The organism is Yinghuangia sp. YIM S10712, assembly GCF_051388935.1.
Taxonomy (GTDB): domain Bacteria; phylum Actinomycetota; class Actinomycetes; order Streptomycetales; family Streptomycetaceae; genus Yinghuangia.
The window spans coordinates 177,761-230,863 of sequence record NZ_JBPKBI010000011.1 but is presented as its reverse complement, the minus strand read 5'-3'; the positions used below and the strand labels follow the sequence as shown (position 1 = coordinate 230,863).

The 53,103-nt window shown below is 68.2% G+C and carries 37 protein-coding genes; 19 read left to right on the top strand and 18 right to left on the bottom strand.

Going from position 1 to position 53,103, the window contains the following annotated elements; all coding sequences use genetic code 11:
- Positions 1 to 93: 93 nt before the first annotated feature.
- Positions 94 to 1,503, bottom strand: coding sequence for a hypothetical protein (locus ACRX5W_RS22285; RefSeq protein ID WP_436790008.1), 1,410 nt, complete (start codon positions 1,501 to 1,503; stop codon positions 94 to 96).
- 972 nt (positions 1,504 to 2,475) lie between these two features.
- Here ACRX5W_RS22285 and ACRX5W_RS22280 point away from each other — a divergent pair.
- Both ACRX5W_RS22280 and ACRX5W_RS22275 read left to right on the top strand, forming a co-directional pair.
- Positions 2,476 to 7,107 carry an AAA domain-containing protein gene (locus ACRX5W_RS22280; RefSeq protein WP_436790007.1) on the top strand — a complete coding sequence of 1,544 codons (4,632 nt, stop codon included), beginning with the start codon at positions 2,476 to 2,478 and terminating at the stop codon, positions 7,105 to 7,107.
- Between the two features lies 1 nt (position 7,108).
- Positions 7,109 to 7,957, top strand: a complete 849-nt coding sequence (locus ACRX5W_RS22275; RefSeq protein WP_436790006.1) for a hypothetical protein — start codon at positions 7,109 to 7,111, stop codon at positions 7,955 to 7,957.
- A 296-nt stretch (positions 7,958 to 8,253) separates the two neighbouring features.
- Here the strand turns inward: ACRX5W_RS22275 and ACRX5W_RS22270 are convergent, their stop codons facing one another.
- Together ACRX5W_RS22270 and ACRX5W_RS22265 are read right to left on the bottom strand one after the other, a co-directional pair.
- The gene (locus ACRX5W_RS22270; RefSeq protein ID WP_436790005.1) at positions 8,254 to 10,395 is read right to left on the bottom strand and encodes a hypothetical protein; all 2,142 of its coding nucleotides are present in this window, start codon (positions 10,393 to 10,395) and stop codon (positions 8,254 to 8,256) included.
- 85 nt (positions 10,396 to 10,480) lie between these two features.
- A protein-coding gene (locus tag ACRX5W_RS22265; RefSeq protein ID WP_436790020.1) for an IS5 family transposase occupies positions 10,481 to 11,280 on the bottom strand; the annotation gives its coding sequence in 2 pieces (ribosomal slippage) (positions 10,481 to 10,941 and positions 10,941 to 11,280; 801 coding nt in all).
- Positions 11,281 to 11,745: 465 nt separating this feature from the next.
- On the opposite strand from ACRX5W_RS22265, the gene ACRX5W_RS22260 reads away from it, so the two are divergent.
- The 4 genes from ACRX5W_RS22260 to ACRX5W_RS22245 all read left to right on the top strand — a co-directional run bounded on the left by ACRX5W_RS22260 (position 11,746) and on the right by ACRX5W_RS22245 (position 18,182).
- A complete protein-coding gene (locus ACRX5W_RS22260; RefSeq protein ID WP_436790004.1) occupies positions 11,746 to 12,396 on the top strand; it encodes a site-specific integrase in 651 nt (216 codons plus the stop codon).
- 159 nt (positions 12,397 to 12,555) lie between these two features.
- On the top strand, positions 12,556 to 14,682 hold the full coding sequence (locus ACRX5W_RS22255; protein WP_436790003.1) for an ATP-dependent nuclease: 2,127 nt from the start codon (positions 12,556 to 12,558) through the stop codon (positions 14,680 to 14,682).
- Positions 14,679 to 16,451: a UvrD-helicase domain-containing protein gene (locus ACRX5W_RS22250; RefSeq protein WP_436790002.1), complete on the top strand. Its 1,773-nt coding sequence runs from the start codon at positions 14,679 to 14,681 to the stop codon at positions 16,449 to 16,451. Before ACRX5W_RS22255 ends, ACRX5W_RS22250 begins: the two co-directional genes overlap by 4 nt.
- Positions 16,452 to 16,697: 246 nt before the next feature.
- Positions 16,698 to 18,182 (top strand): tyrosine-type recombinase/integrase, encoded by a 1,485-nt coding sequence (locus ACRX5W_RS22245; protein WP_436790001.1) that lies wholly within the window; start codon positions 16,698 to 16,700, stop codon positions 18,180 to 18,182.
- 568 nt (positions 18,183 to 18,750) lie between these two features.
- Here ACRX5W_RS22245 and ACRX5W_RS22240 read toward each other — a convergent pair.
- Entirely contained in the window at positions 18,751 to 19,401 is a 651-nt protein-coding gene (locus ACRX5W_RS22240) for a TetR/AcrR family transcriptional regulator (RefSeq protein ID WP_436790000.1), read from the bottom strand.
- A gap of 222 nt (positions 19,402 to 19,623) precedes the next feature.
- On the opposite strand from ACRX5W_RS22240, the gene ACRX5W_RS22235 reads away from it, so the two are divergent.
- Together ACRX5W_RS22235 and ACRX5W_RS22230 are read left to right on the top strand one after the other, a co-directional pair.
- The gene (locus ACRX5W_RS22235) at positions 19,624 to 20,826 is read left to right on the top strand and encodes a phytanoyl-CoA dioxygenase family protein (RefSeq protein ID WP_436789999.1); all 1,203 of its coding nucleotides are present in this window, start codon (positions 19,624 to 19,626) and stop codon (positions 20,824 to 20,826) included.
- Between the two features lie 232 nt (positions 20,827 to 21,058).
- A complete protein-coding gene (locus tag ACRX5W_RS22230; protein ID WP_436789998.1) occupies positions 21,059 to 22,747 on the top strand; it encodes an ABC transporter ATP-binding protein in 1,689 nt (562 codons plus the stop codon).
- A gap of 352 nt (positions 22,748 to 23,099) precedes the next feature.
- On the opposite strand, the gene ACRX5W_RS22225 is transcribed toward ACRX5W_RS22230, so the two are convergent.
- The 4 genes from ACRX5W_RS22225 to ACRX5W_RS22210 form a co-directional block, all read right to left on the bottom strand.
- On the bottom strand, positions 23,100 to 23,867 hold the full coding sequence (locus ACRX5W_RS22225; RefSeq protein WP_436789997.1) for an SDR family NAD(P)-dependent oxidoreductase: 768 nt from the start codon (positions 23,865 to 23,867) through the stop codon (positions 23,100 to 23,102).
- Positions 23,868 to 24,005: 138 nt separating this feature from the next.
- Positions 24,006 to 24,353 carry a cyclophilin-like fold protein gene (locus tag ACRX5W_RS22220; RefSeq protein WP_436789996.1) on the bottom strand — a complete coding sequence of 116 codons (348 nt, stop codon included), beginning with the start codon at positions 24,351 to 24,353 and terminating at the stop codon, positions 24,006 to 24,008.
- Positions 24,354 to 24,558: 205 nt separating this feature from the next.
- Positions 24,559 to 25,224, bottom strand: a complete 666-nt coding sequence (locus tag ACRX5W_RS22215; RefSeq protein WP_436789995.1) for an SDR family NAD(P)-dependent oxidoreductase — start codon at positions 25,222 to 25,224, stop codon at positions 24,559 to 24,561.
- A gap of 63 nt (positions 25,225 to 25,287) precedes the next feature.
- Complete coding sequence (locus ACRX5W_RS22210; protein ID WP_436789994.1) at positions 25,288 to 26,304, bottom strand: zinc-dependent alcohol dehydrogenase family protein; 1,017 nt, start codon at positions 26,302 to 26,304, stop codon at positions 25,288 to 25,290.
- A 194-nt stretch (positions 26,305 to 26,498) separates the two neighbouring features.
- Between ACRX5W_RS22210 and ACRX5W_RS22205 the strand changes: the two genes are divergently transcribed.
- Positions 26,499 to 27,368, top strand: a complete 870-nt coding sequence (locus tag ACRX5W_RS22205) for a helix-turn-helix domain-containing protein (RefSeq protein WP_436789993.1) — start codon at positions 26,499 to 26,501, stop codon at positions 27,366 to 27,368.
- A 142-nt stretch (positions 27,369 to 27,510) separates the two neighbouring features.
- On the opposite strand, the gene ACRX5W_RS22200 is transcribed toward ACRX5W_RS22205, so the two are convergent.
- The 4 genes from ACRX5W_RS22200 to ACRX5W_RS22185 all read right to left on the bottom strand — a co-directional run bounded on the left by ACRX5W_RS22200 (position 27,511) and on the right by ACRX5W_RS22185 (position 31,398).
- On the bottom strand, positions 27,511 to 28,533 hold the full coding sequence (locus ACRX5W_RS22200; RefSeq protein WP_436789992.1) for an NAD(P)H-dependent amine dehydrogenase family protein: 1,023 nt from the start codon (positions 28,531 to 28,533) through the stop codon (positions 27,511 to 27,513).
- 411 nt (positions 28,534 to 28,944) lie between these two features.
- Positions 28,945 to 29,139, bottom strand: coding sequence for a ferredoxin (locus tag ACRX5W_RS22195; protein ID WP_436789991.1), 195 nt, complete (start codon positions 29,137 to 29,139; stop codon positions 28,945 to 28,947).
- A 159-nt stretch (positions 29,140 to 29,298) separates the two neighbouring features.
- Positions 29,299 to 30,042, bottom strand: coding sequence for an SDR family NAD(P)-dependent oxidoreductase (locus ACRX5W_RS22190; protein ID WP_436789990.1), 744 nt, complete (start codon positions 30,040 to 30,042; stop codon positions 29,299 to 29,301).
- Between the two features lie 81 nt (positions 30,043 to 30,123).
- Entirely contained in the window at positions 30,124 to 31,398 is a 1,275-nt protein-coding gene (locus tag ACRX5W_RS22185; RefSeq protein WP_436789989.1) for a cytochrome P450, read from the bottom strand.
- Between the two features lie 398 nt (positions 31,399 to 31,796).
- On the opposite strand from ACRX5W_RS22185, the gene ACRX5W_RS22180 reads away from it, so the two are divergent.
- On the top strand, positions 31,797 to 32,495 hold the full coding sequence (locus tag ACRX5W_RS22180; RefSeq protein ID WP_436789988.1) for a TetR/AcrR family transcriptional regulator: 699 nt from the start codon (positions 31,797 to 31,799) through the stop codon (positions 32,493 to 32,495).
- Positions 32,496 to 32,708: 213 nt separating this feature from the next.
- Here ACRX5W_RS22180 and ACRX5W_RS22175 read toward each other — a convergent pair whose 3' ends face one another.
- Complete coding sequence (locus ACRX5W_RS22175; protein ID WP_436789987.1) at positions 32,709 to 33,344, bottom strand: TetR/AcrR family transcriptional regulator; 636 nt, start codon at positions 33,342 to 33,344, stop codon at positions 32,709 to 32,711.
- Between the two features lie 296 nt (positions 33,345 to 33,640).
- On the opposite strand from ACRX5W_RS22175, the gene ACRX5W_RS22170 reads away from it, so the two are divergent.
- The 5 genes from ACRX5W_RS22170 to ACRX5W_RS22150 all read left to right on the top strand — a co-directional run bounded on the left by ACRX5W_RS22170 (position 33,641) and on the right by ACRX5W_RS22150 (position 40,137).
- The gene (locus ACRX5W_RS22170; RefSeq protein WP_436789986.1) at positions 33,641 to 34,408 is read left to right on the top strand and encodes an SDR family NAD(P)-dependent oxidoreductase; all 768 of its coding nucleotides are present in this window, start codon (positions 33,641 to 33,643) and stop codon (positions 34,406 to 34,408) included.
- Between the two features lies 1 nt (position 34,409).
- The gene (locus ACRX5W_RS22165) at positions 34,410 to 34,991 is read left to right on the top strand and encodes a carboxymuconolactone decarboxylase family protein (protein WP_436789985.1); all 582 of its coding nucleotides are present in this window, start codon (positions 34,410 to 34,412) and stop codon (positions 34,989 to 34,991) included.
- A 45-nt stretch (positions 34,992 to 35,036) separates the two neighbouring features.
- Entirely contained in the window at positions 35,037 to 35,870 is an 834-nt protein-coding gene (locus ACRX5W_RS22160; RefSeq protein ID WP_436789984.1) for a TauD/TfdA dioxygenase family protein, read from the top strand.
- 70 nt (positions 35,871 to 35,940) lie between these two features.
- On the top strand, positions 35,941 to 36,855 hold the full coding sequence (locus ACRX5W_RS22155; protein ID WP_436789983.1) for a TIGR03564 family F420-dependent LLM class oxidoreductase: 915 nt from the start codon (positions 35,941 to 35,943) through the stop codon (positions 36,853 to 36,855).
- 447 nt (positions 36,856 to 37,302) lie between these two features.
- The gene (locus tag ACRX5W_RS22150) at positions 37,303 to 40,137 is read left to right on the top strand and encodes a family 78 glycoside hydrolase catalytic domain (protein ID WP_436789982.1); all 2,835 of its coding nucleotides are present in this window, start codon (positions 37,303 to 37,305) and stop codon (positions 40,135 to 40,137) included.
- A 58-nt stretch (positions 40,138 to 40,195) separates the two neighbouring features.
- Here the strand turns inward: ACRX5W_RS22150 and ACRX5W_RS22145 are convergent, their stop codons facing one another.
- The 3 genes from ACRX5W_RS22145 to ACRX5W_RS22135 are packed head-to-tail and all read right to left on the bottom strand — an operon-like array spanning position 40,196 to position 45,457.
- Positions 40,196 to 40,873 (bottom strand): SDR family NAD(P)-dependent oxidoreductase, encoded by a 678-nt coding sequence (locus tag ACRX5W_RS22145; RefSeq protein ID WP_436789981.1) that lies wholly within the window; start codon positions 40,871 to 40,873, stop codon positions 40,196 to 40,198.
- On the bottom strand, positions 40,870 to 43,758 hold the full coding sequence (locus tag ACRX5W_RS22140) for an FAD-binding and (Fe-S)-binding domain-containing protein (protein WP_436789980.1): 2,889 nt from the start codon (positions 43,756 to 43,758) through the stop codon (positions 40,870 to 40,872). Before ACRX5W_RS22140 ends, ACRX5W_RS22145 begins: the two co-directional genes overlap by 4 nt.
- Positions 43,745 to 45,457 carry an IlvD/Edd family dehydratase gene (locus tag ACRX5W_RS22135; RefSeq protein WP_436789979.1) on the bottom strand — a complete coding sequence of 571 codons (1,713 nt, stop codon included), beginning with the start codon at positions 45,455 to 45,457 and terminating at the stop codon, positions 43,745 to 43,747. Before ACRX5W_RS22135 ends, ACRX5W_RS22140 begins: the two co-directional genes overlap by 14 nt.
- A gap of 51 nt (positions 45,458 to 45,508) precedes the next feature.
- On the opposite strand from ACRX5W_RS22135, the gene ACRX5W_RS22130 reads away from it, so the two are divergent.
- The 4 genes from ACRX5W_RS22130 to ACRX5W_RS22115 are packed head-to-tail and all read left to right on the top strand — an operon-like array spanning position 45,509 to position 49,150.
- Positions 45,509 to 46,333: an IclR family transcriptional regulator gene (locus ACRX5W_RS22130; protein ID WP_436789978.1), complete on the top strand. Its 825-nt coding sequence runs from the start codon at positions 45,509 to 45,511 to the stop codon at positions 46,331 to 46,333.
- 5 nt (positions 46,334 to 46,338) lie between these two features.
- Complete coding sequence (locus ACRX5W_RS22125; protein WP_436790019.1) at positions 46,339 to 47,229, top strand: SMP-30/gluconolactonase/LRE family protein; 891 nt, start codon at positions 46,339 to 46,341, stop codon at positions 47,227 to 47,229.
- Between the two features lie 32 nt (positions 47,230 to 47,261).
- Complete coding sequence (locus ACRX5W_RS22120; protein WP_436789977.1) at positions 47,262 to 48,122, top strand: fumarylacetoacetate hydrolase family protein; 861 nt, start codon at positions 47,262 to 47,264, stop codon at positions 48,120 to 48,122.
- 11 nt (positions 48,123 to 48,133) lie between these two features.
- Positions 48,134 to 49,150: a zinc-dependent alcohol dehydrogenase gene (locus ACRX5W_RS22115; RefSeq protein ID WP_436790018.1), complete on the top strand. Its 1,017-nt coding sequence runs from the start codon at positions 48,134 to 48,136 to the stop codon at positions 49,148 to 49,150.
- Positions 49,151 to 49,271: 121 nt separating this feature from the next.
- On the opposite strand, the gene ACRX5W_RS22110 is transcribed toward ACRX5W_RS22115, so the two are convergent.
- Together ACRX5W_RS22110 and ACRX5W_RS22105 are read right to left on the bottom strand one after the other, a co-directional pair.
- Entirely contained in the window at positions 49,272 to 50,570 is a 1,299-nt protein-coding gene (locus ACRX5W_RS22110; RefSeq protein WP_436789976.1) for a hypothetical protein, read from the bottom strand.
- Positions 50,571 to 50,658: 88 nt separating this feature from the next.
- A complete protein-coding gene (locus tag ACRX5W_RS22105) occupies positions 50,659 to 53,040 on the bottom strand; it encodes a glycoside hydrolase family 3 N-terminal domain-containing protein (RefSeq protein ID WP_436789975.1) in 2,382 nt (793 codons plus the stop codon).
- Positions 53,041 to 53,103 lie beyond the last annotated feature (63 nt).

Sequence of the window (53,103 nt, the reverse complement as noted above, 5' to 3'; positions counted from 1 at the left end):
ACGGCTTCCTCGCAGGAACCGGACTGACCTGACGAAACATCAACAACCCAATTCGCAAAGATCAGTAAGTCCTCGGACCCGCGCCGCAGTTGCTTACGTGGAAGGTCCTTGGCTTCCACGATGAGGGGGGCGCCGACGCCTCTGACGTCGCACGGGCGGCAGGGGGCTCGGTACCGCAGGCGTTGCTGCCGGATCCGCCCACGGCACTGGCTGGGTATCCCCATGCCACCCTCCAAGCTGCAATTGCCTCTGATATGAGCCGCGATAGCCGATGCGATGGAGAATCAACAGGGTTGCATAGTGAAGGGATAGTCGCCATGCCTCGGCCGCCAGCCCTTCATGCGCGTAGAGATCGTCGGCGAGGATCCTGGGGTGAACCAGCCGGTTCCGGATACGGGTGACGGCTGTCGGGCCGTCTATGCGCTGGCCTGCCGCGTACTGGGCCAGAACAGGGAGGCCGACCGGGTCGATCGTGGTCGGCTCACCGGCAGACTCCAACAGATAGCGCAGCCTGTCCTCGGCGTAGCCCCTCTCGTACTGCTCCCTCGTCATCAGGTTGCCCAGGACCAGCTTCGTCCAGGCCAGGTTCTCCAGCACCGGCGCCGCGGCGAGAATCCGCTGCTCGACAAAACCTGTGGCCACCGCTTCGGTGGCCATCTGCATCTGGAAACGCGTGGTGCCCTTGAGGGAGGGATCAGTGAAGGCCCGCAGGGCGCAGGAGACAAGTTCGGCGCAGTCGTCAGAATCGTAGTTGTAGAGCCATCCTGATCCGATTTTCTGGGCCCGATCGACGAGAGGCGAGAACCACTGTTCCCAGACGATGTCCCCGTTCGCGTCGTAGCCGACGGGGAGCGCAGGGACGACCTTGCAGCCGAACCCGAACGACAGACTGACTCGAAGGCACTCCAGCACTTTGCGGCCGTCGGCGAGAGAGAACTCGTCACCACTCGTGCGCTTGAGCTCCATGACATGAGTCAGAACGGAGCTGCGCTGTTCGGTGGCGGTTCGCAAGACGTCAGAGAGGTCGGGGCGCTGGTCGATGGTCACCGTCCAGCCGTCGACATCGATGGACCACCGCCCTCTCCAGAAACGAGTGCCCTCGCCGACTCTCTCCCCAAGTGCCGCGTTGGCTGCGGACAACGGCAGGTTCACCCACTGCGCCACCAGCCGCTGCAGGAGAACGCTTTCGTTCCCCAGGTGAGTGGAATTGATCCAGCCGCCCTGGCTGTCACGGCTGTTGGCGGTGAACGTGATGATCGGCCGGCGACCGACGGCGGTCACCTCAACACCGTCGTCCAGGCCCCAGTAGTCCTCTTCGTGCGGCTCGATGGCCCACTCCAGGCTGGGCTTAGCGCCGAAGGTGAGTTCGACCTTGCCCTGCCTGGATCCGTTCTTGAAGCCGACGAGTTCACCGTCGTACACGACGACCGGTTCTCCGGGTGCGTTCCATCCGTGGGGCGCAATGAGGGGGCTGTGCGAGGTGGGCTGCTTGTCGGGGTTCATCTGTGAGCGCGCCTCCGTCGAGCGGGGATGCCGCCCAAATGGACAGCCGACCAGGATATCGAACGATCTGCCGATTCCGCTCGCACCTGCGAGAGGCAGCAGCCCCCGGTGAATCGAAATCCCCTCAGATCCTCAGCCGATCCTCCGAGCATCGGTATGGCGCGGCGCAGGGATCGTTCTCATGTCTGACGGCGGCCACCACGAATCCCAGATCCCGCAGCGGATTCTGCGACTCGCGGGTGTTCTGATCCCAGCCCCGGCAAGCGCGCGATCGACCCGCTTGAGGGGGTAGGAGTACCCGCCGATATCCACGAAGTACTTCGTAACCAGATCCGGGGTGCGGTCGCGTATCCACGCTTCCACCTCTACACACGAGAACGCGTGCTCGCTGCACCGGAATACCACCATGCGCGCCACGGCGGCGAACAGCCCGTCCACCCGGTGTCCACAACGGGTGTGGCGCCCGGCGGGTGGCACATTGGTCGAGGCTGGGGCCGCCCACAGGACGAGCCAGGTCGGAACCTGGGGGCGTCGGCTCACGATCCACTCCAGGAGGCGCTCCTCCACCGCCGCGGACGTGTCTACCGGCGCTGCGGCTGCCGCGACACCCACATCGCCGCCAACTCGGAACCCACCGCCTCAAACTCGCCACCGACCCCACCACGGCGTATCCGGGGCCGCTGCGCGGGCACCGGGCAGTGCCCGCACACGGCTCTGGATAGGGTCTCGTGCCGCTGTGCCGCGATACGAACACCGCCGCTGGGGATGGCCTGCCGTTCGGTGCCCCTTCGATCCACACAACGACCACGATCGCTACCCCGGCCTGACCTGCCGCGCCCCGCGCGACGGGTACCCGGTGCGCACGCCTGAACTCCCCGGCTGACATGTGACTTTGGTAATGCCGGTTGCGGTCGACCACCATTCTCCCTCATTCTGAAAAGTTGGTTTCCTCATCGGTGCGCAGGGGGATTCATGATTCAGCAAGGGGTGGGCTCGGCCGACGACGCGGCGATGCTCCGGCAGACGCGGAATCTGATCGAGTACCTGCGGGAGTTCGTGCGGACCGCTCACAAGCCGGTGCGCGACTGCCGCAAGTACGAGGACGTCGTCTGGTTGCACAGCCTCCCTCGTGACGTGGTGCGCAGGCAAGCGTCCGCCGAACGCGTGGTCCTCTCCGTCGACCACCGCCCACGGGTGCCCGCGCCTGCCATTCCGGATGACCTGGTCGGATGGCTCGCACCGGACGTCGTGGCCGTGCCCTCGCCGCAGGATCCCCGTCTGGGCGCCGTGCGGGCCTTGCCGGCGGGCGCTGAGGATCACGAAGGCCAGCTCGACGGCGCCGACGCAGGCGACGCCTCGGAGGAGTCGACCGACGATCCTGATCGGCTGCGCAGCTACCACCGGTGGCTCCCACGATGGCGGCGCTGGTCCGAGCGGGAACGTGCCGAGGAGCCGTACCGACAGCTTCATCGCCGACTGCAGCGAATCGCACGCCGGATCGATCAGGACGGCGACGTCTACGAAGCGATCCTCGGCGTCGGGCTGGTCACCGGCGGCGCGGACCGGGTCGCCGGCAGTCTGTATCGCCACGTCCTGACAGTGCCGCTCGCGGTCACCATGGACGCGGCGACGATGCGCATCACGGTCTCGCTGGTGCAGGACTGGTCAGTACAGTTCGAGGACGCCGAATTCCTCAACGAAGCCGACGGCTACAGCGGGGAGCTCTTGGCACCCGTCCGCGACCGGGTCCTCGAGGAGCCGGACTTCCATCCGTTGTCGTCCGAGTGTGAATCCCTCCTGGAGGCCTGGACGCGTCGCGCCTTCGGAACGGAGCCCGTGCGCTGCGATGTCTCCTGGGAACCACCCGTGCGTGGCCGTGGATCGGATTCCCGATCGGACGCGGGCGGCCACCAGGTCGCCTCAGCTCCGGCTCTGCTGCTCCGCGAACGCGGTCGGAGTTCGATCGTCGCGTTCTACGACGCGATCGCCGCAAGGCTGGCCCGTCCCGGTGCCGCGAGCCCTCTGGGCCTGGCCCAGTTGCTGGCGCCTCTCGAGGACAGCGAGCGAAGCGCCTGGACGACGGGCAGTGCCGTGACCCCGGCACTCGGCCCCGATCCGCTCTTTCCGCTGGCTGTGAACGCGGCACAACGCGATGTTCTCGAGCGGCTGCAAGGCGACACCGGAGTCGTCGTGCAAGGGCCTCCCGGAACCGGCAAGACCCATACCATCGCAAACCTGGTCTGTGCCCTGCTCGCCGACGGCAAGAGGGTTCTGGTCACCAGCGAAAAGGATCAGGCGCTCCGGGTGCTCAGAGACAAGTTGCCTGAGGACATCCGGGGACTGTGCGTGCTTCAAGGCGACCCGCGGCGCGGCGGTACCGCAGAGTTGGAACGGTCCTTACGCACTCTTGCCTATCTGAGCGCAGGCACCAGCCGCCAAGACCTCGCGGCGCAGGCCAAACTCAGCGCGAACGATCGGCAGGAACTGCTCCGGCACCGGGCACGCCTGCGCACGGCGCTCCGGGAACTGCGTGAATCCGAGTGGTTCGTTCATCCTGAGGTGGCCCCCGGCTACAGGGGGCAGCTTCGCGAGATCATCGAGGCGGTGCAGACAGCCGAGCACCGCTTCTCCTGGCTACCGCCGCTACCCGACGATGCACCCGACCTTCCGGGACTCGGCATCGGCGAAGCACAGCGTCTTCTCGAGCTCCTGCGCCGCCACGGACCGGACCTGCTCGCTGAAGGCGCTCCGCAGTACCCGGATCCGGACACGCTGCCGACCCCTGCAGCAGTCACCCGCGCAGTCGCCGACGTCACCGAAGCCCAGGCCGCCTGCGCCGACGCAGGTCCGGATCCTGTCGCCGACGCGCTGGCCGACGAAGGACAGGATTTCGTCGTCGAGGTGAGCACCCGCCTCGGTCAGGGACTGCAGGCTCTCCGGCGTGGCGGTCTCGAACCTCAGCTGACGTCCGAGCGGTGGCAGGGTTGGCACCACGCGGTCCTGGCCGACAGCATGGCGGGGCGCAGGCAGCATCTGTGGCTGCAGGTGGCCCAAGCGTCCGTCCGCGCCGAGCAGGCACAGCAACAGGTGCACGCGCTGACAGCCGCGCACGTCGACGTCCCGCACCGTGAACCCGCCGAACTCGCAGGCATGATCGCCGCAGGTCGGGCTCTGGTGGCCTTCCTGCGTGAAGGCGGCAAGCTCCGTCGCTGGTTCGGCAGTCCTGCCCAGCGCGACGCGCGCGCCTTACTCGGAACGTGCCGTGTCGACGGCACTCCTCCGGACAGTGCGATCACGATCGCAGCCGTCGTCACGCACCTCGAAGCCGCACAGGCCGTACATCAGGCCAACACCTTCTGGGAGACTGTGAGGGCGGAACCGGCCAGCACCGAACCGACCCTCGCCGCGCTGGCCGACCTTGCCGACCGGGCGACCGATCTGCGGACCATCGCAACAGTGACATCGGTCGCGCGAGGCCTTCACGAGTTGCTGGTCAACGCGGCGATTCCAGCCTCGGTGCGCTCGCCGCAGGAGTGGGAAGACCTTCGCGCCGCCGCGAACAAGGCCTCGTTGCGGCTCGCGCATGCCAGAGCGCGACAGCACGTCGACGAGATCGCAGCGGCGCTGCCGCTCTCCGGTCCGCGGTCCGGTCCGGAACTCGACGCCGCCTACCAAGCTCTGACGACCCTTGACGCCCATGCCTACGCCCAAGCGTTCCAGGCGTTGAGGGTGGCGTACGTGCTCGAGACCGACCGCCGTGAGGCTCACAAACTCCTCGAGCAACTCACCGCAGCGCACCCCGAATTGGCGCGCGCGCTGGTGCTGTCGCCCTTGGCCCCCGAATGGCCCTCGCGCCTGTCCATGTTGGCGCAGGCGTGGGCATGGCGAAAGGCCTCCGACTTCGTGAGCCGACACCTTGCTCCCGGCCGCGAGAAACAGCTGGAGACCGAACTCGCAGAGGCAGAGGCGCGGCTACGCGAGACGGTGGAGCGGCTCGCCACGATCCACGCTCGGATACACTGCCTCAGCCGCATGACGGCGGTGCAGAAGCAGGCGCTTGCCGCATACGTCACCGCGATGAACCAAGCCGGCCGCGGCACTTCCGTGCACGGGAAGCGCCACCTGCGGGCCGCACGATCCGCGATGCGCGAGGCTCGCGGGGCGGTACCCGCATGGGTGATGCCGCTCAAGCAGGTGGCTGCGATGATCGCGCCCGAGCCGGATTCCTTTGACGTGGTCATCGTCGACGAGGCCAGCCAAGTGGGTCTGGACGGTCTGATGTTGCTGTGGTTGGCGCCACGCATCATCGTGGTCGGCGACGACCAACAGTGCGCACCTCTCTATATGGCCGGTGACCACACCCGCCTTCACCGGCGGGTCGACGAGTTGCTACCGGGCCTCGAACACTGGCAACGCAACGGGCTCGACCCCAAGTCCAGCCTGTACGACATCATGTCTTCCCGGTTCAACGAAGTTGTCCGCCTCGTCGAGCACTTCCGTTCCATGCCGGAGATCATCCACTGGTCGTCGAGGCAGTTCTACGACCACGAACTCGTCCCGCTGCGTCAACACGGCGCCGACCGCCTCCCCCCGCTTCGCGTCGTCGCGGTCCCCGACGGCCACTGTGAGGGGGTCCGCGATCGCCTGCACAATCGGCCGGAGGCGGAGCGCATCGTGGCCACGCTGCAGCAACTCATCGGCGCCCCGGAATACGCCGACAAGTCGTTCGGTGTCATCTCGCTCCGCTCGGGCGCCCAGGTACGGCTGCTGGAAGACCTCATCGACACGAACCTCGATGCGGCGGTGCGCGAGCGCCACAAGATCCGAGTCGGTACGGCAGCCCAGTTCCAAGGCGACGAACGCGACGTCGTTCTGCTGTCGACGGTGGTCGACACGGACCATGTCCGCGCTGTCCGCAGCCTCGCCGACGGGCGTCGGTTCAACGTCGCCGCCAGCCGCGCCCGCGATCAGATGTGGCTGTTCACCAGCGTGACGGCCGACCAACTGCCGGACAGGGACCTTCGGCGTTCCCTGCTCACCTACATGCAGTCACCGCCCCTGCTGCAGCAGACACCGCCGGAACTGGCCGACGTGTCGCCCGATGAGCCCAGGGCACCGTTCCAATCGCTTTTCGAGCAACGCGTCTTCCTCAAGATCCGGCAGCGCGGCTACCACGTCGTGCCTCAGTGGAAGGTCAATCGCAAGTTGATCGACCTCGTCGTCGTGGGGGAAACCGGCAAACTCGCGGTCGAATGCGACGGAAGCCCCTACCACTCGTCGCTCCAACAGATCCACGACGACTTCGAACGCGAACGGGAACTACGCCGAGCAGGCTGGCGATTCTGGCGCATTCGCAGCAGCGCGTTCGCCCTCTCTCCGGACGCGTCCATGGAGCCCTTGTGGGCGCGACTGGACGCGTTGGGGATCCGCCCCGGCGTCTCGCGGGACGACACCGGGGACGCCACAAGCGACTGGACACCAGTCGAACTCGACCACGACGCCTCGGACAGCGACACCGAACCCCTGCCGACCGACAACCCCGTCCACGCCGACGACGCACTGCCCGCCGCGACCGGCAGGGACGTCCCCACACAAGGAGAATGACGTGACCGCCTCGTTCGACGAGAGCACCCTGACCGAGGTCGCCCATCTCATCTGCGGCGACGACGGCCCACTGGTGTACCGGCAGGGCTGGGAGCTTCCCGAGTTCTTCCGCCGGGCTGGCTGGTCCGAGGTCCCCGAGCACGACGGCACCCCGCGGCACCAATGGACGACAACCCTCTTGCACGAGCGCCGGATCCCACGGCCGGAGGAAGTCGAGATGGCCGTCCTCCGCCTCGCGAACCCCCGCGAGTACCACGGGCAGGAGAAGGAATACCGGACCACGATGGATCGGCTCAACCAGCTCCTGCTCGTCGAGGGCTGGCGGGTCGAGCTGGTGCGCGGCACACCAGTCCTATCCGAACAGGACCCGGTCTTCGGCGGTCGAATCGTGCCACGTGTCGAGTTGCAGGTATCCATTGGCCAGGTCGTCGACGACGCGGAACTTGCCACCGCGGTGCAGCTGCGCCTGGACGAGGCACGGATCTGCTACGAGAACGGCGCATACATCTCCGCGATCATCATGCTCGGCAGTCTGCTGGAAGGCGTCCTTCTGCACGCTGCGAATTCCCGACCATCCGATCGCCCCCTGCCGAAGCCGCTGAATCGCCTCGGTCTGCAGGATCTCGTCCAATTCGCCCATGCCAACGCCTGGATCGAACTCGACGCCAAGATGGCCTTCGAACTCGTCCGCCATTACCGCAACGCCGTGCACCCCCACCTGGCGACACGCAGCAAGCACAGCCCCGACCGAGACACCGTCGACATGTGCTGGCCGGTGGTCAACGCAACGCTCAACGACCTGGCGGCCAGTGCAGGAACGCCACGCGCACGATCATCCGGGCAAACCTGACGCAATGACGTCTGGACGCTAGTTGCCACGACCATCGGCTCGTCTGCGCGGCTTGCGAGTGGTGCTGGCCTGACGCACCGCTGTGCATCGCGGCGCGTTGGGCTCGCTCACTACTGGGTCGAGCATGCGATCCACCAGAACTCCCGTCGCCGAGGGAAGCCACCACGCGTGGGTTCGGAGAAGTTACGACCACCAGGTCGCCTCGACGCCACCGATCACCTGCAGCCTTGTGTGCGCCGTGCTCCGCGCTGTCTTCTCGACGTGCGCTCAGCGCGCGTGGTCGGCCGCTTGCCTCATCACTGTGCGACGCCAGCGTCACCGCCGCGCTCCGATGTGTTCCAGAGGCCTTGGTAGACGCGGAGCTCATCGTCGGTGAGCTCCTGGTCGCCGGTGAGCGCTATCACCGTCGTGTCCCAATCTCTGAAGCCGTCGACACGAGGAGTCAGAAGCACACCGACTGTGGTGAGACACACGAGATCCGTCGGTGCGCCACGTTCGTGGTGCCGCAGCTGCAGCCATGCCGAGAAGCCGGCGCGGGTCTCGTCCGTAAGGGCGGAGCAAACGGCAAAGCCGAGCTGGTCCTCCTCCGGGCCCGCGAGGAACGTCCGTATCCGCCACATGGTGGTTCCGGCTTCAGCTTCGGTAACGGCGGCAAGGGAGTCGATCAGGAGACGCCCCAGCTCAGTTCGGTAGCCGACCGGCAGACTGTCGAGGGATGCCAGGACACCCTGCCAAGCCTCGAAGTCGTCGGGTCCCATCGGGCTCGTCGCCACGTCCTCCAACAAGATACGGACCATCGCGTGTGCTTCGTCGTCGTCACTTCCGGCTGGTGCAGTTGGAAGCAGTGGCGTACTGCGAGTCTCCGCGCCGTGCCGCATCCACGCCGGGTCCAACGGTCCCGGAGGGGCGGTCGCGTCGGCACCGGCCAGTTCGTAATAGCGCTCCGGCTCTGTGCCAAGCACGGGGACGGATCCGCCGACCCGGTGCAGGTACGCGACCACGGCGTGAGCGGAACGCAGCTGGTGGAACAGGAACTCCCATTCCCGCCTGCACAGGTTGACGACTGGCGTCGCCTTCTGCGGTGCAGGAACATATAGGCCGTCCGGGGGACACGGATGATCGATGATGACCACGCCTACCCAATCGACGGCCGGGCTGTCGACGCGGATGCTGCGCCCGCGGCCGTTGACCTTCTGCACAGGTTTGGCCTTCAGCCGCCGCACTGTGCCATGGATCTGTTTGGCCGCCGCAGTGAGCTGCTTGGTGATCCACGAGGCTTCCCGCTCGGCAGTGCCGGGCTCGACCTCACGAGCCTTGCTCTGCACGACGACACCCCGGCTTCCCACAACGAGCAGCCCGTCGCTGATCTCCCTGACGCTATTCCCCTTGCGCTCCACGCTCGGAGCCATCACGAAGTCGGGCAGGCCCCACGTGGCTGCTGCAGCTTCCACGGCCAACTCTGCGGCGACTCCGCGCTTGGGGTGCGTGCGCAAGGGTGATGCCTGCGGAATCACCCGCTCGTAAACCCCGTCCGGAGTGGTCACCAGCAACGTGATCGTCTCGGCGTCCCGGGCCCTGCCCAGGCCGATGTCCGACGTGGCCAACATCGCCAACTCGTCGTCGGTCCAGCCTCGGGACGACCGGGTCGCCTCGGTCCAAGGGCTCGAGCCGTCGGCAGCGGGCGGCAGGAGGATCCGCCGACTACCCGGCACACGACTCGACAGCCACGCGAACGAGACAGCGAGTCTGACGACAGCCTCGATGGCACTTGCCAGCCGGCGGTCGAACGTGTCGTCGGCGTCCGACGGGGTGAAGCCATCGACAAAGCAGATGTCAACGTTAGTGCCAGCCTGCGCGCTGACCGAGCCCCCGGGGTGGTGGCCGACCAGTCGGTACTCCGCCAGAACCCGGTCATCACCTCCCAGAGCGCCCGAGGACGACGGGACGACGCTGGCGACCGCCTCCGGAGGTTCTGCGTGCACTCGGGGTTCGACGGGCGTCGCCCACGCACTCACCACCGCGCCGTCGTCCAGCGCCGCGTCCCAGTGCACCAGATGGGCCAGACTCCGACGAAGAAGATCGATGACCTGGTCATCTGCACGGCCTTGATAGGGCTGGCAGTCCTCCACCATCGCCACATGTGTGCGCAAGGTCCCGTCCATGCACAAGTCGGCGAGCAGGTCCTGAAACGCGTCCGGCGAATCGGCAACTGGAAAGAACCTGGGAACCTGCGGCCGATGTGGACGATGCAACGCGCTGAACCCCTCGACCGTTTCCACGACCAATTCGTCCAGGCACGCCCAGAGCTCCCGTACGCACTCGCGGAACAACCCGGTGAGCTCCGCCTGACCGCCAGGTGGCCAATGCAGACAGGCGCTGATGGTCCCGGACCCATCAGGCTCGGTGACCACGCGCTCTTCCACAAGTCCATCGCCCAAGAGCGCACTCCACCGTGACGCCATGGACCTTCTGGCATTCCGTGCGTTCTCCAAGTGCCGCCAAGCACGCGGATAAGAAGTCATCTCATTTGGCTAGTCGGCGGTAGCAGATGAGGGTGCAGGCGATGGTGGTGAAGGCGAGGAAGTGTTCGGCTTTGCGTTCGTAGCGTCGGTGGAGGCGGCGGCAGCCGGCGAGCCAGGCCATGGTGCGTTCGATGGTCCAGCGGTGGCGGCCCAGACGTTGTGAGGTCTCGATGCCTTTGCGGGCGATGCGGTGGGTGATGCCGTGCTTGCGCAACCATCGCCGCAGGTGGGGGTAGTCGTAGCCCTTGTCGCCGTGGAGCTTCCCCGGTTTGCGCCGTCTGCGTCCGCGTCGGGACCGGATCGGTGGAATCCCCGCCACCAGCGGGATCAGGGCACGGCTGTCGTGCAGGTTCGCCGCCGAGATCCCGACACATATGGGCAGACCGGTCCGCTCCGTGATCAGGTGAATCTTCGAGCCGTACTTGCCCCGGTCGACAGGATTCGGACCCGTCAGGTCCCCCTTTTCAAGGCCCGCATGTTCACCGAGTCGATCGCGCAGCGGGACCAGTCCAGCCCGCCCCGGGACCCGAGCTCGTCCAGCACCAGGCGGTGGAGCCTGCCCCACACCCCGGCCTTCGTCCACTCCGAGAAACGCCGGTGGGCAGTCGCACCCGACGGCCCGAAAGACGCGGACGGCAACTGCTGCCACGTACAGCCCGACGTGGCCACGAACACGATCGCGGCCAGCACCTCCCGGTCACCGTGCCGACGCCGGCCGCCCCCCTGAGGCCGCGAAGGCGCCTCCGGCACCACACGCTGGAACAACTCCCACAACTCGTCCGGCACCAGCCGCTCAACGATCCCTGCCACAGGCCAGAGCCTACCGACTCAGCCAAATGAGATGACTTCTAATACGACTGGATCACATTAGCCACGCTAGCGGCGGGTACCGACAAGCACCCAGCACAAGCAAGCACAACAGCGGCTCAGCCGGGCAGCGACTGCCCCACGCATGCCGATCTCCGGACGAGACCAAGGACTGCTGCCAGCGCTCCTGAGCCGGAACGCGAGCGTCGCAACCACGAACGCATGCGCGGTGTCAGGCCAACGTCCGCATCCCGCGGTGCGCGAACCCGATCAGCCCGTTAAACTCCGCCAATGCCCGGTCTACCGCGAGCAACTGAAGGCCGGACGCGGCAGACCGACCCTGCACAACTGCGTCGCCACTCTGTCCAGTGCGCTGACGGACGCAGTCCGCCAGCGCCGGATCCGGCTCAACCCGACTCGGCTGAGCATGTTCCCCCGGCCGCAGGCCCGGAACGGACGGTGTGGACTCCGGAGGAAGCAGCGCGGTTCCTTCAGCACTGCCACCAGACCGACCCGCTCATGGCCGGCCTGTGCGAACTGCTGATCGGCACCGGCATGCGCAGGGGCGAAGCCCTGGGCCTGCACTGGGACGACGTTCACCTCGACAACAACGTCGTCTACATCCGCCACACACTCTCCGCCGTCGACAACGGACGACTGGTCTTCACCAGCCCGAAAACCCGCGCCAGCAAGAACTGGATCGCGATCTCCCCACGCGTCGCCCAAGCACTCCGACGACGCGCCCTCGCCGAGCCACGCACCACCAGTTCGCGCAGCGATTCTTATGCCGGACTGGCGTTCACCCGCGACGACGGCCGACCGCTCCGCCCGCAGACCGTCCTCAACCGGTTCCGGAAACTCTCCGACGCAGCGGGCGTCCCACGGACCACCCTGCACGACCTACGCCACCTCGCCGCAACCCTGACGATCAGCGCTGGTGTCCCGCTGACCGTGGTATCCAAGGCACTTCGACACTCCACGATCTCAACGACGGCGAACACGTACTCGCACCTCACCCGGCCAGCAGTGCGCCTCAGTCCTCGCCGTACAAGACGCCCTCGCCACCGCCGAACTACCAAACTGAGATTTCGTACCGGCAAGACCGCATGAGGACGACTTTTTGCAACTCCGCTTCCTCTGCCCGCCAGACGTGACAGGATTCGCCAACTGGGGGTCTGGGGCGTCGCCGTGCCGTGACTTCCGTTTGCCATGTGCCGTGCTGCGATGCCCTCGCTTGCCGCGGCGGGGATCGATTGCGCGGGAGCGGCCTTGGCCGACAACACACCGTCGGAAGCAACGCTCGACCACACCGAGCCGCATCGTCCCCGTATCTCGCGCTTGGAGGTCAAGAACTTCCGTCTGCTCAGAGACGTCACCGTGCGACTGGACGAGCAGGTCACGGTGTGCGTGGGGAGGAACAACACGGGCAAGACGTCGCTGGCGGATGCGCTGGGCAAGATGCTGCGCTCCGGGGAACCGAGCCTGAGGATCGAGGACTTCTCGACAGAATCCCACGGCGAATTTCTGGGCGCCTTCCAGAAGTTCGACGTGGGCGATGAGGCGGCGGCCAGAGAAATCCTGCCCGAGATCACCGTCCGGGTCCTGATCACGTACGACCCGAAGACGCCGTCGTACGGTCCTCTGGGGCCGCTCATCGTCGACTTGGATCCCGACTGCAACGAAGCAGTCATCCACATCAAGTACGCCCTCAAACCGGGCAGGCTCAAGGAGTTCTTCCGCGGCGTACGTGACTCCCTCGTACCGGGTGACGAGCAGGCGTTGCTGCTGGACCTGGTGGGGCCCAGGATTCCCTACGATTTCGAACGCACCGCGTGGGCCGTCGATCCCACAGACGTGGACAACGTGCGCCAAGTCGCACTGTCCGACGTCGCGAAGGCCGTCCACATCGACTTCGTCAAGGCGCAGCGTGGACTCGATGACGAGAAGGAGCGCCCGAAGGATCAGCTCGGGAAGGTCCTGGAGTCGCTCTTCGTCATGGCTTCACAGGCCGATGACGGCTCGTTCCTCAAGCTTCTCTCCGAGGAAATGGACGACGCTCTTGGGATCGTCGCCAAGGAGCTGACGCAACGGGTGCAGGACACGTACGACGAAATGGCCCCGACGGTCGCCGAGTTCGGCTATCCCGGACTCGGTAATCGGAACATCACCGCCCGGACGACACTGGACGCCCGCCGTCTCATGAGCAACTTCACCAGCATCCGCTACCCGGGAACCTCTGGTGTGGAGCTGCCGGAGTCCTACACCGGGCTCGGTCATCGCAACCTGTTGATGATCCTGCTGACCCTGTTCGTCTACTACCGGACGTACGACACCCAGCAGAGCCCGGATGCCGCGCATCTGGTCTTCCTGGAGGAACCGGAAGCCCACCTGCACCCGCAGATGCAAGAGGTGTTCATCCACCAACTCGGCGTCTTCAAGGCGAAGTTCCCCCATACCAAGGGGTCACGGAACCCGTGGAACGTCCAGTTCGTGGTGACGACGCACTCCGCGCACATCGCCAACAAGGCGGGCTTCCCCTCCATCAGGTACTTTCGAGCCTGCACCGACGGAGATCCGACCGAAGCGACCAGTTCCACCGTCCTCAGCCTCGCCGACGCACCCGGCATCGACACCGACTTCCTCCACAAGTACCTGACGCTGACGCGTGCCGACCTGTTTTTCGCCGACAAGGCCATCCTGGTCGAGGGCACGACGGAACGCATCTTCGTGCCGGCCGCAGTGGCCGAGTTCGATCGGCTTCGAAAGGCTTGCGGGCTCGAGAAGTTGTCGGCGCAATACATCAGCATCGTCGAAGTCGGCGGCAACTACGCTCATCTGTTCTATCCGTTCGTCGACTTCCTCGGATTGCGGACTCTGGTGATCACCGACATGGACTCCGTCTCGGCCAACCCGGCTACGGGCAAGTTGCAGAAGTGCTGCGTCCACGAGGGCACGAAAACCAGCAACCAGGGCATCAAGGTGTGGCTCGACGGCGAGGACACGTCGCCGACGAGCCTGCTCAAGCGAGCCGGGGACGGCCTGCCCACGGTCGGCTGCCGTGCCTTGGCCTACCAGGTTCCCGAACTGCCGGATGGCCCGTGCGGCAGGACGTTCGAGGACGCCTTCATCCTGGCGAACCCGGAACTGTTCCCTCTGGACGCCGCTGCCGCGGTAGGTGTCGTCGCGGCCGAGGCCGCCGCCATGGAGGAGGCTGCCGGACACAAGAAGAGCAACTTCGCTCTGCATATCGCTGTTGAGACAGGCGGATGGCACATCCCCCGGTACATCCACCGCGGCCTCGAGTGGCTTGTCGATCGCCCCAGTACAGCCACCGTCGACCTACTCCCAGCGGGCGAAGCATTCCTCTCCGCGTCGGCGGAGAGGGAAGTCGGATGAGCACGCCGAACCAGGTGCTCTCCGCGGAGCAGGAAAGCGAAGCAACCCTGCGCCGGATCGTGGCGGCCGTGGAGCGGCGTCAGCACTTCCGATTGGACGCCGGAGCCGGCTCGGGCAAGACGACTTCACTCATCGACGCACTGCGTCACGTGCTCGACAACCGTGCGACCTTCCTGCCGCGCGCTGGCCAACGCATCGCCTGCGTCACGTACACCAATGTGGCATGCAATGAGATCGTCCGGCGGACCGACGATAGCCCTCACGTCTTCGCGGCCACCATCCACGGGTTCCTGTGGGAGGCCATCTCCAGGTTTCAGAAGCACCTGCGCCAGGAGATTCCGAGCCTGAAGTCCTGGCCAAGGCATCTCGACGGTCTCACGTCGCTCGGGAACCGCACGGTCGAGTACGATCTCGGTTTCCGCCGCATCGATGAACATCGGGTCGCGCTGCATCACGAGGACATCCCAGAACTCGCCATTCGTCTCCTGGGTTTCCCCAAGTTCCGGTCCCTCATCGCGGACCGCTTCCCGGTCGTGTTCGTCGATGAGTACCAGGACACGCCTGAGGGCTTGGCGGAGGCAATGCTGTCGGCGGACGCCACGACGATCTCGAGCCCGACGTACGGGTTTTTCGGCGACCACTGGCAGCAGATCTACGACAGGTCCTGCGGGCTGATCAGCCGCCCGGACGTCATCACCATTCAAAAGCGCGTCAACTGGCGTTCCGGAATCGCCGTCGTCGACTTTCTCAACAAGATTCGCCCCGAATTGCCACAGGCCACAGCCTCCGACGCAGAGGCCGGATCGGTGACCGTCTACCACACCAACGGCTGGACCGGGCCGCGCGGGACACACTCTCAGAAGGGCCATCTCCCCGACGAGGTCCTCAGGAAGACGCTGTCGTGGGTCCGCGCCGATGCCGCGCGACGACAAGGCCAGGACAACCTGGACGAGGCCAAGATCCTGATGTTGACCCACACGGCCATCGCAGGCGAGCTGGGCTTCCGCAGCATCGCTCGGATCTATCGGAACAACGACGACTACGTACGCAAGAACGACGCGGTCATCGCGCTCCTCGCGGACCTCGTCGAGCCTGCATGTGCGTACTTCCGCGACCGGAAGTACGCACTCCTCTTCGACACGTTGAAGCGCTCGCGCCCCAGGCTCCATCGCCGCAGTGACAAGGCCGCGTGGTCCTCGCTCTTCGGCCTGATCGAGCAGGCTCGGATGTCGGGAACCGTCGGTGACGTACTGGACGTGGTGCTCGCGCAACGGTACTTCAGCGTCCCCGACGCAGTGGTCGGCAGGCATCGGGACTGGCAGGCGTCCCTGACAGAACCGCCGGATGAGACGGACGGGAAAGGCGGCCGGCGCCTCGTCGAATACGGGAAACTTCGCGACACCTCGTACCGAGAGGTCATCGCATTGTGCGACTACATCGCCGAGGCGACCCCCTTCTCCACGCAGCACGGAGTCAAGGGCACCGAATACCCGGACGTCGTCGCCGTGTTCGGAGGATGGAACCTCTACGACTTCCCCGGAATGCTCGCCGGGTACGCCACCCGCGACAGCCTGTCGGACGAGGAACTCAAGCGCTTCGAGCGCGCCCGCAACCTCTTCTACGTGGCCTGTTCCCGCGCCCGCTGCAACCTCGTACTTCTGTTCACGCACGAACTCCCCGACAGCGCGCTCAACACACTCCGTTCCTGGGTCACCGTCGACAAGGTGGTCGCGGTGGACCACTCCCCTGACGAGGCGGCGCATCAGTAACGTCCGGGGCCGCCGGATCGGGCAGGTCGATCCCATACGCCCGTGGCTGGCGGGCGGCAGGCGTGGTCGCAGCAATCGACCCCTTCGGCCGCACCGCCCGACGTCTGCCAGGCCCCGGATCGCGAGCGCACTTGACGCTACGACAAGGGGAAACAGGCAGGTCAAGACGGTGTGCGCGGGGTTGGTGGTCGCGCCGGGTGGACACTGGGAGTGCCCGGGGATCCTGCTCCACCGGAGGCGATCACCATGCGCTCCTCCACCCGCGGCCGTGTCTACCGGCGCTGCGGCTGCCGCGACACCGCCCGGCACCAGCTCGGCGCCCGATGCCCCCGGCTCGCCACTGACCCTGCGCACGGGACCTGGGCGTTCGCCGTCGATGTCCCCGCACCCCGCGGCGTCCGCACCACCGTGCGCCGCAGCGGCTTCCCCAGCCACACCGCCGCCCACGCCGCACTGCGCCGACTCCTGGACGGGGAGGCGTGCGGTTTCGACGCCGACCCGAACCAGACCGTCGCCGAATACCTCGACGGCTGGCTTGCCGCGAAGAAGCTCGTCCTCAAGCCGACGACGTACGCCCGCTACCGGGACTACGTCCGCAACGACCTCGTCCCCGGACTCGGCGCGCTGCGCCTCGACGACCTCGGGTACCGGCAGATCCTGGCCTTCGTCCAGCAGGAGCTTGCCGCCGGACGCGGCACCACCACGCTCTACCGGTGCCTGGCGACACTCTCCAGCGCCCTCGGCGACGCCGTCCGCCAGCACCGACTGGCCTCCAACCCCGCCTCCCCACCCGTCATCAGCCGCCCGCCCAGCCCCGAACGCGTGGTGTGGACCGCCGAAGAGGCCGCACGCTTCCTCGAGTACGCCCACATCCACGACCCGCTCATGGCCGACCTGTGCGAAGTCCTCATCGGCACCGGCATGCGCAAAGGCGAAGCGCTCGGACTTCACTGGAACGACGTCCATCTCGAGGCCGGCGTCCTCTATATCCGCTACACTCTCTCCTGCGTCGACAACAGCCGCCTGGTCATCACCGCACCCAAGACCCGCAACAGCAGGAGCTGGGTCGCCATCTCCGGACGCGTCGCCGACGCACTCCGGCACCGCGCCGAACAGCAGCAGCGCGAGCCCGCCGGCCCGCAGAGCGGACCGTTCGCCGACCTGGTCTTCACCCGTCCCGACGGCCGCCCGCTGCGGCCCCAGACACTCCTCGACAGGTTCCGGCGTCTGACCAAAGAACTCGACCTGCGGCGCATCACCATGCACGACCTCCGGCACCTCGCTGCCACGCTGACCATTGCAGCCGGCGTCCCGCTCGTGGTGGTGTCAAAGACTCTGCGGCACTCCACGCTGTCGACCACCGCGAACATCTACGCGCACCTGACCAGGCCGGCGGCATGCGCCGCCGTCACCACCATCCAGCGCGTCCTCGCGCAAGCGGAGCAGCATCTCGACGGGGGCCGGCCGACGCGCGGCGTCGTCCCGCGTCAGCCTCGGAGCTGGTTCCAGCAGGTCACCGACCTGGTGCGTCCCGACGACGAGACCACCCTGCGACCACCACATGGCGCAGGCCGACGGACCTCGACAGCTGATCTGCCTTTGCACGTCGCCGACTTCGGGAACGGGCACCCGCGGCCACTGGCGGAACGCGACCACCCTGCGACCACCGGGGCCAGAACGCCGGAAAGGCCGCCCCCTCCTTGCGGAGAGAACGGCCTTCGACCTGCGTAAACGCTGGTCGGGACGACAGGATTTGAACCTGCGACCCCTTGACCCCCAGCCGCAGGTCAGACGCTATGTTGCGCACGAACGGACGTGCGATTGAATGTAGTTCGTCCCCTCCCGCGCACACCGTGTGGTCCCGTCGTGGTCCCGCAGGCTGACTACCCACGGACACGAACGGCATGGGCCTGCAAGCACTTTGACGAACTCAAGTCCGGTGCAAATCGCTACAAAGCAATGCTACGCCCAAAAGACGACGGACCTCGAACTCGCTCCCGTCAGTTGACCTTCCGCCCGAACGACGAAAGGCACCCTCACGAAATGGCCAGCGACCATGCCCGGGGGCCGGCGGGCAACGCGCGAGGGCGATGGGGAGGCGACCCCCCGCACTACCGGGCACTTCCCCAGCCGCACGAACAAACGGCGGCGCGTCGATGTGGACCGCGCGACAGCCAAGCCGGTGAACAACCCTTACTCCTGGCGTTATGCAAATAGTCTCGCCACCTCGGGGAGTGGCCACGTCGGCACAGCATGCCGTCTTGTTGGATGACTGTCAGTCCGACGGCGTCGACCTCTGTCATCCGTGCATGATGCGGCCGTCCCGCCATCGCGCGAGGGTGACGTGGAGATGCGCGCCGAAGAGGCCGAGGAGGTCGAGACGGGGGTCGATGAGCCATTCCGACTCCATGCCGTTCATGGCCGCCAGGAGGGCGCGGACTTCGGAGTTGATCTGCTGGGCGGTCATAGGCGGGATGTCGCCGTGCGCGACGGCTTCGGCGAGTTTGGCGGAGTATTCGTCCACCGCCTGGCGCTGCCAGTCGCGGATATACGTGTGGGCGGGGTGGGTGTCGCTGGTGGCCTCGGCGCGGAGGGTGAGGATCAGTTCGATCAGGCCGCGGTGTTCCATGTGGTAACGCAGCAGGTCGGGCAGTGCTTCGAAGAAGGCGATGCCGACCTGGTCCGCGTGCGAGGGATGGGGGGCCTTGGCGTCCCAGTGCCGCAGGACGGCGCCGAGAAGGCCTTCTTTGCTGCCGAAGTGCTGCACGAGGCTGGCCGCGCTGACTCCGACCTCGGCGGCGATCTGGCGCAGCGAGCCGCCGGCATAGCCTCGTTCGGCGAAAACTTTGGCCGCAGCCTCCACGATGTGGGCCCTGGTCTCGTTCCCGTTGCGGTACGGCCCGCGCGGCGTCCCTCGGCCAAGCGCTGTCTTGGACTGGGCTGCGGCCACGGGGTGTTCCTTCCGTCGGGCGACTCTTGACACGTCAGCTTAACGTCCGTTTATAGTTCGGAAATATAAACGATGGTTACGTTTTCGTACACCGTCCCCTCCTGCTGGGAGGGCCCGCCGGGATGTGGTGGTGCGTTCGCGACCGGCCCGGTCGTCCGGGCGGCGCACTCGTTCGTACCGTCCGCGACGCTTCCGCACGCGGTATGAGAGGGAGGAAACAGTATGCCTGTCGCTTTGGACCGCCGTACGCGTCGGGACGCCGACCTGCGCCATGTGGACGTCGAGACGTTCGTCGTGGCGGACTTCCCCAGTCTGGCCGCGCGCAATGGCGCTGTGGTGGCGCGGGGAATCGAAGTTTTGAACGCTCCTTCGCTCGCCGTCGAAGTCAGCGACCAGGCATGGTCGTTCACGAGGGCCGGAGACACGCTGACCGCTTCCCCCGGCATCGCGGACGGAGCCGTCGTCGTCACCTTCAGCGCGGAGGAGTTCTCCGACTGGGTGCAGAACCAACGCTCCTTCAACAGCATGCTCACCGCACGCAACCTGCGATACCGCGGCGGCAGCGAACGCGACATCTCGGTGTGGGATTCACTGTGGCTGTCGCTGCTGGAAGGCTGGCCGGTCGTCGACGACGCGCTCGCGTTCCACGACCGCCACGGCGACCCGCTCGCCCTGGACCGCGTGTTCACCCCCGACGACGATCCCGCCGACATCGCGCACTTCCTGCGCGAGGCGGGCTACCTGCACCTGCGCGGTTGGACCGACCCCGCGGACATGCGGCGGATCTCCGACGACATCGATCGGGTGCTTCCGAACTACCGGGAAGGAGACGGCCGTTCGTGGTGGGCCACGCTCGCGGACGGCACCCGTCGGTGCGTCAGGCTCCAGGAGTTTGTCGAACACTCACCGACCACCGCCGCGATACTGCGCGGCGACCGATGGGACCGGCTGCGCCGCGTGATCGCCGCCGACGACGACCTCGTCCAGGGCCCGGTCCAAGGACGCTGCATTGAGGCGCTGATCAAGCCCGTCGGCGTCGTGGCCGGCCCGTCCGACGTCTCGTTCCACCGCGACTGCCACCTCGGACGGCACGCCTACAGATGCTCCAGCACGGTCGTGGGTATCTCCGTCACGGAAAGCAGCGAAGCGAACGGCCAACTGCGCGTCATCGCCGGCTCGCACCGGATATTGATGCCCGTCGAGGTCGCCAAGACCGAACCCTATTTGCCAGTCGTCGCGGTCCCCACCGTGCCCGGCGACCTCACCGTGCACCTGTCCTGCACCCTTCACGAGTCGACGCCGCCGCGACTCCACGAACGGCGTGTCATGTACGCCGGCTTCGGTCTTGCCGCGCGACGGAGACCGCGCCGACGGAGGCCGCGCGCTGGCCGAACTCCGCGAGCGCGTCACCGACATACTGCGTGACCACACCAACCCGACGGACACGCGGCCTGCGTAACCACGACGCGACCGGCGACATTTCTGATTTTCGAACAGGAAGAGACCACCGTGGTAGGGGAGGCGGGCTTGCCGACGCAGACGCGTGCGTGTTTCCGCGCGTTGACAGAGCACGGTTATGCCGACGCAGAGTAACCCCGGCGGGGGCACATTGCATTCATTGCGCGTGCTATTCGCACATGCCGGCGACGGTCGGCGGATGCTCATCGCCGGGTACGCGCTGATCCTCGTGGACGCCGTGGCGCAGAGCCTGGCTCCGGCCGTGTTCCGGGTCGTGCTGAACCGGATCGACGCGGACCCCGACCAGTTTCTCCGTGCCGGGTGGCAGGGGCCGCTGATCGCCGCGGTCGGGATCTCGGCGACGTTCATCACCGCGGCGTACTTCGCGCACACCTGGACGCGGCGCGGCGCGGCGCGGTGGGCGAACAACCTGCGCCGGACGCTGTACGAGCACGTGCAGCGCCTGTCGGTCGACTTCTTCCACCGCTCCCATGTCGGCGACGTCGCCGCCCGCATCAACCAGGACGTCGAGCGCCTGGAATTGACGGTGTGGCAGGGCCTGGCCCTGTGGTGGGCGGTGGCCCTGTTGACGATCTCGGTCGGGCTCATCGCGTGGGTTGACCTGTGGATGGCCCTGATCGCCCTGGCGCTGCTGGCAGTTGCTGTCGGCTGGACGTTGCTCGTCCTGCCCCGCCTGCGCCGCCGCAGCCGCGAGATCAGGGACGACCTCGGCAAGACCTCCGGGATGCTGGCGGAAATGCTCGGCGTCAACGCCCTCCTCAAGGCCTATAACGCCGAGAACGAGGCCCTCGCCCGCGTGCGCGGCGGCACTGACAAGGTCCGCAAAGGATCCGAATCGCTGGCCCGCCTGCAGCACCGGTTCGCCGACCCTCTCGGCATGCACCTGAGTTTCGTCGCACCGTTCGTGCTGCTGTTCGTCGGCGCCTGGCGGACCGCGTCGGGCAGCCTCACCATCGGTGACGTCGTCGCCATCTGGGGCTTCTGGCTGCGCGGAGCAAGCTCCCTCACCCAAGTCATCACCACCCTGCCCGAGGTCATCGTCGGCCTGACCGCCGGCGAACGCGCCGCCGAACTCCTCGACGAACAACCGACCGTCCAAGACCAGCCCAAAGCCCCCGACCTGACCGTCACTCGCGGCCAAGTCGCCTTCGAAAACGTCTCCTTCGCCTACCCCGGACGCCTCTCCCGCCTCGTCCTCGACGACTTCAGCCTGATGATCCGCCCCGGGCAAACGGTCGCACTCGTCGGTTCCTCCGGCGCCGGCAAGTCCACCGTCGCCCAACTCCTGCTCCGCTTCTTCGACCCGATCGACGGCCGCGTCACGATCGACAACCAAGACCTACGCGACGTGACGCAGGCGTCGGTCCGCGCGGCGGTTGGCATCGTTTTTCAGGACTCGCCTCTCATGAGCGGAACCCTGGCGCGGAACCTGCGCCCCGCCAAACCCGACGCCACCGATGAGGAGATCGAGAACGCCCTCGAAGCCGCCAACGCCTGGGAGTTCGTCCGCGCCTGGGATCACGGGATCCACACCGAGCTCGGCGAACGCGGCGTCACCCTCTCCGGCGGACAGCGCCAACGCCTCGCCATCGCCCGCGTCATGCTCAAAGACCCCGCCATCGTCGTCCTCGACGAAGCCACCAGCGCTCTCGACGCCGCAAGCGAACGGGCCGTGCAAACCGCCCTCAACCGGCTCCTCAGCGATAGGACTTCACTCGTCATCGCCCACCGCCTCACCACCATCCGCAACGCCGACCGGATCGCCATCGTCGAGAAGGGAGGCATCACCGGCATCGGCACCCACACAGCGCTCCTCACAACCTCGGCGACCTACCGCTCCTACTGCCGCGAACAGTCCGTCGCATGAAAGCGCCGCCGACCCGCCGGGGTCTGTCAGGTACTCATTGATACTCCCGTTGCTTGGGAAGTTGCCGAAATACTCGGATGCTGCGCCTGCCGGTGTCGTGGGGGAAGCAGCGGACCAAGGAGATGCCCGCGCCGCGCACACTGCGACCGCAGGCCAGCCTTCGCCGTCAACTCCTGATGTACGCGCGGTAGCGCCGTCGGCGCGGGACCGCCCACCGTGGTCGCTCGGCCCGTCGGTCGGCAGCCGTATTCGCCGAGACCGCGCGACCGACGCGGTCATCGGGTTGCCCGCGGCCTGGGACCCAAGCGCGACCGAACAGGGTCTGGCAGCAAGGTCGACGTGGGCGCGGTGTTCAGCGAGCGACGTAGCCGCCGTCGACGGGGAGGGCGACGCCGATGACGAAGGCGGCGCCAGGGCTGCACAGCCACAGGACGGCCTGGGCGATCTCGTCGGCGGTGCCGAGGCGGTTGATCGGCTGGTTGGCCTCGGCTTCGGCCCGGTCGAGTTCTCCCTTGTTGATCATGTCGCTGACCATCGGAGTGTCGATGGTGCCGGGACAGATGGCGTTGATGCGGATGCCGCGAGGGGCGTATTCGAGGGCGGCGCTGGAGGTCAGACCGATGACGCCGTGCTTGGAGGCGTGGTAGGAGGCGCGGCCGGGGATGCCGACGAGGCCGCCGAGGGATGAGCAGTTGACAATGGCGCCGCTGCCTTGGCTGCGCATGTGCCGCAGTTCGTGCTTCATGCAGGCCCATACTCCGCGCAGGTTGATGGCGTTGACGCGGTCGAATCGGTCGGCGGGTTCGTCGGCTGCGTCACTGGGCGGGATCTGGATGCCGGCATTGTTGTACGCCGCGTCGAGGCGGCCGAAGGTCTCCACAGTGCGGTCGACCGCAGCGGCCACCTGTTCCTCGTCGGTGACATCGCAGGTGAGAGTCAGCGTGTCGTGGCCTTCGTCGGCGAGTTGCCGGGCGGCCGAGTGCAGGGCGGCTTCGTCGATGTCGGTCAGCGCGACGCCGGCACCTGACCGAGCGAAAGCCCGGGCGGTGGCCAGGCCCATGCCGGAGCCGGCTCCGGTGACGAAAGCGACCTGGCCGCTGAAGTCGTACGTGGGGTTCACGGGTGCGGTTCCTTTCTCGATGTCGCGTGGTCAGCGCGTCTGACTGCCGTGGATGACGACGAAGGACAGTAGGCCGGAGGTGGCTTCCCACAGTGCAGGGCACGCACGAACCTCTCCCCGTACAAGTGGTCGACAGAGTCAGGAGGCAGCTTCGATGGTGATGCGGTCGGCTGCGGCCAGTTGGTCGGCGTCCGCGTCGACGTGGCCGAGGATGAGGAGGTCCGCGTCGGCGGAGGGGCCGTCGCGGTAGAAGATAGCCAGGTTGCCCCACGGCGCGTAGTAGGCGAGATCGCCGGCCTTGGCCGCAGTCGGTTCAGGGGCGTCGGAGGTGTTCAGCCTGCGGGGCGGGTAGCCGATGCGTTCTGTCCCATGGAAGTCCTCAAGGCTCAAGGTGAGCGGCAGTAGGGAGGCGAGGTCACGGGCGGCAGGGCTGTCGTTCAGGGTGGCGTCGACGGGTCGGCCGTCGAGAGTGACACGGATGTCCATGACCGTGTTCCTGTCGGGGCCGGAAGTGTCGGAGGCCGGTGTCTCCCGCCGTTCCGACAGCGCGGATGAAGAAGGTGCGGGCGACGATGTGGGCTGTGGCGAGTCGTTCGAGCAAGCCACCGTGGCCGGCAGCAGAACGGCGGCTGCAAGCGTGGCGCGGACCAGAGCTCGACAGGGTGCGGAGGTCAAGGCTGTCCCCGGTTGTTCAGTCGGGCATGGGCTCGGCGTAGTGCCGGAAGCCGCTGCGTTCCGTGTGGATGGCGTACAGGCGCTCGGCGAGGACAGCGGGGCTGCTGTGCTCTGCGTCGGGCCGGATGGCTCCCGGGATGATCAGTTGTGCGGCGTGGATGTTCTCCGGGGCAAGGGCGTCGTGGAGCATGCGGGCGTACGCGCTTTCGGCGGCGAAGGCGATGGAGGTGCCGGCGACGCTGGGGTTCGGGCGCACCGCGCTGGAGCCGTTGACGAACAGCAGCGTGCCGCGTCCCAGATCCCGCATCCCGGGCAGGACAGCGTGGACCGCGCTGACAGTTGCCTTGACGGAGAACGTCAGCGGGGCGTCAAGATCGTCGGCGCGGGTGTCGAGGACGTGCTTCATGAAGTCGGCGCGGGGCACCGGGCTGTACTGCAGGATCTCAACGGGCCCCAGGGCCTCGGCCGCATCCCGCAGGCCCGCGGTCAGGGACGCGGTGTCCAGGACGTCGGCGGCGAAGCCGCGCGCCCGGATGCCGTCGCGAGCCAGCTCGGCCGTCAGCTCGTCCAGGTGCCGGGGATTGCGGGAGATCAGGGCGACGTGGTGACCGGCGGCGCCGAAGCGCCGAGCACAGGCCAGTCCCAGTCCAGGACCGGCGCCGATGAGTGCAAAATTTGTCACGTTCAGTTACCTCACACGGATGGGTTGGGGCCGATGCCCGGCCCCGAGGATGAGCATGCAGGGTCAGGGGGTGAGCAGGGTCTTGATGACGCGGCGCTCGTCCATCGCCCGGTAGCCCTCGGCGACCTGCTCCAGGGGCAGGGTCAGGTCGAAGACCTTGCCGGGGTTGATCCGGCCGGCCAGGATCCGGTCGACCAGGTCAGGCAGGAAGCGGCGCACGGGGGCGGGGCCGCCCCGCAGGCCGACCTGGGAGAAGAACAACTCCTGGCCTTCGAGCGTGACGTTGTGCGGAACGCCGACGAAGCCGACGTTGCCGCCGGGCCGGGCGGAACGCACGGCCTGCTGCATGGATTGTTCGGTGCCGACGCACTCCAGCACGCTGTCGGCGCCGATGCCGCCGGTCAGCTCCTTGATGCGGGCGATGCCCTCCTCGCCGCGCTCGGCGACGATGTCGGTGGCGCCGAACTCGAAAGCAAGTTTCTGCCGGTTCTCGTGGCGGCTCATGGCGATGATCCGCTCCGCTCCCAGCTCCTTGGCGGCGATCACGCCGCTCAGGCCGACCGCGCCGTCGCCGACGACGACCGCCGTGGAGCCGGGCCGGACCTCGGCGGCGACGGCGGCGTACCAGCCGGTGCCCAGCACGTCCGAGGCGGCCAACAGGCTGGGCACGAACTCCGCACCCGGGTGTTCGCCGAGGGCGACCAGCATGCCCGAGGCGTACGGGATGCGTATGTACTCGGCCTGGCAGGCGCTCATGAAGTCGCGGTGCAGGCAGGAGGACTGCCAGCCGTTACGGCAGTTCGGGCATGTGTTGTCGGCGATGCAGAACGAGCCGACGACGAACTGGCCCGGCTTGACGGCGGTGACGTCCTTCCCGACCTCCTCCACGATGCCGACGTACTCGTGCCCCATCGCGACAGGCTCCGTGACGGGGTCCTTGCCGCGGTACGGCCACAGATCCGAGCCGCACACGCACGTGGCGACCGTGCGGATGACGGCGTCGGTCCGATGGACGATCTTCGGGTCGTCGCGGTGCTCGTAGCGCACATCGCCGGGGGCGTACATGACGGTTCCGCGCATGGTGGTGCTTTCCTTCACGGCGTGGGATCGGTGGACGCAGTCTTCCTGCCGGGCAAGTCCCGGGGCTGCTCACCATCGACCCTCACACGCACCCCAGGGCGCGAAAAGAGGAGAAACGCATCCCGGGAGAAGCGCAACCTGGGGAGGAAACCCTCCCACCCACCCAGGCGGCAACCGGTGCCATGCTGGAGAGCATGACCGGCAAAGCCTCCTTGAACGAACTGGGAGAATTCCTCAAGAAGCGCCGCTCAGGGCTGAGCCCACGCATGGTCGGCCTGCCCGAGAACAGCAGGACGCGCCGGGTGCCCGGCTTGCGCCGCGAGGAAGTCGCCCAGCTCGCCAACATCAGCACCGACTACTACATGCGCCTGGAACAGGGCCGTATGCAGGCATCAGCGCCGCTGCTGGAGGACCTCGCCCGCGTCCTGCGCCTGGACGAAGACGAACGCGCCTACCTCTTCCAGCTCGCGGGCAAGACCACCGCCCGTCCCCGGCGCCGCGGCCGGCAGAAGGTCCAGCCGCAGCTGCAGCGCCTCTTGGACGACCTCACCTCGACGCCGGCCCTGGTCCAGGGCCGACGCGGGGACATCCTCGCCTGGAACTCACTCGCCGCCGCCCTGGTCACCGACTTCTCCCGGTTGCCCGAGAAGCACCGCAACTACCCGCGGATCCAGTTCACCGACCCGGCCATGCGCACTTTGTACGCCGACTGGGAGGCCTCCGCCCAGATCTCCGTCGCCCAGCTGCGTATGGAGGCCGCGAAATGCCCCGACGACCCCCGCTTGATCGAACTGGTCGGTGAACTCTCGATGCGCGACGCGCAGTTCGCCCAGTGGTGGGGCGACCACCGCGTCGCCGCCCGCACCGTGGGCACGAAGACCCTCAACCACCCGGTCGTCGGAGAACTCGTTCTGGACTGGGACACCCTCACCGCCAGCACCGACCCGGACCAGCAGCTGACCGTCTGGACCGCCGCCCCCGACTCCCCCACCCACGAGCGGCTGCGCATCCTCGCCTCTTGGGCCGCCGCACAGCAGGTACCCGCCTCGCCTTCTCTGAGCTGACCCCTCAGCGACTGGCTGACGCGTGCCGGCCCTTTGGGTCGGCAACCGCTGCAAGCTGTAGGGGCGAGCGCGTTGAGGTATGCGTGCTTGAGCGGGGCAACATCTTTTTCCGGGTGGTGGCTGGAGTCAAGCGGCGGTCAATTCAGCGAACCAGGCCGCGCGGCTGTACCACGCCCAGGTCGAGGTGGGTGACGAAACCGGGTTCGGCGGCGCAGACAGCCGGGATGGCTGTCAGGCCGGCCATTGCGGTCCAGTTTCCGCCGGTGGCTTTGTCGTCGAGTGTCAGCTCCAGCGACGCGTCGCCGTCGACGACGATGCGGTAGCGGCCGTCGACGCGTTCCCACGCGGGTTCCATGTCCTCATGGCCGACAGTCCAGATGGTGTGGAAGGTGATGAGCGGCTTGCCGTCCACCAGGGCCGACCATGCGTAATTCTGGCCCGCGACGGTGCCCGCGGGAATGACGCCGCCCGCGTGCGTGATGTCCTTTGTAGCAATGGCGAATTCGGTTTCCGACGCAAGGCCGTCGATTGTCTTGCCGAGGCCTTCCGCGATCATGGCCATGGATTGCGCGAAGTGGTTGATCACCTCAGGCGGCCGACTGGGATTCGCGGCCAACTCCTCGGGGTCCCGCCCGAACCCCATGCGTTCCATCCACGGCGACGGGTGCTTCTGGAAGTCTGCGAACTCGTAGACGCGGACGCGGTCGATCCGACCCGCGAGCCTGGCAAGGGTGAGCGGAAGGATGTCGCCCGCATAGCCGGGGTGAATCCCGGAGCCATGAAACGAGACCCCGCCCTCTTGGCAGGCCGCCTCGATCTTCTCGACATCCGCGCGGCAGTACTCCGTCGGATGGAACGGGCCCAGAGGAGAGACGACGTTCTTCCCGGAACGCAGGAGCCGGCACACCATGTCGATGTCCGGGACCAAGGGGGCGAAGTGGACGCAGTCCGCGTCCAGCGCGACTATCTCGTCCCTGTCGTCCGTCGCGGCCAAGCCGACATCGGCGACTCCCGCGATTGCGCCGACGTCCTTCCCGACCTTGTCCGGGTTGGTCACCAGAACGCCGACGAGGTCCATGGAAGGGTTTTCCACCAGGTGCCGGATGGAGGCCTGCCCGATACCCCCGGTCGCCCATTGCACGACACGATAGGTCTTGCTGCTCATCGATGAAACTCCTTCTGCTGGTACGGATGTTCTTGCCGAGGTCCTTGCGTCGGCGCGACCTGCTCATCATCCGGCGCGTTCTGTGTCCTGACGGATGCCGAGGACCGACGGGCATTTCGTGGTCACGGGCGGGGGCGGCCGAAGTACATGAGCCGAGCGAAGTCGCGGTTCGCGGCTCCAGCGTCAGGCGAGCACCTGGGAACCTCGACGGGGGATCGCGTCGAACGCACGTAGTGCCCGCGCGGGATCTTCCGCACGGGCACTACGCGGGGACGGCGACATGTTCCTCGGACAGGTCTCGGTCCCCTTGGGCAGGAAGCGCCGGTCCCTGCTCCCGTAAGCGTCCCGGCGTCCCTACCCGTCCACGCGAGCCTTGGCTCCGGGGCCCTGCCTCCCCGAACGCCGCGGCCGCTAGTCGTCGACGAGTGCGAGCGCCTGGCGCGGGCAGGCCGCGACGGCGGCACGGACGTCGGCCGCCAGGTCGTCGTCGGGCGTGTGGTCGAGCACGATGACCTGGTCATCGGGGCTCAGTTCGAAGACGTCCGGGGCGATGGCAGCGCACATCGCATGGCCTTCGCATGTGTTGAGGTCGGCGGTTACGCGCATGGGTACTCCGTTTTTGCAGTTCAAGCGGCTGTGGCTTCGTGTCGATCACGGCGCCGGCGGGCCCTTCAGCGACCGGCCAACGGGCGAGGTCGGACCGATCCGCGACCTGCCGCCGGTCAACGATCGCGGTACGCGGCGGCCGGTGTGGGCAGTGCCGGGTTACAGGTACCAGCCGCCGTTCACGCCGATCTGCTGGCCGGTGATGAACCCGGCGTCGTCGGAGCAGAGGAACTCGCAGGCGGCGGCAACGTCGGCCGGCACACCGGCCCGGCGCACCGGTGTCACCGCCGCGATGGCCTCGACGCCCGGGAACCGCCCGGCCGCCTCCTCCGCTTGGGCCATCGGGGTGTCGATGATGGACGGCGGGATCGTGTTCACGGTGATCCCGTGCGGGGCCAGATCCACCGCCAAGGCTTTCGTCAACGCGATGACCCCGCCTTTGGAGGCGATGTAGTGCGCACGGTTCGGGCCGCCGGACTGAGCGCTCGACGACGAGATGGTCACGATGCGCCCCCAGCCGGCCTCCAGCATGTCGGGCACCACCGTCTGCAGGCAGTTGAAGGTACCGGTCAAGTTGACGGCCAGGACCCGGTCCCACGTTTCCTGCGTGATGTCCGTGAACGGGTGTTCGGCGGCGATCCCGGCGCTTGTGACGGCGATCTCGATCGACCCGAACTCCCGGCGCACCGCTTCCATCGCCGATTCGACCGCCGCGCGGTCGCTGACGTCGACCTCCAGACCCACCGCCTGGGCACCGCCGGCCCGCAGGGTGTCCGCGGCGCGCTTCGCGGCGTCGCCCTGCCGGTCCAGCACGGCCACCCGGTCCCCGCGCGCGGCAAGGCGCTCGCTGATCCCGAGACCGATTCCCGATGCACCGCCGGTCACCACGGCAACGCGACTCACCACGATTTGTCCACGCCTTTCGAAGGAATTCGACAGAGGGAATCCGAAGCGTCCGCCTAGGTTTCCCGAGAACGACTGCGCTCAGCCGATCGGGCTGAACGTCAGATGGAGGTTGGTCAGGCCGCGCAGGATGAACGTCGGTTCGTACTCGAACCGACGGGCGTCGGCAGGCCCGTGCTCAGCTTCGGAGATGCGGATGTCGGACATCCGGTCGAGGAAGCGCTCGATGCTGATACACGCCTCGGCGCGGGCGAGGGGACCCCCCGGACACGAGTGGGGGCCGCGCCCGAACGCGATGTGTTCGCGTACGTTGCTGCGGCCGAGGCGGAACTGGTCGGGTTCGTCGAACTTGCGGGGGTCGCGGTTGGCGGCGCCGGGGTGCACGGCCACGATGGTTCCCGCCGGGAGTTCGACGCCTTCGAGCTCCGTCGTCACCCTGGTGAGGCGGAAGTCGCTCTGCGTGGGGCTCTCCAGGCGCAGCGTTTCCTCGACGAAGTCCGCGATCTTGCGCCGGTCGCCGCGCAGGATGTCCTGGTACTCGGGGTTCTCCGCGAGGATGTGCATGGCCGAGGAGATGAGGCGCGCGGATGTGTCTCCGCCCGCCGCGAACAGGAACGAGGCCAGCCGCCCGACCACCTCGACGTCGGGGGTGGTTTCGTCCGGGTAGGTCGCGAGCGCCAGTTCGGTGAGGATGTCCTCGCGGGGCTCCCGACGGCGGTCCTCGATGTACCCGACGAAGCGCTGCTGCAGGAACTCCAGTGGATTGCCCGTGATCACGTGGGCGGGCCCGTCGGCGTCCGGTACCGGCTTCTCCACGCCGAGCTGCGCGCGGAACTCCTCGCGGTCGGCCTCGGGAACCCCCAGAAGCTCCGCGATCACCAGCAGCGAGAAGACGTCCGAGTACTGCGAGCCGACCTCGAACGTGCCCTTGCCGATGAACTCGTCGATCTGCTCGTCGGCCAACCCCCGCATCTTCTCCTCGACGTGCTTGAGGCGGCCGGGCGTGAGCAGCCTGCGCAGCAGCGCCCGCTCCGCGGCGTGGGTCTCACCGTCGCGCGTGACCAGGAAGTCGGCCATCGGCAATTGGTCGCGGTACTGCTCGATCAGAGCGCTGATGTCGTCGCCCTCGGCCTTGACAGGCAGTCCCGGAAAGGGGCCGGCCACCGAGTTGCACGACGAGAACGCGTTCGTGTCGCGGTAGACCTCCACGGCCTCCGCGTACCCGGTCACCGCCACGACGCCAGGATGCGCGACGGGGTGCACCGGGCAGCGCCCGCGCAGCTCGTCGAAGTACGGATAGGGATCGTGCAGCACCGCCGGATCGGTGAAGAAGTCCACTGATTCCACATCGACCATCGCATGACTCCAAACAAACGCCTTGACGGCGGAACAGGACGACGACCGAGGGAAGGCGAAGATCGCATTGGCCAACCGTCCAAATTGATTGGTCGCATGTCTAACAGCCGAAGGGGGGTCGGTCAANCTCCAAACAAACGCCTTGACGGCGGAACAGGACGACGACCGAGGGAAGGCGAAGATCGCATTGGCCAACCGTCCAAATTGATTGGTCGCATGTCTAACAGCCGAAGGGGGGTCGGTCAACCCCCCGTCGGGCAGGCAAAGGCCGACTGGGGACGGCGTGCCGCGGCGGCACGCCGCCTGCGAAGCTGTCCGCCCTGTCCGCGCCGCCCTGCCCCCGCCCCAGGCCGCCACCTCGGTGACGAACGGGCGAAAGGCCTGGATAAGCTGTGGCCATGGCGCCTCCCCCGGCTCGGCGAACGCCGGATTCGCCGGCTCCCACCCCGTCCGACGAGACCTCGAAGCCGTCGCGCTCCCGTCCCAAGGAGACCGCCTCGTCCACCACCCGGCGCAGGAACACCGAGAAATCCAAAACCCGGACGCTCCTCATCGACGTGACGGCGCAACTCATGCTCAAGGAAGGGCACACCGCGGTCACGGCACGGCGCGTCGCCGCCGAAGCCGGCGTCCATTCCGGGCTGGTGCACTACTACTTCGAGACCATGAACGACCTGTTCCTGGCCGTCTACCGGCGGGGCGCCGAGGCGTACCTGCGACGCCAAGCGCGCGCACTCGCCACACGCCAACCCCTACAGTCGCTCTGGAAAATCAGCACCGACCCCCGCGGGGCCGAGGACGTGAGGATCATCTCCGAGTTCATGGCACTCGCCCAAAGCCATGAAACGATCCGCGCGGAAGTGGCCGCGTACGGAGAACGAGCCCGCGAACTGGAGAAAAAGGCCTTCGCCCGCATCCTCAGCAAAGGCGCCGCGAACGGGGCCTTGTCACCCGCCGCGGCCAGCGTGCTGATCGATGGTGTCTCCCGTTCCATCGCGATGGAACGGGCTGTGGGACTCACAGACGGCCACGATGAGGTCATCGCACTCATCGGCGACTATCTCCGACAACTCGACCCGCCTGACTCCGACGAATAAACACTCACACAAGTTGTCGTCCGGCGCCGGCCCGCGGCGGGACGGCCCGTCCGGTTACGGTGTCTGCCGGGCTGGTCATGATGGAAGCGCCCGGAACCGGCGTTGTGGCACAGCCCATCCCGATGCTCCGGGTCCGCCTCCATGAACCCGGCCTTGGGCGAATTCGGCCGTTCAAGCACGGCTTTCGGTGCCGACCACCCGTTCCCCCAACGATTATCCGCGCCCTGTCGAGGTGTCCGCTTTGTAAGCGGGATCGCCTGCGGCCGACGGCAGGTCGTAGCGCTGGAGGTATTCCTCGATCAGGGCGTGGACCTCGCCGCGGCTGTGGTGGAGACCCACCGCGTCGTCCATGGCCAGCACGCGGGGAAGTCCGGCGAGCAGCACGGTGAGGGTGGGCAGAGACGGCTTGTGGGGGGTCAGGCCGTCGGCCTTCAGGACTTTGTCCAGCGCTTGCTCTTGGAGCATGCGGAATCGGCTGGAGTAGTCGGCCAGTTCCGTCCGGATCGCCTTGCGGTGGTTGGCGAGGGCGAGAAACTCCAACGTCAGGGCGGTGTCGCGGGGTTCGCTCATCACTTCCCACACGCCGCGCAGCGGCTGCGGGCTCTCGGCGGCGTCCTGCAGCCGCGCGAGGTGCGCCTCGGCGCCGCGGCGGAAGACGGCCAGGAACAAGTCGTCGATGGTGCTGAAGTGGTAGTGCACCAGGGCCGGGTTGACGCCGGCCTGCGCGGCGACTTTGCGCGTGGTGACCGCCGCGTATCCCTCGTCCAGCATCAGTTGTAGTGCCGCGTTGAGCAGCGCCGTTCGGGTGTCCTTCTTCGGCGCGCGACGCGGTGTCGCCGGGTTGGACACTTCATCCTTTCCGCGCTGACGCGCTGCTCACTCGGGTCGATCTCCATGCCGGAACACCTTACCCGCCGCTTGACCTGCCCTGCCTCCCCCTGTTAGGCATATGCCCAATCCCACTTTTGGGCAGATGCCCAAGCGGAGGGGGTGGGCCTTCCGTCGGTTCCGGACGGCGGTCCCGAAGCATTCGAACGCGGCGCCTGCGGGCGCCGTGGGAAGAGTAGGAGACCAGTGAGACGTTCGCCTCGCACACACGCCGGCCACCAAGCAACGTCGACCGTCGCAGACTTCCGGTGCGCGCGGTGACGCCGCCGGCGTGGGACCGCCCGCGCGTCGCTGTCGTCACCGGAGCCGGCTCCGGGATCGGCAGGGCGGTCGCTCTCCGACTGGCCGAGGAGGGTGCCCGCGTGGCGCTGCTCGACCTCGACGGCGAGGCCGCCGAGCGCGTCGCGGCCGAGATCGCGTCGACCGGGGCCACCGCGGTCGCGCTGACTGTAGACGTGACCGACCGAGCTGCGGTCGACGCCGCCGTCGCCGGGGTGTGCGACCGGCTGGGGCCGCCGACCATCCTGGTCACCAGCGCGGGCTTGGACGGCTTCCACCCGTTCCTCGACATCACCGAGCAGCAGTGGGACCGCATCCTCGGCGTCAACCTGACCGGTACCTTCCAATGCTGCCAGGCGGTGGCGCCGCACATGGTCGAGGACGGCTGGGGGCGGATCGTCACCATCTCCTCCTCCAGCGCGCAGACCGGCAACCCGCTGATGACGCACTACTCCGCGGCCAAGGCCGGAGTCGTCGGGTTCACCAAAGCGTTGGCCCTGGAACTGGGCCCGCGCGGGATCACCGTCAACACCGTCCCTCCCGGTTTCGTCGACACGCCCATGCTCCGCAAGACCGAGTCCCGGGGCTTCCTCGGGGACGGCATCGACCACCACCAGGCGACCACACCGGTACGCCGGGTCGGCCGCCCGGAGGACATCGCCGCCGCGTGCGCCTACCTCGTACGCGACGAAGCCGGCTACATCACCGGACAGATCATCGGCGTCAACGGCGGAAGGACCACCTGACATGGCCCGCATCGACCCCCTGCACATCAAGCAATGGCCCCACGAGATGCGCGCGGCGATGGCGGCGATGATGCCGCCGACGCAGCGCCATCCCCAGCCGCTCACCGAGAACCGCCCCAAGGCGATGAACACGCTCGGCACGTTCGCGCACCACCCGGACCTGGCCCACGCGTTCTTCTCGTTCAACGGCCACATCCTGATGGGCACCACGCTCACCGAGCGGCAGCGCGAACTCCTCATCCTGCGCGTCGCGACGCTGCGCAAATCCTCGTACGAGTGGGTCCAGCACGTGGCCATGGGCCGCGACGCCGGCCTCGACGACGAAGAGATCGGCCGCATCGCCTGGGGACCGGACGCCCCCTACTGGACCCCACTGGAGGCAGCCCTGCTGCGGGCCGCCGACGAACTGGTCGGCGACGGCGCGATCACCGAGGACACCTGGCAGGCTCTCGCATCCGAACTCGACACCAGGCAACTGCTGGACGTCATCTTCACCGTCGGCGCCTACGAAACCCTCGCCTGGATGTTCCGCTCCTTCGACCTCCCACTCGACGCCGAACTCAAGCGCGAGCCCGAAGCGTGATCAGCGCGACACCCGTGGCACCGGCCGCCTGACAGGAGAGAGACCATGACCGTCACCACCGCCCCGATCACGCCCGAGACAGGAATCCAGTACACCGGCCTGCACGGCGCCGACCTGGTCGATCCCGCAGTCGCCCGAGAGCTGCGCACCGCCCTGGAGACCCACGGGGTCGTGGTCTGCCGCGAAGCCGACGTCGACGACGCCGAACTCGTCGCCCTCAGCCGCATGCTCGGCGAGGTCGTCGTCGCGCCCATCGGCGGCGACACCACCCACCCGGAGATCTCCGCGGTCACCCTCGACCCCACCAAGAGCGACCTGGCCTCCTACCGCCGCAGCACCTTCTACTGGCACATCGACGGCACCAACGACGCCGTCCCCCAAAAAGCCACCCTCCTCACCGCCCGCGAAGTGGCCGAGGACGGCGGCGACACCGAGTTCGCCAACACCTACGCCGCCTACGACGCACTGCCCGACGACGAGAAACAGCGCATCGCCTCGCTGCGGGTCGTCCACAGCTTCAAGGCCTCGCAACTGTTGGTGACACCCGACCCCACGGCCAAGGAACTCGCCGCGTGGGAACGCGTCCCCGCCCGGGAGCACCCGCTGGTGTGGACCCGCAGCACCGGGCGCAAATCCCTGCTGGTCGGTGCCACCACCGACCACATCGTCGGCATGCCCGCCGACGAAAGCCGCGCCCTCCTCGACCACTACCTCGACTGGGCCACCCAACCCCGCTTCACCGTCCGCCACTCCTGGCGGCGCGGCGACCTGGTCATCTGGGACAACACCGGCATGCTCCACCGCGCCCTCCCCTACCAACCCACCTCCCGCCGCCTCATGCACCGCACCACCCTCATCGGCGAGGAAGCCGTCGCCTGAGCATCGGCAAACGGCCCAGTCGGGCACCAAACACCTTCGGCACCAAGCAAGTTGACGACCCGGAGTGACAATGCGCATCGGTCTCACAGGCGGCGGTTCGACGCCGGAGAAGATCATCGAGCAGGCGAAACGAGCGGAGGCCGAAGGGTTCCACTCCCTCTGGTACGCCAGCGTCGTCCAGGGCGACCCGCTGGTCTCGCTCGCGCTCGCCGGCCGCGAGACCTCGACGATCGAGCTCGGCACCGCCGTACTGCAGACCTACCCGTGCCACCCGCTCCTGCAAGCCCAGCGGGCCGCGTCGACCGTGGCGGGCATGGGCCGCCCTGGCCTCACGATGGGCCTGGGACCCTCCCACGAGGCGAACATCTCGGGCCTATACGGGCTTTCGTACGACCGACCGGGCCGCAACACCGAGGAGTACCTGCAGATCCTCACCAGCCTGCTCCGCGGTGAGGCGGTGGACTTCGAGGGCGATGAGTGGACCACCCACGCCCCCGCCGGAACAGTCAGGGCGGCGCACCCGATCCGGGTGCTTCTGGCCGCGCTGTCGCCACGAAGCCTGCGGGTGGCCGGCACCTACGCGGACGGCGCCGTGCTGTGGATGGCCCCCGCGACGGCGATCGAACGGCACGTCCACCCACGGTTGACCGCCGCGGCCGAGGCCGCAGGCAGGCCGACGCCGCGCATCGTCGCCGGCCTGCCGGTGTGTGTGCACGACGACGAACAGGAGGCACGCGCCGCGGTCGCCGCGCAGGCGGTCGTGTACGCCGGCTCCCCCGCCTACCAGCGAATCCTGGCGATCGGCGGAGCCGACACCCCCGCAGACGCCGCGATCACCGGCAACGAGAAAGCCGTCGAGACACAATTGCGCGCGCTGCTCGACGCCGGCGCCACCGACATCCACGCCCACATCGTCCCCGCCGGCCACGACGCCCGCGCCTCGCTCAAGCGCACGCGCGACCTGCTGCGGGAACTGAACCGCTGAACAACCGGTCGCCGGCCTCCGGAACGGAGGCAACCGACCGCGGGCCATTGCCTCACTGGCAGGCAGGGTGTCACTCCCCCGGCGGCGGCTTCCGTCCGGGGGAGATTCCAGCGAGGGGGTTCAGGCATTCGGCCGCAGAGCGTCCTGCGCCTCTCACGCGTTGCGGTTCGCCGGGTCGCCGCGAGCAAGACCCTCGAATCCCCGATGAGTTCGCAAGGCTGTCGGCGACCGGCAGCCAATGCGGCCATCCTTGCGAATGACGTATTCGCACTCCGACTGGTGCAGCAGGCATCTTGTCCTTCATGGTCGGCGCGACTACGTTATTAACGCGCGTTAGTCCACTCTCGTCGTGTGGGGCGAAGAGAGGCGACCGCCCGTTCGGCATTAATGAAACGTCTCATTCACAGGCACCGGCCGTGCCATCGCCGGTGTGGTAAGGAGTCATCCGTGGCCGACACCGGCGCCGCTGCCTTGTCCGTGGAGCCCCCCACGTTCGAACACGCCCGGGACGGGCTGGGCATTGGCTGGGACCGGCCGCGCTTGTCGTGGAGGACACGTACGCAAAGCTCGGGCTGGCTCCAGAGCGGATATGAGCTTGAGCTGGTGACGGCCGACGGAACCCGTCGCGAGGTCGCAGCGGTCGACTCGGATGAGTCGGTGCTGGTGCCGTGGCCGTTCCCGCCGCTGGGCTCCCGGGAGCGTGTCGGCGTGCGAGTGCGGGTGTCCGGTACGGACGCGCCGGACACCTGGTCGCCGTGGAGTGAGGTGGCGTGGGCGGAGACCGGGCTGTCGGTCGCGGGTGATTGGACGGCACGGTTCGTCTCGCCGGACTGGGACGAGGACGCGCAGCGAGACAACCCCTGCCCGGTGCTGCGCCGGAGGTTCAGCGTCGACGGTGAGGTGGAGTCCGCCCGGTTGTACGCGACAGCGCTGGGTGTCTATAAGGCGGAGCTGAATGGAGTGCCGGTCGGCGATCAGGTGCTGGCTCCGGGGTGGACGCCGTACCACCGGCGGTTGCGCTACCAGACATACGACGTGACCGGCCTCCTTCGCGACGGGGCGAACGTGCTGACGGCGACGCTGGCGGACGGCTGGTATCGCGGTCGGCTCGGTTTCGAGGGCGGGCGCGCACTGTACGGCGAACGGCTGGCGCTGCTGGCCCAGTTGGAGGTCACGTTCGCGGACGGGTCGCTGCTCACGGTGGCCACCGGCGACGACGGCACGTGGCAGGCCGCGACCGGCCCGACGCTGCGATCGAGTCTGTACGACGGGGAGACCCACGACGCCCGGATCACCCCGACCGGGTGGCGGGGCGTGCGGATCGAGCCGTACGACCTGGCGAACGTCGTGGCGCCCGTCGGCCCGCCGGTGCGGCGCATCGAGGAAGTGGCGCCGGTCGCGGTCAGCACGTCCCCGTCGGGCAAAACCATCGTCGACTTCGGCCAGAACCTGGTGGGGCGGCTGCGCATCACCGTGGACGGCGATGCGGGGCACGAGGTGGTGATGCGGCACGCCGAAGTTGTCCTGGACGAGGAGATCTCCACCGCATCGCTGCGCACCGCCGAGGCAACCGACCGGTACATCCTGCGGGGCGAAGGCTCGGAGACGTACGAACCGCGGTTCACTCTCCACGGCTTCCGCTACGTGGAACTCTCCGGCTGGCCAGGAGCGTTCGATCCTGCCGATGTGCGCGCCATCGTGATCCACTCGGATATGGAGCGCACCGGATACTTCTCCTGCTCCGACGCGTTGGTCAACCGGCTGCACGAGAATGCGGTGTGGAGCATGCGCGGCAACTTCGTCGACGTGCCGACGGACTGCCCGCAGCGGGACGAACGCCTCGGCTGGACGGGAGACATCCAGGTCTTCGCCCCCACAGCGTGCACCCTGTACGACAGCGCTGGGCTTTTGTCCTCTTGGCTCATCGACCTGGCACTGGAACAGGACGATAACGGCGCCATGCCCTTCGTGGTCCCGGACCCCGAACGTAAGGCGCGCACCGCCGCCGCGGCGTGGGGCGACGCGGCGACGATCGTGCCGTGGACGCTGTACCGCAGGTACGCCGACCCCGGGGTGCTGGCATCGCAGTTCGACAGCATGCGCGCCTGGGTCGACCACATCGCCGGCCTCGCCGGTCCGCATCTCTTGTGGGACACCGGATTCCAGTTCGGCGACTGGCTCGACCCCACAGCGCCTCCGGAACAGTCGCTGAAAGCCAAGACCCCCGCCGAGGTGGTCGCCACGGCCTATCTCGCCCGGTCCGCCGAATTCGTGGCGAACGCCGCAGGAGTCTTGGATCGCGACGCGGACGCTGCGCACTACGCCGACCTCGCCGCTCGGGTCCGTGCCGCGTTCCAGGCCGAGTACACGACCGCCAACGGCCGCATCGTGCCCGACGCGCAGACCGCGTACGCCCTCGCGCTGCAATTCGCCCTGCTCCCCGCGCCGGAGCAACGTGCGCGGGCCGCCGACCGGCTGGCCGCGCTGGTGCGCGATGACGGGCACCGCATCGGTACCGGCTTCGTCGGCACCCCGCTGATCTGCGACGCGCTCGCCGAGCACGGACACCTCGACACCGCGTACCGACTGCTACTCCAACGGCGGTGCCCGTCCTGGCTCTACCCTGTCACCCAAGGGGCCACCACAATCTGGGAGCGCTGGGACAGTCTGCGTCCCGACGGGACCCTCAATCCCAGCGGCATGACTTCCTTCAACCACTACGCCCTCGGCGCCGTGGTCGACTGGCTCTACCGCACCGTCGCCGGCCTCGACGCCGCCGAACCCGGATACCGGCGCCTGCGCATCGCCCCGCGCCCCGGCGGGGAACTCACTCACGCACACGCCAAGCTCCGCACTCCGTACGGCGACGCTGAGGTCTCCTGGCGGATCGACGGCGACCAACTCGTCGTCGACGTGGTCATCCCCGCGAACACCACCGCAGACGTTCATCTCCCCTCAGGAGAGGACACCCCCGACGGACAGCTTGTGCCCGGTGTCGGCTCCGGGCGCCACACCTGGACCGTCGCCCTGCCCCGAGCGGACGCCTCGGCAGCCATCACGCTCGACACACCGGTCGACACCGTCCTCGCCGACCCCGGAGCCAAGGCCATCCTCAAGGACGCCATGACGCGGCACTGGCCCGGCGCGGTGCCGTACTTCGACTCGTACGACCCCGACTCCCCACGCGACATGACACTGCGCCGGCTCGGCGACTTCTCCCCTCAAGGCCCGGCCATGTTGGCGGAACTCGAGGAACGCTTCGCGCAGTACACGCCAGGGTGACGTCTTGGACCGCGCCGTCGGGCACACCTGTCGACGGCGCGGTCGCACCTCTGGCCTGTCAGTAGGTGGCGCGTCCGCCGCTGATGTCGTAGACGGCGCCGGTGGAGAAGCTGACCCGGTCCGAGGCGAGAAACGCGACAAGTTCGGCGACCTCCTCCGGGCGGCCGATGCGCTGCATCGGAATGAGGTTCGTGATGTGGGCCAGGACGTCGGGGGCGGTGGCCGCGTTCATGGGCGTGGCGATGACCGCCGGGGTGACGACGTTGACCAGGACGCCGGTGGTGGCGAGTTCCTTGCCGGCGGACTTGGTCAGCGCGATCACAGCGGCTTTGGAGGCGGAGTAGGCGGACAGGTTGGGGTTGCCGTCCTTGCCGGCCATGCTGGCGAAATTGACGACGCGCCCCCAGCCGCGCTCCCGCATGCCGGGGATGAACGCACGCATGGTGTTGACCGTGCCCAGGACGTTGACGTCCAGGACGCGGCGCCACTGGTCGGGCGTGGTGTCCAGCAGTGGCTCGTTCGGTCCGACGATGCCGGCCGAGTTGACCAGGATGTCGACGTGTCCGATTCGGCGGGCCGCGTCGCGCAGCGCCTCGTCGTCGGTCACATCCGCACAGATGTCGGCGTCTCCGAGGTCGAGTGTGGTGACCTTGACGTCGTCGGCTCGGAGGCGTTCGGCGGTCGCGGCTCCGAGGCCGCGGGCGCCGCCGGTCACGAGTGCTGTCCTGATGGTCATGGGGTGTCTCCCAACAAGGGAAGGTCGGCAGGGGACGTGATGGGACGGGTCGCCTCTTCGAGGAGTTCGAGCAGGTGCCGGTAGGGGTGGCCGGTCGCCCGCGTCATGCCGAGTTCGCACGTGCGGTTGATTGAGGCGTATGCGGACGCCTCGATACGTCCTACGGCCCCGGCCTCGGCGGCGGTTGCGGACGCGGTGAGTTCCGGGTGCAGCAGCCCACGGTCGCCAGCGAAGGCACAGCAGTTCCAGTCGTCGGGTTCGACGACTGTCTCGGCGGCGGCTGCGGCCACCCGTAGAAGTGCGGGGTTCAGGCCGAGTTGGGTCGATGAGCAGGTGGGGTGGACGACGACGGCGGGAACGCGCCGTGCGGCGGGCAGTCGCGGCAGGAGGACGGTGTCCGCGAAGGCGATCGCGTCGATGACGGTGATGCCGTGTTGGGCGAGCATGCGGGCGAGGCCTTCGGTGCAGGAGGCGGCGTCGACCACGACGGGCAACGCGCCGTCGTCGGTGGCGCGTTGCAGGATCGGGACGACCCGGGCGCGCATGACGGCGTAGCCGTCGGTCAGGCCCTTGGACTTCCACGGGGTCGCGCAGCACAGCGAGGCGATGCCGTCCGGCACGCGGACGTGGACTCCGGCCCGTTCGCACAACGCGAGGAACGCGTCCCGGACACCAATGCCGGAACCCGAGTCCGAATCCGCGGGCCCGAACATCGTCGCGACGCAGGCCGGGAAGTACACCGCCTCGGGATTGGTCGCCGGTCGGGGCACGCGCCGGGTTCCGCCGCGCGGGAGTTCGGATGACCAGGCGGGAACAGTGTCCTTGCCGAGCAAGGCGCGTCCGCCGGCGCTTGCCGCCTGGGGCAGGACGGCGGGCACGGCTCGGGCGGCGGTGAGTGCGCCTGCGGCTGTTCGGGTGGTGCCGTCCCAGTGTCGTGCGGCCGTCGCCCATGCCTTCTGCTCGGTTCGGCCGGTGTGTTCGGCGCGCAGGCGGCGGGTGAGGTCGCCGGTGTCGATGAGGACGGGGCACGCGGTCTGGCACATGCCGTCGACCGCGCAGGTGTCGACGGCGTCGTACCGGTACTCGCTGTTGAGTCGGGCGAGCAGGGCGGTGTCGCCGTTGGTGCGGGCGCGGGCCATCTCGCGGCGCAGCACGATGCGTTGGCGTGGGGTGGTGGTCAGGTCCCGGCTGGGGCAGACGGGTTCGCAGTAGCCGCATTCGACGCAGCGGTCGACTTCGGGTTCGACGGTGGGTGTCGACTTGAGGTGGTGGATGTGCGCGTCGGGGTCGTTGCTGACCAAGACGCCGGGGTTGAGGAGTCCGCGCGGGTCGATGAGGTGCTTGGTCTCGCGCATGACCTCGTGGAGTTCGTCGCCATATTGGCGGCGGACGTACGGCGCCATGATGCGTCCGGTGCCGTGTTCGGCTTTGAGTGTGCCGCCGTGCCCGAGGACGATGTCGACCAGGTCGTCGGTGAACTCCTGGTAGCGGTTGAGGAGTTCGGGCCGGTCGAACCGCTCGTTGAGCATGAAGTGGACGTTGCCGTCCTTGGCATGGCCGAAGATGACACTGTCGGTGTAGCCGTGGCGGTCGAACAGCTCGGTGAGGTCCGCGCACGTGGCGAGCAGCCGGTCGACCGGGACGGCGATGTCTTCGAGCAGCGCGGTCGTTCCGGACGGGCGGGCCCCGGCGACGGCGGTGAACAGGCCTTTGCGGATGTGCCAGAGCGCGGCGCGCGCGGCTGCGTCGGGGGTCAGCTTTCCCGGTGCGGTCAGCGGAAGTTCGCGGAGGAGCACGGCCGCCGCCGTGATGCGTTCGTCGAGGGCTTCGGTGGTCGGCTGCTGGTGTTCGACGAGCAGGGCGGCGTGATCGCGGACGGCCAGGGCACGCAAGTTCGCGGCGGCTTTCGGGTCGCGTTGCGCGACGCGGAGGCTTGTGGCGTCGAGGAGTTCGATGGTCGCGAACCCGGCTGCTACCAGGTCGGGCAGCGCGCCGGTCGCCGTCGCGAGGTCGGGGAAGAGCAGCAGGCCGGTGGCAGCGTGCGGGTGCGCCGGAATGGTGCGAAAGGTGGCCTCTGCGACGAAGGCGAGGGTGCCTTCGCTGCCGACGACCAGGTGGGTGAGGATGTCGGCGGGGCTGGTGTGGTCGACGAACGAGTTGACGCCGTAGCCCATGGTGTTCTTCAGCGCGTACAAGCGGCGGATCGTCGCCACCGACGCCCTGTTGCCGCGTACGCGGTCGCGGAGGCGGATGAGCCCGGCATGGATGTCGGGTTCGAGGGCGCGCAGCCGCTCGTCGGCATCGCGGGCGCCGGTGTCCAGGACGGTCCCGCTCGGCAGCACGAGAACGGCCGATTCGAGGGTCTGGTACGTGTTGAACTCGGTGCCGCACGCCATCCCGCTGGAGTTGTTGGCCACGACACCACCGATCGTGCAGGCGATCTCACTGGCCGGGTCCGGGCCCAACTTCCGTCCGTAGCGGGCGAGTCGGGCGTTGACGGCGCGTACGGTGGCGCCGGGTTGGACGCGTACGCGCGCGCCGTCGTCGAGGACTTCGATGTCGCGGAAGTTGCGGCGGGTGTCGACCATCACGCCGTCGTTCGTCGCCTGACCGGACAGGCTTGTGCCGCCCGAGCGGAACGTCAGCGGCACCCCTTGGACGGCACTGACGCGCAGCAGCTCGGCGACCTGCGCGGCATTGCGCGGCCTGACCACGGCCCGGGGGACGAGCAGGTAGTGCGAGGCGTCGTGCGCGTACGCGAGCCGGTCGATGGCACGGGCCGCGACCGCGCCCGGCGCCGCGCGCTCCAGTGTGGTCAGCAACTTGTCGTTGAGACCCGGGAGTTCGTCGCTGCGGTCGGAGGTCCGCCGGTCAGTGCGACTCACGGCTCACCGCCGATCCGCTGGAGCCGATCAGGAAGTCGAGATCGGCGCCGACGTCGGCGCCGAGCACGTGGTCGACGTAGAGCCGTTCCCAACCGCGCGTGGGTTTCGCGAAACCGGCGAGGGTGGCCTCGTTCGGTGTCCGCAGGGCGAGTTCGTCGACGGGCACGTCGACGTCAATACGGCGGGCCTCGACGTCGAGGCTGATGACATCCCCCGTCCGGACCAGGGCGAGCGGCCCGCCGGCTGCTGCCTCGGGCGCCACGTGCAGGACGACCGTGCCGTATGCGGTGCCGCTCATCCGGCCGTCACACACGCGGACCATGTCTCGGACGCCCTGTTCGAGCAGCTTCGTGGGCAAGGGCATGTTCGACACCTCCGGCATGCCGGGATAGCCCTTGGGCCCGCAGCCGCGCAGGACCAGCACCGAGTCGGCGTCGACGTCGAGATCGGGGTCGTCGATGCGGGCGTGGAAGTCCTCGATGCTGTCGAAGACGACGGCTCGGCCGCGATGGCGCAGCAGGTGCGGGGAGGCGGCCGCGGGTTTGATCAGCGCGCCGCCGGGCGCGAGGTTGCCGCGCAGGACGGCGATGCCGCCCTCGGTGATCAGGGGCTCAGATCGACCGCGGATGACCTCGGGGTCCCAGATCCGGGCGTCGTCCAGGTGGTCGACGAAGGGCTTGCCGGTGACCGTGAGCGCGTCGGCGTCAAGCAGGTCGCGTACCTCGCGAAGGACGGCGGGCAGGCCTCCGGCACGGTGGAAGTCGTCCATCAGGAAACGGCCCGCGGGCAGCAGGTCGACCAGCACGGGTACGCGGGACCCGATGCGGTCGAAATCGTCGATCGTCAGATCGACACCCAACCGCCCGGCGATCGCCAGCAAGTGGACGACGGCGTTGGTCGACCCGCCGATCGCGGCCAGCGCCACGATCGCGTTGCGGAACGAGGCCTTGGTCAGGAACGTGCTCGGCCGCCGGTCGGCGGACACCATCTCCACCGCCAACTTGCCTGTCCCGTGGGCGGCTTCGAGCAGACGGCTGTCGGAGGCGGGGGTCCCGGCGACTCCGGGGACGACCATGCCCAATGCCTCGGCCACCAGGGCCATCGTCGATGCGGTGCCCATGGTGTTGCAGTGGCCCCGGCTGCGGATCATCGCCGACTCGGACCGGGTGAACTGCTCCTGCGTCAGGGAGCCCGCGCGTACCTCCTCCGACAGCCGCCACACATCGGTGCCGCAGCCCAGCGGCGCGCCGCGAAACGTCCCGGTGAGCATGGGCCCGCCCGGCACGACAACGGCGGGCAAGTCCACCGACGCGGCGGCCATCAGCAACGACGGGATGGTCTTGTCACAGCCGCCGAGCAAAACGACGCCGTCGATCGGGTTCGCCCGCAGCATCTCCTCGGTGGCCATCGCCGCCATGTTGCGCCACAGCATGGCCGTGGGCCGCACCTGGGTCTCGCCCAGGGACACCACGGGCAGTTCGAGCGGAATACCACCCGCTTCGTACACACCGTTGCGGACGGACGCGGCAACCTCGGTCAGGTGGCTATTGCACGGGGTCAGGTCCGAGGCCGTATTGGCGATCGCGATCTGCGGGCGGCCGGTGAACGCATCGCCCGGCAGGCCCCGGCGCATCCACGCCCGGTGGATGTAGGCGTTGCGGTCGTCGCCGGCGTACCACTGAGCGCTGCGAAGTCTCACCGACGGCTCTCTTTCCAATAATCGGTACATTGGTCTAATGTTCGGAACGCCATGAAGCATACGCACACATCCGACGAACCGACAGCACCCGCAGGCGACGCCGGAGCAGACGCCGACAGCAGCCGCCTCGTGGGGTCGGACCGCGTCCTCGCGGTCCTCAAGGAGCTCGCCCGCCACCCCGACGGAATCGGCCTGGACGAGCTGACCCGGCTGATGGGGAGCCCCAAGCCGACGGTTCACCGCGCGCTCGGCGCGTTGCGCCGGGCCGGCTTGGCCGATCAGGACGCCCGCAGCCGCTACGTCCTCGGCGACGAGTTCCTGCGGATGGCGTTCACCCACCACGAGGCCCGGCCCGAGCACCTCCGCATCCGGCCGGTACTGGAGACGCTGGCCGAGCGTTTCGGTGAGACGGCGCACTACGCGGTCCTCGACGGCCGGGAGGTCGTGTACCGCGCCAAGGTCGACCCGCCGACCGGTGCCGTACGGCTCACCTCGACGATCGGCGGGCGCAACCCCGCCCACGCCACCGGCGTCGGGAAGCTGCTGCTCGCCGCGCGACTGCCGACGCTCGACGCGGTGAAGGCGTGGATCGGGGAGGCGACTCTCCTGCGCCGCACGCCTCGAACCCTGTGCACGGCCGAGGAACTGCACCGCGAATTCCAAGGCGTCCGGGACCTGGGCTACGCGGTCGACAACCAGGAGAACGAAGCCGGCGTCAACTGCGTTGCCGTGCCCGTCTATACGACCTCGCCGTCGACTCCGGCCGGCGCGGTGAGCGTCAGCGCGGTCGCCTACCGCACGCCCTTGGACGTGCTGGTCGCCGCGGCCGAGGAGATCGTCGACCTGCTCGGCCCGCTGGGAAGGAGCGAGCCGTGAGGACCATGACTCCTGCGACCGAGGAGGCGTTTCAGCTCGCCGAGGGCCCGGTGTGGGATGCCGAGCGGCAACGGCTGGTGTGGGTCGACATCCTCGCCGGGCTGGTGCTCGAAGGAACCGTCGGGGACCACCGCATCGAGGTAGTCGGGCGGCACCGATTCGAGGGGATGGTCGGTGCCGTGGCCGTCGGCGGCAATGGCACGCTTCTCGTCGCCGGCCAAGAACGGCTTGTCGTCCTGACCGCTGACGGTGTGCGCCACGAGGGGCCGCGCATCGTCCCCGACGGTGAAGCACGTCGGCTCAACGACGGCAGCACAGACCCCGTAGGACGCTTCCTGGTCGGCACCCTCAGCCTGGCCGGCCCGTCCGAACGTGAGGTTCTTGTCCGCCTGGAGGACGACGGCCGCGTCACCGAACTGGACAGCGATCTCACGCTGTCCAACGGTCTGGCCTGGTCCGTCGACGGGCACCGCATGTACAGCGTCGACACCATGCAGCGCACCATCTTCGTCCGCGGGTACGACCCGGCCGACGGCGCGGTAGGCGAGCGCTGTGTGCACCTCACCTTCGACGACGGTTATCCCGACGGCATCGCCCTGGATGTCGCCGACCACCTCTGGGTCGCGGTCTGGGGGGCCGGGGAGGTCCGCCGCTACACGCCCGTCGGAGCGCTCGTCGAGCGGGTAGCCGTACCGGCACCCCACACCTCCAGCGTCGCGTTCGCCGGGCACGACCTGCGCACCCTCGTCGTGACCACCGCGAGCGCCGAGCTCGATGACGCTCAGCGGCGCGAAAACCCCCAGTCGGGACGACTCTTCAGCACCCGTGTAGACGTGCCGGGCGCGCCCGTGCCTCCTTGGGCCGGGCTGTCAGGCCCCGCCTCGACCAACTCCTGACCCACTCAGCCGAACAACGGAGAACGATCCCCGTGTATCTCATGCGCATCGGCGCCCCCGGCGCCGAAAAGCCCGTCGCACGCATCGACGACCAGACGTACGTCGACCTGTCCGACGTCGTCTCGGACTTCGACGAGGCGTTCTTCGGCGATGGTGGCATCGACCGCGTCCGTCCTGTCGTGGCCGAGCGCGCCGCGGCGGGCCAGGTCTCGCTTCTCGCCGGAGAACGAATCGGAGCCCCCATCGCGCGCCCGCACCAGATCCTGTGCATCGGACTGAACTTCCGCGACCACGCGGCCGAGACCGGGCAGGCCGTGCCCGAGGAGCCGATCCTGTTCACCAAGTCGCCCAACACCCTCGTCGGCCCGAACGACGACGTCCGCATTCCGCGCGGCTCCACCAAACCCGACTGGGAGGTCGAACTCGGCATCGTGATCGGCCGACGCACCAGCTACCTGGACTCCGCGGAGCAGGCGCGCGACGCGATCGCCGGGTACGTGGTCGTCAACGACGTCAGCGAGCGCGCCTTCCAGATGGAGCGCGGCGGGCAGTGGGCCAAGGGCAAGTCCGCCGAGACGTTCAACCCCGCCGGGCCGTGGCTGGTCACCCCCGACGAGATCGACGATGTGCTCGCGCTGGACATGTGGCTCGACGTCAACGGCGTCCGCCGCCAGGACGGCAGCAGCAAGACCATGATCTTCGACCCGCACTACATCGTCCACTACCTCAGCCAGTTCCTGGTCCTGGAGCCCGGCGACCTGATCAACACCGGCACCCCGCCCGGCGTCGGCATGGGGCACACCCCGCCCGTCTGGCTGCAACCCGGCGATGTCATGGAACTGGGCATCGAAGGCCTCGGCACCCAGCGCCAAAACGTGCTCGGACCGCGGTGAGCACCCGCCGGATGCGCGCGTTCGTGCTCACCGCGCCGGGCGAATACGCGGTGCAGGATGTCCCGGCCCCGGTCGCGGGGCCGGGAGAGGCCGTCATCGACGTCGAACGCGTCGGCGTATGCGGCACCGACGTGGAGTTCTTCACCGGTGAGATGGCGTACTTGCACCAGGGGCGCTCCGCGTACCCGATGCGCCTGGGCCACGAATGGGCAGGCCGCGTCGCGTCGGTGGGCGACGGCGTCGATCCGGAGTGGGTGGGCCGCCGCGTCATGGGCGACACCATGCTGGGCGACGGAACCTGCCGCCGCTGCCGGCGCGGACACCACCACGTGTGCGACACACTCCGCGAAGTCGGCGTCAGCGGCGGCCAAGACGGCGCCCTGGCCGAGCAAATCGCCGTGCCGGTCTCCTCGCTGCATGTCCTGCCCGACTCGGTCGATGCCGCGCTCGGCGCGCTGGTCGAGCCCGGTGGCAACGCCCTGCGCGCCGCCCAGGCCGGCGAACTCCGGCTCGGTGACCGGGTGTTGGTCCTCGGCCCGGGGACTATCGGCCTGCTGGTCGCGATGTTCGCTCGCGCGGCCGGTGCCGAGGTCCATCTGATGGGCCGTACGGAAGAATCACTCGGCTTCGCACGCAGCCTCGGCTTCGAGGATGTGTGGTCGGAGGGCGCCCTGCCGCATCTGCCGTTCGACGCGGTCGTCGACGCCTCGAACGCCGCGCACCTGCCCGCCCTGGCCCTGGACCTGGTCGAACCGGCCGGACGTGTCGTCTACGTGGGCCTCGCGGGCGAACGCAGCACGATCGACACCCGCACCCTCGCACTCAAGGACGTGACCGCCGTCGGCGTGCTGTCCGCGTCCCCCGCCCTCGACGCCACCATCCGCGCCTACGCGGACGGCTCCGTCGACCCCCGGCCACTCGTCGCCGCCACCGTCGGCCTGGACCAGGTCGGCGCCGTCCTCGCCGGCGAGCGCGCGGTCGATGCCGGGCCGGGACCCAAAATCCACGTCGATCCCCGTTTGCCCTGAGCGATGCGGGCATCTCGTGAACAAGCGGCCCTTTGGGCCTCGCTGCCACGCGAACCGGCCTTCAGGGGCGGCTGGTTCGCGTGGCCGCGGTCTGCGACCACGCCCGATCACTGTCGGTGCGTCAGGACCCCGGCCGGTATGCGTTTCTCTCCGGGTCGTAGCTGTAGATGCGCACGGGGATCGCGCCGTGCGGGGTCGCGCGGGTGTAGTTGGCCTGGTCCACGTAGTTTGCGACTCGGAGGGGGCCGAGTGTGAAGCCGGCCTCCTGGAAGCTCGCGTACGTCAGGTCGTCGCCGGCCTTGGTGGCGATGGCGGTGAAGAGGTCGAGATTGCGGCACGCTGTCTCGACGGCCACCTGCGGTGTGGGGCTTCCGATGGGCACGGTCCGCGGGTCGAGGGACACCTTGCCGTCCAGTGCGGGAATCGCCGTTTCGACGTCGGCGATGCATTCCCGGATGGCCGACTCCTCCCAGCGGACGACCGGGCCCAGGGCCGCGGCGCCGACCAGGGTGCCGTAGTCGTGCTTCGCGGTGTCCCTGGTGTAGACCTCGGCCGACGAGACGTCGGTGAACAGCAGTTGGGGACGGTAGTTCGTCTTCTCCAACTGCATGGGGAACTGCTGCCCCATACCGCCGACCACGACGACGGTGTCGGCTCCGGCGGCCTGCACCTTCTGGACTATCGCGGCCGTTTGCTGGGCGACCGCCGCGGCATCGCGGAAATTCGTGTCCAGAATCGCGGTCTCCACCGGGTTGACGCCGTTCCGTTGCAGCGCGGGGACCGCGATCTCCCGCACGAGCGCCTGCTCGTTGACGACACCGACGACCGCAACCTTCTTCCCGGCGAGGGCGTTTTGCCGGGCGAACAACTCAAGGCCGTCGGCGACTTCGTCGCCTCCTCGCGCGTAGGAGAACCACGGGGCTTGGGCTTGTGCGTAGTTCTTCGCGGTGAGGGGGCCGCCGATGACGGCGGTCTGGTTGGTCCCCACATAGCACAGGGGTTCGTCGGCGTTGAAGCTGCCGAGGGCTACGAAGACCTTTTCGTCCTGGGTCAGTTTCCGGCAGGCTTCCTGCGCGGACGTCGGTGCGAGGGGGTTGACCTTCCCGAAGACGGGCTGGATCACGCGGCCGTTGATGCCGCCGTCGGCGTTGAGTTTGGTGATCAACGCGGTGTATACGGCCTCGTAGTCGCCGTGGTCGATGTTGACCAACTGCCTGATCGCAGACAGGTCGGGGTAGGTGATGCCGACTTTGATGGTCGTGTCGGTCACTCCGGGCGCGATGTCCGCAGCGGGGGGAGCGAAGGGCTCACCGGGGCCGCCGGCGTCGTCGTTCTCGCCCGCGCCGCACCCGGCGGCGACGAGCGCGGCGACAGCGGCGCCCACCACGGCGGTGCGGCCTCTGGAGCGGTTGCGTCTCATGGTCCGTGGATCCTTATCAGTGTCGGTCGGCAGGGTGCGGGCACGCATGTGACAAGGAAGTCGCCTGCGGCCACCTTGTTCGTGTTCCTCAGACCACATAAGCGGGGATGGTGATCGTCGCGGCGCACGCGATGTCGTCGCTGCTCGTGCCCGCCATGACAGTGATGTCGCCGGCTTCGATGCCGCGGCGGCCGTCGACCATCGTGTAGTGGAGCCGTTCGAGGGGGGCCTCCAGGACGATGTGCCGGGTCTCCCCCACCGTCAGGCTGACGCGGGCGAACCGGAGCAACTGCCGTACCGGCCGGACCACGGAGGCCGCTTCGTCGCGGGCATACAGTTGGACGACGGTCTCACCAGCGATGCCGCCGGTGTTGGTGACGGTGAGCCGGGCGCGGATGGTCCCCCGAGCGAACTCGACTGCCGGAGCAGCCCGTTCGTCGAGGGCCACCTCGAAGGTGCTGTACGAAAGGCCGTGGCCGAACGCGTACAGCGGACTCTGATCATCCAAGTCCCCGTAACCGTGCCGCGTTCCGGTGGGATGACCGTAGCCGCTGCCGTAGTGGTGACCGTGGTAAATCGGAATCTGGCCCAGGTGCCGGGGGAAGGTGCTGGGGAGTTTGCCGCTGGGGTTGACCGCCCCGAAGAGCACGTCGGCGAGCGCGGGGCCGGCTTCCTCGCCCAGTAGCGGGGCGAGGAGGACTGCGTTGGACGCCCGCGCGACGCGGTCCAGGAGCAGGGGACGGCCCGAAATCACGACGGTGACGAGCGGCTTGCCGGTTGCGGCGATCAGGTCGATGAGGTCTTCCTGGTCTCCGGGCAGCGAGGGGGACGCGGTGGACTGGCCTTCGCCGGCGGTGTTGTTGCCAACCCAGCCGGTGCGTTCGCCGACGACCGCGACGACCAGGTCGGCGTCGGCCACCGCGACAGCGACCGCCGCGGCTTGGAGCGGCTGTTCGGCGTCGGCTTCGAAGCTGCCGAGCCGCACGTAGTCGATCTTGGCGTCGTGCGCCCGCAGTGCCTCCACAACGGTGGGGGCATCGGGGTGAAGCCGCCGTGCGACCTGTTCGAAGGTCGGGTCCATACCCGGCATGCGGGTCTGGAAGATGTCGGTGAACACGAACGTCGCCGGGTCCACGCCGGGGACCTGCCCTGACATCACAGCCATCATGCCGATCGGCATCTCGGCCGACGAGACCGACGTGTACGCGCCGAAGTGAACACGCAGTTCGTCGGCTGCGGGCCCGACCACCACGATCCGCTTGTCGCCGGCGGTCAGCGGCAGTGTGCCGTCGTTGTCCAGCAGCACCACACCGCGCGCGGCGATCGCCCGCCGGACCTCGGCCGCCTCCACCGTGTCCACGGTCACGGCCGCGGCGGTGGTCGGCGGTGGGCTGAACGCCGGGATCAGGCCGGTGCGGGCCTTCGCGGTGAGGACGCGTGCGACCGCGGTGTCGATGACCTGCTCGTCGATGCGTCCGGCGGCGACCTCCTCGGCGAGGTGGGAGTAGTTGGGGTCGCCCGGCAGTTCGACGTCCAAGCCTGCGGTCAGGGCCGCAACTGCCGCCTCCCCGGGGCTTGTTGCGGTGTGGTAGGTGGTGCGCAGGAGGTTGACCGCGTCGTAGTCGCTGACCACCATGCCGTCGAAGCCGAGGGTGTCGCGCAGGAGTTCGGTGAGCAGCCAGCGGTTGGCCGACGCGGGTACGCCGTCGATCTCGTTGTACGAGTTCATGACCACCGACAGCCCGGCCTCGGCGATGGCCCGCCGGAACGGCTCGGCGTACTCGTCGACGAGGGCCCGGCGGCCCAGTTGCGTGATCGCCTGGTTAAGCCCCCCTTCGGACGCCCCATATCCGACGAAGTGCTTGCCGGTCGCCAGCACTTCGTTGTCCTGCCCGCTTCCTTGGATGCCGCGCACGAACGCGACGGAGAACTGCGCGGCCAGTTCGGGGTCCTCGCCGTACGTCTCGTGGACGCGGCCCCAGCGCGGATCGCGGTTGATGTCCATGACCGGGGAGAACAGCAGTTGGATCCCCGCGTTGCGCATGTGCGCGGAGGTCACCGCGGCGGACCGGCGGGCCAACTCCGGGTCCCACGTGGCCGCCTGCGCCCAAGCCGTTGGGAACTGCGACCCGGAGTCATGAACCAGACCGCTGATGCCCTCGAAGTGGATCAGCGCGCCGATACCGAACGGCGACACATCGCGGACAGCGGCCTGAACCTGCCCAACTTGGGTTCGCAGGCTCTCCGCGTCCCTCCCGAGGAACCAGCCCAGAGACAAGTGCCCCACACCGTGCGGACGCAGCGCCGGAAGCCTCGTCAGGTCGGTGACCGGGCCCGTTTCGAGACTGCCGCTGCCTCGGACGAGGAGGTCCGCGACGCTGAACCCGCCGAGTTGGGCGATCTTCTGCTCAAGCGTCAGCTTGGACAGCAGTTTGGTGATGTCGTCGGAGCTCCACGACCGAGTGGACATTCCGAGTTCTCCTTGTCTGGGCGGTACTTGGGGGCGGGTGATGCGGGCGTGCCGAGCGGGTGT

Bases quoted from the DNA above. Each gene is read 5' to 3' on its own strand.
- ACRX5W_RS22285 (WP_436790008.1), bottom strand. From the start codon at position 1,503: ATGAACCCCGACAAGCAGCCCACCTCGCACAGCCCCCTCATTGCGCCC.
- ACRX5W_RS22280 (WP_436790007.1), top strand. From the start codon at position 2,476: ATGATTCAGCAAGGGGTGGGCTCGGCCGACGACGCGGCGATGCTCCGG.
- ACRX5W_RS22250 (WP_436790002.1), top strand. From the start codon at position 14,679: ATGAGCACGCCGAACCAGGTGCTCTCCGCGGAGCAGGAAAGCGAAGCA.
- ACRX5W_RS22245 (WP_436790001.1), top strand. From the start codon at position 16,698: ATGCGCTCCTCCACCCGCGGCCGTGTCTACCGGCGCTGCGGCTGCCGC.
- ACRX5W_RS22235 (WP_436789999.1), top strand. From the start codon at position 19,624: ATGCCTGTCGCTTTGGACCGCCGTACGCGTCGGGACGCCGACCTGCGC.
- ACRX5W_RS22230 (WP_436789998.1), top strand. From the start codon at position 21,059: ATGCTCATCGCCGGGTACGCGCTGATCCTCGTGGACGCCGTGGCGCAG.
- ACRX5W_RS22220 (WP_436789996.1), bottom strand. From the start codon at position 24,353: ATGGACATCCGTGTCACTCTCGACGGCCGACCCGTCGACGCCACCCTG.
- ACRX5W_RS22210 (WP_436789994.1), bottom strand. From the start codon at position 26,304: ATGCGCGGAACCGTCATGTACGCCCCCGGCGATGTGCGCTACGAGCAC.
- ACRX5W_RS22205 (WP_436789993.1), top strand. From the start codon at position 26,499: ATGACCGGCAAAGCCTCCTTGAACGAACTGGGAGAATTCCTCAAGAAG.
- ACRX5W_RS22200 (WP_436789992.1), bottom strand. From the start codon at position 28,533: ATGAGCAGCAAGACCTATCGTGTCGTGCAATGGGCGACCGGGGGTATC.
- ACRX5W_RS22195 (WP_436789991.1), bottom strand. From the start codon at position 29,139: ATGCGCGTAACCGCCGACCTCAACACATGCGAAGGCCATGCGATGTGC.
- ACRX5W_RS22185 (WP_436789989.1), bottom strand. From the start codon at position 31,398: ATGGTCGATGTGGAATCAGTGGACTTCTTCACCGATCCGGCGGTGCTG.
- ACRX5W_RS22180 (WP_436789988.1), top strand. From the start codon at position 31,797: ATGGCGCCTCCCCCGGCTCGGCGAACGCCGGATTCGCCGGCTCCCACC.
- ACRX5W_RS22165 (WP_436789985.1), top strand. From the start codon at position 34,410: ATGGCCCGCATCGACCCCCTGCACATCAAGCAATGGCCCCACGAGATG.
- ACRX5W_RS22160 (WP_436789984.1), top strand. From the start codon at position 35,037: ATGACCGTCACCACCGCCCCGATCACGCCCGAGACAGGAATCCAGTAC.
- ACRX5W_RS22155 (WP_436789983.1), top strand. From the start codon at position 35,941: ATGCGCATCGGTCTCACAGGCGGCGGTTCGACGCCGGAGAAGATCATC.
- ACRX5W_RS22145 (WP_436789981.1), bottom strand. From the start codon at position 40,873: ATGACCATCAGGACAGCACTCGTGACCGGCGGCGCCCGCGGCCTCGGA.
- ACRX5W_RS22130 (WP_436789978.1), top strand. From the start codon at position 45,509: ATGAAGCATACGCACACATCCGACGAACCGACAGCACCCGCAGGCGAC.
- ACRX5W_RS22125 (WP_436790019.1), top strand. From the start codon at position 46,339: ATGACTCCTGCGACCGAGGAGGCGTTTCAGCTCGCCGAGGGCCCGGTG.
- ACRX5W_RS22115 (WP_436790018.1), top strand. From the start codon at position 48,134: ATGCGCGCGTTCGTGCTCACCGCGCCGGGCGAATACGCGGTGCAGGAT.
- ACRX5W_RS22110 (WP_436789976.1), bottom strand. From the start codon at position 50,570: ATGAGACGCAACCGCTCCAGAGGCCGCACCGCCGTGGTGGGCGCCGCT.
- ACRX5W_RS22105 (WP_436789975.1), bottom strand. From the start codon at position 53,040: ATGTCCACTCGGTCGTGGAGCTCCGACGACATCACCAAACTGCTGTCC.